31 protein-coding genes and 2 pseudogenes are annotated in these 42,701 nt (G+C 70.0%); 11 read left to right on the forward strand and 22 right to left on the reverse strand.

Annotated elements, in window-relative coordinates; all coding sequences use genetic code 11:
* Positions 1-698: 698 nt before the first annotated feature.
* Positions 699-1,550 carry a hypothetical protein gene (locus BEK98_RS41040; RefSeq protein ID WP_094221886.1) on the forward strand — a complete coding sequence of 284 codons (852 nt, stop codon included), beginning with the start codon at positions 699-701 and terminating at the stop codon, positions 1,548-1,550.
* A gap of 175 nt (positions 1,551-1,725) precedes the next feature.
* Here BEK98_RS41040 and BEK98_RS41045 read toward each other — a convergent pair whose 3' ends face one another.
* The 5 genes and pseudogenes from BEK98_RS41045 to BEK98_RS48270 form a co-directional block, all read right to left on the reverse strand.
* Positions 1,726-4,617, reverse strand: coding sequence for a helix-turn-helix transcriptional regulator (locus tag BEK98_RS41045; protein WP_167444377.1), 2,892 nt, complete (start codon positions 4,615-4,617; stop codon positions 1,726-1,728).
* Positions 4,618-4,759: 142 nt separating this feature from the next.
* The gene (locus BEK98_RS41050) at positions 4,760-5,110 is read right to left on the reverse strand and encodes a hypothetical protein (protein WP_094221888.1); all 351 of its coding nucleotides are present in this window, start codon (positions 5,108-5,110) and stop codon (positions 4,760-4,762) included.
* Entirely contained in the window at positions 5,104-5,787 is a 684-nt protein-coding gene (locus BEK98_RS50425; protein ID WP_094221889.1) for a hypothetical protein, read from the reverse strand. Before BEK98_RS50425 ends, BEK98_RS41050 begins: the two co-directional genes overlap by 7 nt.
* Before the next feature lie 88 nt (positions 5,788-5,875).
* Positions 5,876-7,030, reverse strand: coding sequence for a serpin family protein (locus tag BEK98_RS41060; protein WP_244202197.1), 1,155 nt, complete (start codon positions 7,028-7,030; stop codon positions 5,876-5,878).
* Positions 7,031-7,408: 378 nt separating this feature from the next.
* Positions 7,409-7,510, reverse strand: a pseudogene (locus tag BEK98_RS48270) (DNA starvation/stationary phase protection protein); the annotation flags it as partial.
* Between the two features lie 114 nt (positions 7,511-7,624).
* On the opposite strand from BEK98_RS48270, the pseudogene BEK98_RS41065 reads away from it, so the two are divergent.
* Positions 7,625-8,385, forward strand: a pseudogene (locus tag BEK98_RS41065) (sigma-70 family RNA polymerase sigma factor).
* A gap of 67 nt (positions 8,386-8,452) precedes the next feature.
* Here the strand turns inward: BEK98_RS41065 and BEK98_RS41070 are convergent.
* The gene (locus tag BEK98_RS41070; RefSeq protein ID WP_094221891.1) at positions 8,453-9,340 is read right to left on the reverse strand and encodes a YihY/virulence factor BrkB family protein; all 888 of its coding nucleotides are present in this window, start codon (positions 9,338-9,340) and stop codon (positions 8,453-8,455) included.
* A 921-nt stretch (positions 9,341-10,261) separates the two neighbouring features.
* Between BEK98_RS41070 and BEK98_RS41075 the strand changes: the two genes are divergently transcribed.
* The gene (locus tag BEK98_RS41075; RefSeq protein ID WP_094221892.1) at positions 10,262-11,905 is read left to right on the forward strand and encodes a M4 family metallopeptidase; all 1,644 of its coding nucleotides are present in this window, start codon (positions 10,262-10,264) and stop codon (positions 11,903-11,905) included.
* Between the two features lie 131 nt (positions 11,906-12,036).
* On the opposite strand, the gene BEK98_RS41080 is transcribed toward BEK98_RS41075, so the two are convergent.
* The 3 genes from BEK98_RS41080 to BEK98_RS41090 are packed head-to-tail and all read right to left on the reverse strand — an operon-like array spanning position 12,037 to position 16,789.
* Positions 12,037-13,398: an MFS transporter gene (locus BEK98_RS41080; protein ID WP_094221893.1), complete on the reverse strand. Its 1,362-nt coding sequence runs from the start codon at positions 13,396-13,398 to the stop codon at positions 12,037-12,039.
* 8 nt (positions 13,399-13,406) lie between these two features.
* Complete coding sequence (locus BEK98_RS41085) at positions 13,407-15,419, reverse strand: PEP/pyruvate-binding domain-containing protein (protein WP_094221894.1); 2,013 nt, start codon at positions 15,417-15,419, stop codon at positions 13,407-13,409.
* Entirely contained in the window at positions 15,416-16,789 is a 1,374-nt protein-coding gene (locus tag BEK98_RS41090; protein WP_094221895.1) for an ATP-grasp domain-containing protein, read from the reverse strand. Before BEK98_RS41090 ends, BEK98_RS41085 begins: the two co-directional genes overlap by 4 nt.
* A 295-nt stretch (positions 16,790-17,084) precedes the next feature.
* Here BEK98_RS41090 and BEK98_RS41095 point away from each other — a divergent pair, with 295 nt between their 5' ends.
* The gene (locus tag BEK98_RS41095; RefSeq protein ID WP_094221896.1) at positions 17,085-18,371 is read left to right on the forward strand and encodes a LuxR family transcriptional regulator; all 1,287 of its coding nucleotides are present in this window, start codon (positions 17,085-17,087) and stop codon (positions 18,369-18,371) included.
* 350 nt (positions 18,372-18,721) lie between these two features.
* Here BEK98_RS41095 and BEK98_RS41100 read toward each other — a convergent pair whose 3' ends face one another.
* Positions 18,722-19,852, reverse strand: coding sequence for a saccharopine dehydrogenase family protein (locus tag BEK98_RS41100; protein WP_167444378.1), 1,131 nt, complete (start codon positions 19,850-19,852; stop codon positions 18,722-18,724).
* A 41-nt stretch (positions 19,853-19,893) separates the two neighbouring features.
* Here BEK98_RS41100 and BEK98_RS41105 point away from each other — a divergent pair, with 41 nt between their 5' ends.
* Both BEK98_RS41105 and BEK98_RS41110 read left to right on the forward strand, forming a co-directional pair.
* Positions 19,894-20,337, forward strand: coding sequence for a hypothetical protein (locus BEK98_RS41105; protein ID WP_208643376.1), 444 nt, complete (start codon positions 19,894-19,896; stop codon positions 20,335-20,337).
* 125 nt (positions 20,338-20,462) lie between these two features.
* Entirely contained in the window at positions 20,463-20,963 is a 501-nt protein-coding gene (locus tag BEK98_RS41110; protein WP_094221898.1) for a hypothetical protein, read from the forward strand.
* Between the two features lie 41 nt (positions 20,964-21,004).
* On the opposite strand, the gene BEK98_RS41115 is transcribed toward BEK98_RS41110, so the two are convergent.
* The 11 genes from BEK98_RS41115 to BEK98_RS41165 all read right to left on the reverse strand — a co-directional run bounded on the left by BEK98_RS41115 (position 21,005) and on the right by BEK98_RS41165 (position 35,615).
* A complete protein-coding gene (locus tag BEK98_RS41115) occupies positions 21,005-23,182 on the reverse strand; it encodes a bifunctional serine/threonine-protein kinase/ABC transporter substrate-binding protein (RefSeq protein WP_094221899.1) in 2,178 nt (725 codons plus the stop codon).
* A gap of 10 nt (positions 23,183-23,192) precedes the next feature.
* Positions 23,193-25,436 (reverse strand): bifunctional serine/threonine-protein kinase/ABC transporter substrate-binding protein, encoded by a 2,244-nt coding sequence (locus BEK98_RS41120; protein ID WP_094221900.1) that lies wholly within the window; start codon positions 25,434-25,436, stop codon positions 23,193-23,195.
* Positions 25,436-26,239 (reverse strand): hypothetical protein, encoded by an 804-nt coding sequence (locus BEK98_RS41125; RefSeq protein WP_143684226.1) that lies wholly within the window; start codon positions 26,237-26,239, stop codon positions 25,436-25,438. The genes BEK98_RS41120 and BEK98_RS41125 overlap by 1 nt, the downstream gene beginning before the upstream one ends.
* Before the next feature lie 129 nt (positions 26,240-26,368).
* The gene (locus tag BEK98_RS41130; protein WP_341869044.1) at positions 26,369-29,245 is read right to left on the reverse strand and encodes a helix-turn-helix transcriptional regulator; all 2,877 of its coding nucleotides are present in this window, start codon (positions 29,243-29,245) and stop codon (positions 26,369-26,371) included.
* Positions 29,246-29,972: 727 nt separating this feature from the next.
* Complete coding sequence (locus tag BEK98_RS41135) at positions 29,973-30,269, reverse strand: putative quinol monooxygenase (RefSeq protein WP_094221902.1); 297 nt, start codon at positions 30,267-30,269, stop codon at positions 29,973-29,975.
* A gap of 412 nt (positions 30,270-30,681) precedes the next feature.
* Entirely contained in the window at positions 30,682-30,897 is a 216-nt protein-coding gene (locus tag BEK98_RS41140) for a hypothetical protein (protein WP_143684227.1), read from the reverse strand.
* 96 nt (positions 30,898-30,993) lie between these two features.
* Positions 30,994-31,455: an MFS transporter gene (locus BEK98_RS41145; protein WP_094221904.1), complete on the reverse strand. Its 462-nt coding sequence runs from the start codon at positions 31,453-31,455 to the stop codon at positions 30,994-30,996.
* 107 nt (positions 31,456-31,562) lie between these two features.
* Positions 31,563-32,531: a hypothetical protein gene (locus BEK98_RS41150; RefSeq protein ID WP_244202198.1), complete on the reverse strand. Its 969-nt coding sequence runs from the start codon at positions 32,529-32,531 to the stop codon at positions 31,563-31,565.
* A 198-nt stretch (positions 32,532-32,729) separates the two neighbouring features.
* Complete coding sequence (locus BEK98_RS41155; protein WP_094221905.1) at positions 32,730-33,167, reverse strand: DoxX family protein; 438 nt, start codon at positions 33,165-33,167, stop codon at positions 32,730-32,732.
* A gap of 103 nt (positions 33,168-33,270) precedes the next feature.
* The gene (locus tag BEK98_RS41160) at positions 33,271-34,209 is read right to left on the reverse strand and encodes a TIGR03619 family F420-dependent LLM class oxidoreductase (protein ID WP_341869045.1); all 939 of its coding nucleotides are present in this window, start codon (positions 34,207-34,209) and stop codon (positions 33,271-33,273) included.
* A 50-nt stretch (positions 34,210-34,259) separates the two neighbouring features.
* Positions 34,260-35,615 (reverse strand): glutamine synthetase family protein, encoded by a 1,356-nt coding sequence (locus BEK98_RS41165; protein ID WP_094221907.1) that lies wholly within the window; start codon positions 35,613-35,615, stop codon positions 34,260-34,262.
* A 284-nt stretch (positions 35,616-35,899) separates the two neighbouring features.
* Between BEK98_RS41165 and BEK98_RS41170 the strand changes: the two genes are divergently transcribed.
* The 5 genes from BEK98_RS41170 to BEK98_RS41190 all read left to right on the forward strand — a co-directional run bounded on the left by BEK98_RS41170 (position 35,900) and on the right by BEK98_RS41190 (position 40,648).
* On the forward strand, positions 35,900-36,472 hold the full coding sequence (locus BEK98_RS41170; protein ID WP_094221908.1) for a MarR family winged helix-turn-helix transcriptional regulator: 573 nt from the start codon (positions 35,900-35,902) through the stop codon (positions 36,470-36,472).
* 291 nt (positions 36,473-36,763) lie between these two features.
* Positions 36,764-38,188 (forward strand): APC family permease, encoded by a 1,425-nt coding sequence (locus BEK98_RS41175; RefSeq protein ID WP_094221909.1) that lies wholly within the window; start codon positions 36,764-36,766, stop codon positions 38,186-38,188.
* The gene (locus tag BEK98_RS41180) at positions 38,185-39,000 is read left to right on the forward strand and encodes an SDR family NAD(P)-dependent oxidoreductase (RefSeq protein WP_094221910.1); all 816 of its coding nucleotides are present in this window, start codon (positions 38,185-38,187) and stop codon (positions 38,998-39,000) included. Before BEK98_RS41175 ends, BEK98_RS41180 begins: the two co-directional genes overlap by 4 nt.
* 20 nt (positions 39,001-39,020) lie before the next feature.
* The gene (locus BEK98_RS41185; RefSeq protein ID WP_094221911.1) at positions 39,021-39,761 is read left to right on the forward strand and encodes an SDR family NAD(P)-dependent oxidoreductase; all 741 of its coding nucleotides are present in this window, start codon (positions 39,021-39,023) and stop codon (positions 39,759-39,761) included.
* A gap of 80 nt (positions 39,762-39,841) precedes the next feature.
* Positions 39,842-40,648, forward strand: coding sequence for an acetoacetate decarboxylase family protein (locus BEK98_RS41190; RefSeq protein ID WP_094221912.1), 807 nt, complete (start codon positions 39,842-39,844; stop codon positions 40,646-40,648).
* 125 nt (positions 40,649-40,773) lie between these two features.
* Here BEK98_RS41190 and BEK98_RS41195 read toward each other — a convergent pair.
* Positions 40,774-42,701, reverse strand: a 1,928-nt coding sequence (locus BEK98_RS41195) for an ATP-binding SpoIIE family protein phosphatase (RefSeq protein ID WP_143684228.1), incomplete at its 5' end; no start/stop codon positions are given.

The raw sequence follows: 42,701 nt of genomic DNA on the forward strand, positions 1-42,701 counted from the left end.
ACCCTCGGCTGAGCCGGCCACGTCGCTCCGGGTGGACCGTAAGGCACGCCAGCGGGCCTGGGCGGGTGCGACGAGCTTGAACACCATCCACTTGGCGACCATGTCCCCCGGGGAACGAGGGATCCGGGGCCTATACCCCCCTGCGTGTTATCGAGGGGGAGTTGCCAACGGGCGGCAGCCGGCTCCGGTTCGCTGGGCTCGGTCCGCTCCGGGCCTGGCGCCGCGACGTACAACTGGAGGGTCCGGTTCGCCGGCAGGCTCTGCTGACGGCGCTGCTGCTGCGGACCGGCACGACCGTCAGCCGACAGCAGCGCAGACGTCTGGGTACTGAGGGAGCAAGCCCCTCCGGCTCCGTGATCGTCACCGGCCGGCGCGGCTACCGGTTCGCCCCGCAGAACGTCTCGACCCGACATGGTGATGGCGGACCGCGCCTGCTCGGGCTGCCTTGCTCATGCCGACCCGTTCAGCGGGTTTTGCGGCGGACTTGCGTAGTGGACTGCGTGATTGCGCGGATGCGGGGCCGTGCCCTGTGCTGCGTACTGTGCACCAGTGAGATTCACGCCCTTCAACGTGCTGCACGGCCCGAGGTTTGGCGTTGAAGGGCGATATCTCTATCGGTTTTCGACCGATTTGCACGTGCCAACAGGCCCGGCCGGAAGATACTTCGGCGGGCCACTCTCCACATCAGGGGGATTCTCATGCGTACGCACACCACGGCCGCCGTTGTTTCCGGTGCCATCGTTGTGTCCGCGCTCGCTCTTCCGGCAGTCGCTCAGGCGGCGGAGCGTCCGGGTGTGTCCGCTGGGTTCGGCGACTTCACCGCGAAGCCCGCTCACCCGAACACCTCGCTGGGCAACATCACCTTCTCGAAGGCCGTCATCAACGGCGGCAAGGACATCGTCCTGGGCGTCGCCACCAAGAAGACCGTCATCGTCACGTACACCGCCACCAGTTCGAGCGGCGTCGCGCTCACGGAAGCCTTTCTCTGGCAGGGCACCGACAGCTCCAGCACGGACACCATCACCGGTTCTCTGGGTACCGGCGACGACCCCGTCTGCGCCGAGTCGACGACCCGGACCGGCGTCTACAGCTGCGAGGCCGTCTTCCACATCAACGCGGCTTCCGATCTGAAGAACAACGGTGTCGCTGGGACCTGGAAGCTGTTCCTCGGCGGCTACGACCTCTACGCGAACGCCAGCTACAACGACGACGTCGCCACCACCAGGATCAAGGAGGCCTCCCAGCTGACCCTCGATGCCACCCCGGAACCGGTGAGGAAGGGTAAGACCATCACCGTCACCGGCAAGCTGAAGCGCGCCAACTGGAACGACGGCACGTACGTGGGTGCCACAGGACAGAAGGTGCTGCTGCAGTACCGGAAGAAGGGCAGCCACACCTACACCACCCTGAAGACGGTCACCAGCGGCGCCGGCGGCGCGCTCAAGACCACCACCAAGGCCACGGCCGACGGCTACTACCGTTTCTCCTTCGCGACCAGCAAGACCACCGCCGCCTCCACGTCGGCCGACGACTACGTCGACGTCAAGTAGCGCCCGGCTCAAGGGGCCGGGGTGGTGAAGGTGCTCGTGCGGGCCGCGGGCCGGGGAGCGGCGTGGGCAGCAGGACCCGGGGATCCTGGCGCCGGTGTGGCACGGCCGACGCGGCACGGTCGAAGGCACCGGCACACACGGCGGGTTGTCGGGCACGCCGGACGGCTCGGGTGAGTCAGCAGCCGAGCGGCTCGTCCGGTCTACCGCCGTTCAGCATGGTGCGGGTGAGGCTCGCACGGTTGGGCACGTCGAGTTTTCGATAGATCCGGGCCAGGTGGCTCTCCACCGTCCGCACGCTGAGAAAGAGAGTGGCGGCGATCTCCTGGTTGGTCAGCCCGGTGCTGACAAGACCGGCGATCTCCCGTTCCCGTCCGGTGAGAACGCCAAGCGCGTCGTCGGCGCCGGCTGAACCGGGGAGCGTGGAAACTCTGCTTCGCCGGTCGCCGACTTCAGCGGCCAGACGCGCCGAGTCGCACTGCTGGGCCAGGTCCCCGGCCCGGCCCAGCAGGCTGTCCATCTCATCGGTTCGCCCTGCGGCCCGGGACACGTCCGCTGCCGCGAGCAGTGTCCGGCAGGTCTCGATGCGTTGACCGCCGGCTGAGAAGTCCGCGATGGCGTCGTGTGCGCACTTGACCGCCCGATCGGTGTCTCCGTTCAACGAGTGGGCCCGCATGCGTGCGCGCAGGGGGAAGCCACGTCGGCCTGTGGAGGGAAGCTGTCCGTAGGAGACCTCTGCCAGTCGCGCCCAGTGTTCGGCCGACACGTGGTCGCCCTCGGCAAGCGCCGCCTGTGCGAGGGTGTCGCACCAACGCGGCTTGCGCCAGGTGGTGAGCCTGGGCAGTTCGGGCCCTCCCGCGGCATCGGTGAGGAGCCACCGGGCGCGTGCCGCGTCGCCGGTGAGCAGCACGAACTCCGCGTGGAAGCAGCGGACACTGACGGCCCAGGCGAAAGGGGAGGTGCTGGCGAGGGCTTCGGCGTGCTCGGCCAGTGCGAGCACCTCCTGAAGATCGCTGGGGCTGTTCAGCCAGAACAGGATCTCGGCCCGCACCATCGCGATGATCGCCTGAGCCGCGGGTCCGCCGAGGCCTTCCACGTGGCGAGCGGTCTCGTCGAGTGTCACCAGCGCACGACGCAGGTTTCCGGAACGGAGTTGGGTGTTCGCGAGCGTGGAGAGTATCTCCCGTTGCATGTACGTCTGTCCGGTGCGCCGGGACAGTGCCGCACCGCGTGCGAGATGGCGTTCTGCGTCGGCCAGCCGCCCGAGCATGCCCTCGGTCATGCCGAGTTGGTGTGTGGCCTCCAGGTTGGCCAGGAGGGTGGCGTCGGAGGCGGCGTCGATGATTTCGGCCGCCCTGGTCGCCGTCGTCTGTGCCGCGGTCTGGTCGGCTGTGAACAGGTGGGCGACGGCGGCCTGCGCCAGGGCCTTGGCTTCACCGGCGCGGTCATGGTGCCTGCGCGCAATCTCCGCGGCCGTTTCGGCATGCTTCCGGGATGCCTGGTAGTCCTGCCGGTCGTAGGCGTAGTCGGCCAGTTCGGTGTGGAGGGCAGCGGCGGTCGCGGTGTCGTTGTCGGCCAGCGCTTCGAGTCCGGAGCGGGCGATGGCGCCGGCTTCGGAGTAGTGGCCGAGCCGTCGTTCGATGCGGCTGGAATCGGCAATCGCGCTCGCGTCGCGGGGCGGTTGGCCGGGAATGGACGAACGCAGTGCATCCAGCAGCGCTCGGCTTTCGGACGGGTCTCCGGTCAGCAGCCGCGTGCGGGCGAACAGGACCTGCGCCTCGTGCCAGTGGGGTTCGCCCTCGTTGATCAGCGACAAGGCGGTCCGCAGGTGGCGGGCTGCCACCTGGGGGGAGGTGTGGAGCGAGTCGCGTGCCGCGGCTATCAAGGTCGTGACGTGCTCCGGTTGGCTCGGGTCGGCGGCGCGTGCGATGTGATGCGCGCGCTGTGTGATGGGAGCCGCCCGCTCGGCCAGTGCCCTCTCGGCACGTTGGTGCAGGACGAAGCGCACGGTGGGTTCGAGCCGGTGGTAGACGACATCCCCCACCGCCCGATGACGCAGCGACAGCTGCGGGGCGGGCTCGACAGGCCGGACCAGGTCCAGGCGGGTGAGTGAATCGAGCGCGCGCATGGTCTCCGGCATCGCCAGGCCCGCCACCGAGGCGAGAAGCTCAGGGTGGAAGCGCTCGCCGATGACCGCTGCGGCCTGGACCGTGGTGAGAGTGGTGCGGTCGAGACCGGCCAGTTCACCGAGGATCGCCATACCCGCGTCGGTGCTCGCCTCACCGTTGGTGGCGAGCACCTTGAGGTACTGGGGGTTGCCCATGGCCTCATGCCAGACCTCGTCGACGTTTTTCACGTCGGGATGGTCACGGAGCAATTCCTCGGCCTCTTCCTGGGACAGCGGGCCGAGGTGCCACACCTCCAGCAGGCCCGCTGATGCCGCGCGGGACAGTACGGAAGCGAGCGCGGGCGAGAGCTGGCGCTGCCGATAGGCCATCAGGCACAACACGGGACCGACAGCGGCCGCCTCAATCAGCCGCTCCGCGTCCGCGATCCGGTCGCTGGGGAGATGGTGCAGGTCGTCCACAGCTGCCAACAGAGCGGGGGAGGGTGCCTGCTGCGCTGCAGGGCGGTTCGAGTCGACCCTGGTCAGCAGGTCCAGGGTGTCCGGAAGCAAGGGCGCGTCCGAGCCCTGAACGTGTTTCGCGAGCACCTGGATGCCGGTCGCCCGGGCATGTGCGGCCACCGTCCACATCAGCGCGCTCTTGCCGATGCCCGGTTCCCCGGCGAGTGCGATCGCCCGTCCTCGACCCGACCGCACATCGGCAAGTGCCGCCACCAGCGTCTCGACTTGAGCCGCCCGGCCGAACAGGCGACGAGCAAGGGCAGGTACCCCATGGGATGCGAGTGCGGCGCCGTCAGGCTCAGAGGATTGCGGACCCTCCGCGTCGACGGTGTCGGAGATCCCGACATTCAACCGGTCAGCCGGCAGCGTCGAACCCGCGGCGGACAAATCGCCGACCTGAACATCGTGAGCCATGCAGCGCACGATAACCGTCTGCTCCGACAAGCAGCTCTTCACTCCTGACATTTCAGAAAGACCGCACCGCGGAAGGCCAACTCCGCGGGGACCGCTTGGATCCGGCGATGAGCAGGCAGCCAGAGAGCCGCCACGACCGCGCCGACGCCTGCCGGCCGGCGGCCGTAAGACGCTAGCGGGACCTGCGCGGGAACCACTGGAACCACAACAGCAGCAGTACCGAGGGCAGGACGGTCGCTTTGAAGACCACGTCGAACACGACCGGGTCGAATCCTGAGCAGGCGTACAGAACGCCCACCCACGCAAGTCCCGCGGCGATCCTCAGCGTCCAGGTCAGGGACTTCTCACGTGTCTGCGGGGTGACCGCGCCCTTGCCCAGCAGCAGGTTCACCAGTGCCGCGGCCAACTCCTGAGGCGGCGGAGGGACCGGCAAGGGGGCCAGAGCCTCACGTCTGCGCACGGCGTACACAACGGTCCCGTACAGCACGGGACGGAGCGTGAGCACGATCAGCGAACTCACCATGAGTACTCCCGGGCAACGCCACTGGGCATCGCCGCGGCTCCTGACTCGGGACCGCAGGTCTGGGCCGAGTGCAACTGCGGGGCCAGGGTCAGGACCACGACGACGGCGACGGTGACGAGCCAGGCCGTGTAGAGAGCCGTCGGCCGTATCCGGCCGTGAGAGATCGCCCACGCGATCCACGCGGAGGCCGAGCCCGCGGCAAGCGCGGCCAGCAGACTCGCGGGCAGCGCATGGCCCGCGAGCGGATGCTCGGGCAGTAGGGCCGTGCAGTAGTCGTTGTCGTTCGTCACGGCGGTTCCCGCTACCAGCAAGGGGACCGCCATCGTCGCTGTCGTCCAGGCCAGGGCGGACAGCAGCCAGTACAGCGCGCCGAACCGGCCCCGCACCGCGCGGGACAACACCCTGCACATCGACAGCACCGGTATCGCCATCGTGCACGCGCCCCGAGACAGAGCGTCGACGCGGTACCGGCCGGCGACCTGTGGGTCATCGGCCCAGTAGAAGATGATGTACGTCCCGCACACCGCGGTAACGATCACGAGCACGGCGAGCGCGTGAGCCGTGACCCGGGCCCTGGGCGCGTGCGGAAAGGAGGCGGGCCACACGACGCCCCGCATGTCGGTGTCCGCCCGTGCGCGGACCGCCTGCCTCCAGTACTCGCCGCTCAGCAGCTTCACCAACCCCTGCCTCCCCCCTTGTGTGCCGGAGCCGGACGGGCATGAACGCCGTGCCGACCGGACTCCCTTCACGACTCGTCGCTCCATGTCAGGAATGGGGCGACCGGGGCGCGGACGCCTGCCACGCGGTGAACAGGGGTAGTCCGCTGCTACCGGCGAAGAGTACGAGGCCGAACGGCCTGTCGAACGCGATGTGCCTGGTCCGCGGTACGCGGACCGAGACGCTCCGAGTGTTCTTCCAGACCTGCGTCACGGCCGCCGCTCGCACACCCTCCTCATCCATCCTGAGTACCGATTCCTGGGTGACCCCGGCGATACGGAGTGGTTCGGGAGACATGCCGGAGAAGTCGGCGCGAGCGGACACGGACAGGGGGGCGCCGAGCGAGGCGAGGTGTCGCTCCGCCTCCAGACGCGTACGCAGGTGGAGCCGCGGGACGGCGATGGTGACCTCGTCCGCGTCGACCGGCCGTCGGTGCTCGTGCGGCGCCCAGGCGGCGGGCAGGACGTCCGCGGGGCCCCGGCCCGGCGCTCCCCGCACGAGACTCACCTGCAGCGGCAGCCGACCGGGCTCCGCATCGCAGAGCAACGCCACCACATCCACCTCGTCCGCGGCGCCACCGGAGGGGGCCTCCACCGTCCAGGCGTACTCGGGCCCGGGCAGCGTCTTGGCCATGGTCGGGACGAGGTGCTCGACGCCCTGAGCGTCGGTGAAGGTCCGGTCGACGGTGTTCTGCTGCTTGAACCGGGATGCCCACTTGCCTTCCACCGTCAGCGCGTTGACGAGCAGGAGCAGGTCGTCCTCGTCCGGACAGTCCGGCAGCTCACGGAAGATTCCGCCGGTCGCCCTTCGTACCCAGGCATTGATCGCCGAGGGGTTGGCGGGGTCCAGGTGACCGAAGCTGATGTCCGGCAGCTCGTCCCGGAAATCCCGGTAGACCGGGATCCGTGACCACACGCCCGTCGCGACGGCCAGCCCTTCCGTTTGCGTCACTCGGGCGGCCACCTCGGTGGCGGCGGAGGCGGCCTCCGGCCCGGCCGCACCGAGCAGCTCATGCAGTTCCTGCGCCGTCTCCGACCGTGCCCCCGCGGCAACGGCCGACAGCGCGAGCCACAGACCGATGGGCGAGCAGGCGAAATCACCGTTCGCCGCCCACACCGGCGCGTCATCGATCACCGACGCCAGCAGGCGCTCCGCGAACGCCCGGACCGCGCCGACATGGTGAGCATGTACGGCTTGAGCCACTCTGCCTCCCACCTCGCACCGCCCGCACAGTGCGGAACGTCCTGACCAGTACAGGCCGTTTCGGTGCAGCGTCGGTAAGCCTGTCGCACCCCGCGTCGCCTCGGCATCGGTGCAATCACGCAGGCCGGTACCTAACCGGGGCGCGGGCTTTCTGCCCAGGCCTCGGTCGACACCCGTCCGTGGCGATCGAGGGGCGGCGTCGTCCATCGTCAGGCGGGTGAGGGTGCCGGGCAGTGGCCCACAGTGTTCTTGGCCCTGCCGGTGCCTGGATTCGATGCGTCACGCTGCATCGAGCCAATCGTGGAGACGCAACTCCTAGCCCCGAGCGGATGAGTTGTCGTACCACTCGACGGTGGCGCCGATGAGGCTGGCGGCGACGGTTCGGGGGAGGTCGAGCGCGCCGAGATGGGCGATCGCGTCGGCCCGGACGATGGAGCAGTCGTCCCAGGTGTGCGCGGCGACCGGGGTTCCCGGCGTTCCCACCGAGCCGACTGGCGGAGGGCACAAGAGTGCTGGTCGGCGCACGGGGTACCCGAGTGCTTGCCGGAGCGTGGACCGGCTGAGACAAGGCTGATCGATTGGGAGGGGCACATCATGGCGACGACGACCGTGCAGACTGCCGAGCAGGTGGGCGTACCGGAGATCGCCGACCCTTCGCACGTCACGCCCAAGGATGCGCGGGAGTTGTCGAAGCTGTTCTTCGAGCAGCTCGCGACGCTGGAAGAGGGCACGTCCGAGCACCAGTACGCGCGCAACACGCTCATCGAGATGAACATGTCGCTGGTCCGCTTCGCCGCCGGCCGGTTCCGCAGCCGGGGTCCGGAGGAGATGGAGGACATGGTCCAGGTAGGCATGATCGGCCTGATCAAGGCCATCGATCGGTTCGAGCTGACCAGGGAGGTGGAGTTCACCACCTTCGCCATTCCCTACATCGTCGGCGAGATCAAGCGGTTCTTCCGCGACACCTCCTGGGCCGTGCACCGACGACCAACGAGCTTTCCGAGCTGATGAGCCTTCCGGAGGACGAGGTCGTCGAGGCCCAACTCGCCTCGAACGGCTACAAGTCGGCCTCCCTGGACGCGGCGCTGGGCGGCAGCGAGGAGGGCGAGTCCGCGCTTGTGGACTTCATCGGTGACGAGGACGCCGCCTTCGGCCTGGTCGAGGACTTCCACGCCCTCGCCCCGATGATCGCCGAACTCGACGAACGTGACCGCAAGATCATCCACTGGCGCTTCGTCGAGGAACTCACCCAGGCCCAGATCGGCGAACGTCTGGGCGTCTCCCAGATGCACATCTCCCGGCTGATCTCCCGTCTCCTGGCACGCCTGCGCGAAGGCATGCTCAGCACCACCTGACGGCCGGTAGCCCGACAGCCGGGCGGGGTCAGCACGTGCGTGTCGAGGCGCCTGTACCTGCCGTCAGCTAGGGGCGGGGCGCCGCAGGTGACGGAGGATCGGTACTTTCCCCAAGAGCGGGCTTCCCCAGCTCTGCGTTGAATTGCGCGCCCACAAGAAGGGCCAGATTGGACAGCCACAGCCAGATCAGGAAGATCACGACACCGGCCAGTGAACCATACAGACGGTGATAGGTGCTGACGTGGGAGGTGTAGGCAGCGAATCCGAGCGAGACGCTCAACAGGAGCACCACCGCCAGCATGCCGCCCGGCGCCATCTTCCGCACGGGGCGGGAGGACGCAGGGCCCGAGCGGTACAGGACCAGCACCAGGGCGACGGCAACCGCGGCCGCGACCGGCCATCGAAGTGCGTCCCAGGCGGCCTGCGGCCCGATCCCCAGATTCAGTGCACGGCCCAGACGCCGGGCCAGGTTGCCGGTGAGGAACAACGCCAGGGTCGACGTCAGAAGCAGGGTGATCAGGACGAGGGCTGTGGCGATGATGCGCGGAGCGGTTCGCCAGACCGGCCGGTGCGCATCGATCCGATGCATGGCGTGCAACGCCCGGCGGAAGACACTCAGATAGCTGGAACCTGACCACAGGGCTGCCGAACCTCCGAGAAAGACCAGCGTCCATGCCGCTGACGACTGTCCGGCCATCTGCCGCAGGGCGCTGCGCAGCAGAGCGCGGGACGCGACCGGGACGGCCTGCGACATGCGGTCGATGACCTCCGGCTTGGCTGTGGGCACGGTGAGACCCAGGATCGAGAGGATTACCAGCAGCAGTGGGAACAGGGCCAGCACGGCGTAATAGGTCAGCGCAGCGGCCCAGTCCGTTACGTCGTCGTCCCAGACGACAACCGGAACGCGGCGCAGCGCCGCCCACCACCGAGCCGTCCGACCATCTCCATTCTCCATGGAGCGGATGCTCTCACCTTCGATGCGGACACCGCTTCCTGCCACCCGCTGCGCTGTGCGACAACGACGGGTCACTTCTTGAAAGCGTCCCTCGCTTACATGTCATTGCGCTTGGTGTCATCTTGGTCGAGCGGATGGTGCCTTAGGGGCTTGTCGATCGCGACGGCACGCTCATCTCACTGGCTCACGGCGCGGTCGAAGAGAATGCCCCGGCGTCTGATGACATGGCACACCGTGAAGGACGAGACGTGGGAACGGCGGCCAAGGGAAAGAAGCGGGTGTGGGGACGGTCCGGGTCTGGCTCTGTGCGCTGCTGGTGAAGGCAGGGTGGGGGAGTTGTCGTATCTGGTCCACGCGCGTAGCGGATCCTGTCGAGGCTGAGGTTGCCTCGTGTGTGCATCTCCAACCCCCCACGCCCTATGGAGACTTCATGCACCCCGCCGATTTCGGCCTGCCTGCCACTGCCTTGCCCCTGAGCGGAACGGGTGCCGCTGCAGGCCCTGACTGAGCCTCCCGCACCGCCCTCTGGCGTCCGGTGCCGATGGTATGTCGGAGTCCTCGAACAATTCGAAGTCGGAGAACGCGTCGGCTGATCGGAAGCCCGGCGGCCCCGTCTTCTGGTGCGCGTACGCCATGCGTGACGCGCTCATCAAGCGTGTCCGGAGGCTGAGGCCCGCCGACCAGGAAGAGCCGGCCCGCGCGGATGCAGCGTCCGCGAGGGCTGCAGTCGGCATGCCGTGAGCCAGCCTCGGACCTCGTTCGGGGATTGGCGCTTTGTCGTCGACGTCATCTTGATGGTGATGGCATGTCCATGCCATCCATGCCACCCTCTCTCCAACCGCCGCACGAGCACGACAACATCCACAACCGTCCCGGTCGGCCCCATACCGGCCGGACGTTCCCCCCACAAAAGGAGCTTGTGTGACCTCCCGCGACACACGCCACCGGCGCACCGCTTTGGCCGCGGCCACAGCCGTCGCCGCCACCACGGCACTTCTGAGCACCGCGCTCACCACCACTGCCACCGCCCGGCCCACCGCCGGTCCCGCCCGCCTCGCCGCAGCTCCGGTCACGCTGTCGGCGGCCGCCCGTACGGGGCTGATCCGGCAGGCGCAGGCCGACGCGGCCCGGACCGCGCAGCACATAGGTCTCGGCGCCAAGGAGAAGCTGGTCGTCAAGGACGTCGTTAAGGATGCGGACGGCACCGTCCACACCCGCTACGAGCGCACGTATGCGGGCCTGCCGGTGCTCGGCGGCGACCTGGTCGTCCACACCACCAACTCCGGCAGGACCGAGGGCGTCTCCACTGCCACGAAGGCGAAGCTGAAGCTTGCCTCGCTCACGCCGCGGATCGCCGCCGCCAAGGCCGAGAAGCAGGCCCTGGGCCTGGCCAAGGCGGCGGGGTCGGCGAAGACCGCCGCGGACCAGACTCCGCGCAAGGTCGTATGGGCGGTGAGCGGCAAGCCCGTTCTCGCCTACGAGACGGTCGTCGGCGGCCTGCAGGACGACGGCACCCCGAACCAGTTGCACGTCGTCACCGACGCCGCCACCGGCAAGAAGCTCTTCCAGTACCAGGGCATAGAGACCGGCGTCGGCAACACCCACTACAGCGGCAAGGTGGACCTGTCGACGACGCAGTCAGGCTCGTCCTACACCCTCACCGACGCCTCGCGCGGTGGTCACAAGACCAACAACCTCGACCACGGAACCTCTGGCAACGGCACGCTGTTCTCCCAGTCCAGCGACACCTGGGGCGACGGAACGGTGTCGAACGCGGCGACCGCCGCCGCGGACGCCGCTTATGGGGCCCAGGAGACCTGGGACTTCTACAAGAAGGCCTTCGGCCGCAGCGGCATCAAGAACGACGGCGTGGGTGCGTACTCCCGTGTGCACTACGGCAAGTCGTACGTGAACGCGTTCTGGGACGACAGCTGCTTCTGCATGACCTACGGCGACGGTGAGGGCGACAAGGACCCGCTCACCGCGCTCGACGTGGCCGGGCACGAGATGAGCCACGGTGTCACGTCCAACACCGCCGGGCTGGAGTACACCGGTGAGTCCGGCGGTCTGAACGAGGCGACCAGCGACATCATGGGGACCGGCGTGGAGTTCTACGCCGACAACTCGTCCGACCCGGGTGACTACCTCATCGGCGAGAAGATCAACATCAACGGCGACGGCAAGCCGCTGCGCTACATGGACAAGCCCAGCAAGGACGGCGGCTCCGCCGACTACTGGTCCTCCAGCGTGGGCGGCCTGGACGTGCACTACTCGTCCGGCGTCGCCAACCACTTCTTCTACCTGCTGTCCGAAGGCAGCGGCGCGAAGACGATCAACGGCGTGAGCTACGACTCGCCCACCCAGGACGGCTCCAAGGTCACCGGCATCGGCCGGGACAAGGCGCTGCAGATCTGGTACAAGGCGCTGACCGCGTACTTCACCTCGACGACCGACTACAAGGGCGCCCGCGCCGGCACCCTCAAGGCGGCATCCGACCTCTACGGTGCCTCGAGCACCGAGTACAAGACGGTCGAGGCAGCCTGGTCCGCAGTCAACGTGAGCTGATCCCCACAGGCCAGGGGCGGCAGCCGGGACCCCCCGGTGCCGCCCCTGGCCCTCGACTTCACTGCCGGTGCCGCACCCGGTGGCCTGCTGGGGGTGTGTGCCCCCAGGCGCGGTCAGCCGCCTGGGGCGGCTCAGGGGTGCGGGGCCACGCCCTCGTCGACGGGCAGGGCAACGGGCTCCTCCACCGGCTGTGCGACTGCCTTGGCGGAGGCCGCGTCGGCACCGTGCGCTCCACGCGTCCCACGCGCGGCCGACGCCGGACTCACGCGGCGCAGAGCCAGATGCAGCACCGGTATCAGCACGCAGGTGACCGCGGCGGACTGCCACAGAAGCGCGTCGAGCCGGCCCGCCGCCAGGTACGCGCCCGCGGCCACTGCCGCCACCGCACACACGCCGCGGTCCACGATGCTCTCCACCGAAAGCAGCGTGGCACGCGGGGCCCCCTTCGGGATGGCGTCGTTGATGAGCTTGCGCTGCACCGGATAGCCGAACCCGGTGATCGCAGCGAACGCACACAGCAGCCCGGCCACGGCCCACGGGCCGCCGACAGTCGTGCCGGCGAGTGCGGCGGCGAGCGCGACGCTCAGCAGGGACACCCAGGCCGCGGGCGACAGCCGCCGGCTCAGCCACTGGGGCCGGGCGGAGGTCACCGCCTCGGCTACCGTCATCGCCGCGAGGACACTGCCGTGGCTGCTCTCTGCGATGCCGTGCTCGAGCAACACCGGCTGGAACAGATTGACCTGGCAGATCCGCGACAGCGTGAAGACCGCCACGCCCTGCACCATGAGCAGGGCCAGCCACGGTGACGACCGAAGGGTGCGCAGGGCGGCGCCGGTGTCCCGCAGCAGAGCTCCCCTCCGCCGCCCACGAGTGCTCGCCCCCGCGCCCGTGGCGCCGGCGGCGATCCGGGGCAGGGCGAGGGCGCAGCCGAGAGAGCCCGCCGCGCTCGCCGCGCTGAGCACGTACGGCGACTGGTGGGCCACAGACATCAGCGGTCCGACGAGCGGCCAGCAGACGACCTTGGCGGCGAGCCCGAGGGCACGCGCCGTTCCCTCCGCCCTGAGGTAGTGGGCGTCCGCTCCCTCGGCGCGCAAGCCGTCGTACAGGCAGGCGCTCGCCGCGCCCGAGGTCAGGGAGCGCCCGGCGGCGATCGCTAGGAAGTGCACGAGGAAGCCCGGGTACGAGGGCGCCAGCACCGGCACCATGTTCGCCGCCGTCATGACCACCGCGCCCGCGCGCAGGCAGTTGCGGGCACCGGCGCGGTCGGCGACGACTCCCGTGGGTATCTCGAACAGGCAGAAGGCGACGTAGTAGATGCTCTGGATGCCGAAGATCTGGCCGTCCGACAGACCCGCGGCACGCTGGTAGGCGTAGAACACGGGCATCCACCACAACAGGTTGAACAACAGCTGGAACCCGTTGTTGAGGCGGATGATGCGGCGGGCGGCCGTGCTCATGGCCGGATCCGCGGAGCGGCGCCACACAGAAGTCATGGAGCGCCTCACCGGGCGTACGGGCGGACCTGGACCAAATGGAACGCCCCCTCGGTGGTCATGAGCCACTCGATGTCCAGCGCGTCGTCGGGGTCGGCCGCGCTGAAGTGGGACTGCAGCAGACGCCCCACCAAGGCCAGTTCGCCCAGTGACGTGCGGGTGTCCGACGGGAAGTCCTCCCCCGACGAGCCGACGTCCACGGTGCGCCCGCCGCCCTCGACCGTGTTGTACAAGTACTGGTGGGGCAGGACCGTGCCGTCGACCACCCGCTCCGGCGAACCGGCCGTGCAGTTCACGTACACGTTGCGGAAGTCCTCACGCCGGGTCGGATTGCAGGTCACCAGCACACCCCCGAGAGCGGCGGGCACGTACTGCTGGATGATCACTCCCATGTAGGTGTCGTCCAGCACGATGCCGGCCTCGTGCCGCAGACGTACGCTCCGTGGCGACAGCAACGACGTCCACACCTGCCGCACCGCGTCCAGCAACTGCTCCTCACCGCGCACGGTGGTCACCGAGTCGTAGATCCCGGCGGCCGAGAAACCGGGCAGGTCCTCGGCGTTGGAGGACGAGCGCACCACGAGACGACGTCCGTCGGCCGGCAGACCCGGCACCGCGCCCGTGACGGCCCGTGCCACCTCGCCGGGGATCGGCGTGCTGTGCATCAGGCGCTGCAGGTCCAGACAGAGGGAGTCGATCACGTCGAGCGCTTCGAGTTCGAGCGCCATCTTCAGCTTGCCGATGCCCTGCTGCAGAGCGGCCGACGAGGTCAGGAAGAGATGGTGCAGGCGGAACGGGAGCGCCACCCCCTCGGGTGCCCGGACGGTGGCCGCCACGCGTTCGGCCGCCGCGGCCTGCAGCCGTTCCACGGGCGCTTCCGGCTCGCCGAGCCGTAGGGCCAGGTGGGTGAGCAGATCGGGCCGCGGCGGGCGCTGGCGTGCGTAGAACGCGGTCAGGTCCGCCGTACGGCTGTCCAGGACATGGTGCAGTTCGCCGAGGTTGGCGGCCTTGGTGCCGTAGCTGTCGCGGTCGGCGCGCCGCAGCCGGTGCAGAGCCATGATCGGCGCCTCGGCCAGCAGGGGTGCGTCGATGCGGATGCGCTGCTGGTGCCAGACCGGCCTCTCCAGGACCGGGGCGTCGGACAGCCGCTCCAGGGTGATGGCGTCCTCGGACACCCGGTAGCGGACCCATGCGCCGTCCAGTCCGTCCCGCCGCACCAGAGCGTCCAGGTCGCGGACGATGGCGTTCGGGATGCCCCAGCCCGACGCCAGGACGTTGGTGTGCGAAAGCGGCGTCGTGGGCTCCGTGTTGACGAACCCCGCCACCCGGGGCACGTCATCGGGCAGGCAGGCCATCGCGACGATGTCCGCCCAGCCGAGCTGTGGGGCGGCGCTGCGGTACTCCGCCAGATGGCGAAACCAGCGCAGTCGGCCTTCGGCCACGCCCGGGTTGAGGCAGGTCCGGGTCCGGTTGCCGAACAGCTCCTGGCTGAGGATGCGCGGCACGCGTGCCTCACTGACCGAGGCGAGTTCGTGCTCCTGCCCGTGGTTCGCCGGTTTCAGCAGCAGGGGAAGCCGCCCGTCCACCCTTGCGCGAACGTAGTGGTAGAACTCCTCCAGCAGAGCGGCGTGCATGGTGTCCGCCTCGGTCGTCTCCAGGACCAGGAAGGGCCGCTCGGAGCCCTCGGCGTCCTCGTCGCTGTGCAGGGACAGCACCCCGAGCAGGAAGCGGCGGTCAGGCGCCATGTACACGGATGCGTTGAACGCGTCCAGAGCGGTGTCGAGTTCGTCCGTCCTCATGCCGAGGATGCGCGTGGCGATGTAGTCGACGTGGAAGGGGTGCACCCGGGTGTCGAGCAGGTGCCAGGTGTCCTCGGACCTGTCCACCACGATCTTCAGGTACGGGTGTCCGGCGAGCACGCCGGACAGCGCGCGGAACAACGGCAGCGAGAGGTTGGCGCCGACGACGGTACGATCGCCCGCCGTGTCGGGGAGGTTGGCCTGGTGCGGTGCGCGGGTCATGGCCGGGCCCCCTCGGTGGCGTCCGTGGGCAGGATGCGCGGCAGCGCGTCGACCAGGGCGGTGAAGTCGCTGACGACGGACTGCGGCCGGTCCGCCGACAACAGGCACAGGCCCGCCATGGTGTTGGCCCCGGCGGCAGGCTCGTAGACCGGCACGGGGGCCCCGTCCGGCAGAGAGCTCTCGCGGACGACGGACAGCGTGCTGCCGGCGCTGACCGGCGCCGAACGGACGACCGCCGAGGCGTCCCATCGATGGCGGCGGGGCCAAGGGGTGCCGTCGCCCTGCACGGCGAGGACCACCAGCGATCCGGCCGCGCCCGTGGCATCCTCGGGTGTCAACGCCCGTGCGGGCCAGGCGGGTGAGCCGCCGAGCAGTTGGTCGGTGAACATACCGACCAGATCCAGGCCGAAGACCTCCTCGATCTGCGGCACCGTCATCGCCCCGCCGAACCGCGCGGCCGTCTCGATGACCCACATACGGCCTTCCCTGCCCAGCTTGATCTCCGTGTGGGTGCCGCAGTTCTCCAGCCCCAGGGCATCCACGGCCTGCCGGGCGAGGTCCACGATGGTGTGCTGGGCCTCGCTTCCGACGGCGGCCGGGGTGATACCGGCGCGCTCGGTGAAGGGCGCCACCGTCGGCATCCGCCCGCTCAGGCAGACGGGACGGAATTCTCCGTCGACGACCACGCCCTCGACGCTGACGTAGTCACCCCAACCGGGGCCGTCGAACCACTCCTCGGCACACCCTCTGACGATCTCCTCGACGATGAAGTCCTCCGAGGCGCCGGGAACGTGCAGTTCCGCGAATCCGAGCAGTGCGGACTCGGCCATCACCGCGCGCGACCGCTGCCAGGCGGCCGGCGCGTCCGCGGGCCGCTCGATGATCTGGTGTGCGGTCGAGCCGGCGCTCCAGGCCGCCTTTAAAAGAAGTGGACATGACAACTCGATGGTCGCGCGCTCCAGTTCGGCCGCACTGGTGACGGCGCGGAACCGCGGCTGCGGTATGCCGCGGCGCTTCCACGCGGCGCGCATCAGGCGTTTGTCGCGTGCGAGGGCGGCGGCGGGACCGGCACCCCTCAGCCCGAGCCGCCGGGACGCCTCGGCGACCGCCACCACCGCGTACTCCGAGAAGGTGAGAACAGCGTCCGCCCCCACCTCGCGGGCTCGGGCGGTGATGAGCTCGACCAGGTCGCCACCGCGGGCGTCGAGGGGTGTGACGACCGACGCGCACAGCCTCGCAGCGTCAGAGGCCACGGAGGAGGGCAGTTCGCTGAGCGCCAGTAGGTGCACCGCGGACCTCGCGGCCACCCGCGTCAGGGCATGGCCCACCGGAGGGCCGCCCTTGGCATGCACGTACAGCACCTTGTTCACGGAACTCCAACTCCTTTGATGTCGTGGGGCGGCCACTGGGCCGCCCGCGCCGTCTCCTTCAAGCGAACCAGCACCTGCCCGCGTCCGAGGTGCCGAGATTCCCGAAGCACTCAGGCAAATGCCTTACTGCTGCCGCCGATCCGCGCCAGGTGACGGTGTGGTCATGCGCTAGCGCCGCCGATGAGCCGCCGACGCACAGCACGGAGCGTCCGCCCCGCTCGCATGCCCCCTCCCCTACGGGATACGCATGAGGTGTCACCCAAAGTGATGTGGTGCAGGATTGAAGGAGTTGGACGTGGACGAAGCTGATTTCAAGGCGTTACTCGCGCCTCTTGCGGTGTCCTGGTGGGAAGCCGACAGCGGCCTGGGCGTGGTCGACAGCGGGGGCGCCGCGTTCGACGACCGGCGCGCCACCCGCCGATTCCTCGAGGCCCTCCACGCGGACGGCGGCGGCCCGTCCAGCGCGTCCGGCTGCGGCCCGTACCGTGCGTGTTTCGAGGGCAGAACCTTCCACGTCCACTGGCCGGAACTCGGCGGCGCGCCGGGACGGCACGGCAGCAGGGGAGTGGCGATCGAAGTGGTCGACCGGCCGGGCGACGACCCGTACGCCACGTTCGCCGATCTCGCTCCGGCCGCGGCATTCGTGCGCGATGCCACGGGCCGCTACCTGTGGGCCAACCATGCCTACGCCCACCTGTACGGCACCACGCGCGACGCCGTCATCGGCCGTCACCTCGCCGACGTCGACGAAGCCGGTGACATCACCCGGTTCCTCGCCCTCGACCAGGAGGTCCTGATGCGCGGCCGGCCGGTACGGCACACCCTCACCTACCGGCGCGTCGACGGTTGCTCGGGCCGTGCGGCGGGCTACCGCTTCCCCGTCCGCTGGGGCGCGGCCCGCTGTGTCGCGGGCATCTACGTCGACGTCACCGACTACGCCCAGGTGCTGGACCAACGACACCAGGCCGAGGCCGACTTACAGGCCCTGCGCGACCACAGCGGACTGCTCTGCGTCCGCCTGACCCCGGACGGCCGGGTCAGCGAGGCCGGCACCGTTGTCGCCGATGTCCTGCGCATCCGGCTCTCCGACCTGATAGGCCTGCCGGCCGACACCTTGCTCGCCAGGACACCCGAACGGAGCGCCCTGCACCGGATCTGGGACGACCTGATCAGTGGCCGGCGCCGAAGCGCCCGCACCTGTGCCGTACTCGTCGACCGGGACGGCCGGCGGCGCCGGGCCCGAATCCATCTGAGCACCGTGTGCGGTACCACCCCCGGTGTGTCCGGCGTATGGGCCGTCGGCACTCACCTCGGCCTGCCACATCAGGCCCGACCGGACCTGACGGCCGCCCAGGTCCGCATACTCGCCCTGCTGGCGGCCGGGCACAGCAACGCGGACATCGCAGGGACGCTGCGCCTGTCCCGGCAGACACTGGACTACCACCTGAGCCGCCTGCGCGCCCTGCTCGACGCCGCCACCCGGCCGGCGCTGGTCGCCCGAGCCTACGTGCTCGGCATCCTCTCATCACAGACATGGCCGCCCCGGTCCTCGACGGCGGCGCACCCCGCAAGCCCGGTCTGAACGCTCCGCTCCCGTCCAGGCACCGTCGGAAGAAGGGGCTCGCACCGTTGACGCCGGGCGGGGCGGCGTCCGCGTACGGCCGGAAGGTCACGAAGCAATGGACGGATCCGATCCGGCACCTGCACCCAAGACAGGGCGACTCCGTCTCGCAGCCAGGCCGCCGCCGGCACCCCGCGGCTCATCCGCTGGGACGCCGGCCACGGCGTGGGCGCGCCCGCACCGCCGAAGATCTCCGCACGTCCGAGGGCTACGTCTGTCGGATCTCGGAGCGCTTGCCGGCGACGACTGCCGATCGGCTGGACAGCGCAAGCACCACGCCTACACACGGGAGGTGGCGGCCTGACGGCTCGTCACTCTTCCCAAGGGCGCCAGCCGTCCTCGTCGTCGCTCCGCCACAGGTCGATCCCGCGGTCGCGCAGCGCCGCGCGCAGTTCGTGCGGTGCCAGCCAGGAGTGGAGCGGGACGAGGCCGGTGGTGCGGAGCCGGCCCGCCAGCAGGTGGTCGACGGCGATGCCGGCGAGCAGTGAGGGAATGCGGCCGCCGTCCTGCCGGGCCGTCATGCCCAGTCGGCGGGTGACCGGCAGCCCGCCGCACTCCCCCCTCACGGTGACCGTGAAGCCGCCTGCCTCGTCGCCGACCCGGCCGACGAGCCACGACACCGCGCGCACCAGCGGGGTCCAGCGCCGGGTGGCGCGGGGCCGCCCGGTGCGGGCCCGCAGCGCGGCGAAGAGCCCCAAAGCCCGGTTGACGACGGTGAATTCGGTACCGGCCTTGAAAGCGATCGTGCGGGCGCCGCACAGTTCGGCAAGGACGTCCAGGTCGGCCATCTCGTACACCTGGTGCACCAGCCGTCTGCCGACCGGCGGCGGGAACACGGTCCACTCGGGTTCGGACCAGCCGTGCACCACGGTGGGTACGCCCCCGCGAGGAGCGGTGAACGGGAGCCCCGCGCCGTGCATCATCGCCTCGAACATCGCTGGGCCGCGGTGGCGCCGGGTGTCGGGAGCGGCACAGCACAGGACGCCGTCGACACGGTCCATGCCGTGTGCGAGGTCGTGGACGATCAGTGCCTGGAGGCCGGGTACGACGGACGCCCCGGTGAGGACGGGAGCCGTCGCCGAGCGGGCCACCGTCGCCGCCGCGCGCAGAAAGCCGCGGTCCTCGCAGATGTCCACGTACGGAACCCCGGCGGCCACCGCCGCCCGCAGCGGCCCGAGCGGGTGGGTGCCGGCGCCGTCCATGGCCTGGAACGGGCCCGCGCAGTGCACGACCGCGACCGCGTCACCCAGGAGGTCGCCCAGCCGCTCCGGAGCGTCGCGGTCGCCGGCGACCCAGCGGACCCGGTCGGAGGCGAAGGCGGGATGTGGCGGTCTGCGGGAGACGACGGTGACGCGGACGTCGGGACGGCGCAGCAGATCAGCGACGACGTACCGGCCGTAGAAGCCGCTGCCCCCGACCACGACGATGTTCGATTCCCCCATGCGGCGGCATGCTACCGCTACGTGGACACGACAATAGGGCCGTGTTCCCATCGAGCGAGACTTCTCCCGTTCCCCGTGAGCGACTGCACCGACGGGTCTTCGCGGCGGCCGGCGTCTACAACATCGTCTGGGGCTGCTACGCGGCCGTCGACCCGCAATGGCTGTTCCGGATCGCCGGCATGCCCCCGCAGAACCACCCGCAGATCTTCATGACGCTCGGCATGGTGCTCGGCCTGTACGGGCTTCTCTATCTGGACGTGGCCCTCCGCCCCGCCGAAGGCCTTGCCGTCGCGGCGGTCGGCCTGGCCGGCAAGGTCCTCGGACCGCTCGGCTGGCTGTGGCTGGCCCTCACCGGGGAGTGGCCCCTGGCCTCCGGCGTCATCCTCGTCACCAACGATCTGATCTGGTGGATCCCCTTCGTGCTGTACCTGCACGACTGTCTGCCGCAGTGGCGGGCCCGGTACCTGGCCGCAGGGCGGCGGTAGTCCTTCGTCAGCAGCAGTTCCCAGTGGCGTCACAGGGTTGTTCCGGGTGGTGCGATCCCGGCGGTACGCCGCCGCGGGGGCCCGAGAATCGAAGGTGAACCGGACCAGGGGGAGGGGCGGGAGCCGTGGCCGCAGAGGTGTCGGGGACCTTCGAGTACAGGATCACGCACATCGTCACCCAGGAGGGCGGTCACAACCACACGCGAACGATCGCCCTCACCAACGACGACGCGGGCCGTCTGGAGCGGTTCGAGCAACGCAGGAACGAGGCCCACGCGACGTGCGACCACTGCGGCGCTCGACTCCTGGTGACGCTCCCGTCGTTCGCCGAAGTGCGCGGTGAGCGCCGCAGGCACGGGTTGTTGTGGAAGGTGTGCGCGCCGGCGACGGTCCTCAGCGGCTACGGCTTCTTCCACGTGACCCGCACCGCCACGAGCACGGGGTACGGGCCTGAAATGGCCTTCGTCGTGACCGTGGCCGCGACGCTGTTCTTCGCGTACCGCACGCTGATCAGCGGATTGCTCTCGCGCAGCAACGGAGGGCCCGACGTCACTCGCGTCGACTGCCGGGAACGCGGAAACGTTCGGCACGGCTGGACCTACGTGACAGCCATCGAGGATTCCTGACGCGGTCGGGCGGGCCGGTCGCTTCCCGTCCCTGCACCGGCTCAGGCCGTGGCGTCCTCGTACTGGCCGAGAAAGCGGAATCGGCCGCCGGACGCCCGGAAGAGGTACAGCGCCTTCACGGTGTAGCCGGTGCTCGACGACGTGTAGCGCAGTCTCTTGGTGATCCCGCGGTAGTCGATGTCGCGCAGCCGTCCCACGATCGTGCCGCGTGCCGCGCCGGACGCGCCCGGCGTCGTCATCGCGCGGCCCACGAAGAGCGCCGCGTCGTAGGCCTCGGCGGAGTACCAGGGCGGGGCGGTGCCGAAGCGTTCGCGGTAGGCGGTGACGAAGGACTTCGCGGCCGTCACACGCGTCGGATCGAGGAAGGCGGTGGCGAAGACCCATCCCTCGGCGGCGTTGCCCGCCGAGGCGAGGAAGCGGGGGTCGAGAGCGCGCTCGGTGGCCAGTCGCACCCCCGAGTAGCCGGCGCCGCGCAGCGCGACCGCCAGTTTCGCGGCGCGCGCATGTCCGCCGGCGAACACCACCGCGTCCGCTTCCGCGTCGACCACCGACTCCGCGAGGGCACGGAAGTCGTCGGCGGTGTCGTCCTCGGCGGCGAGGGTACGCCGGGTCGTCGCGTGCCGCCCGGAGCGCATGGCGTCACCGACCGATGCGCAGATGTTCCAGCTGAAGTCTCCTTCGGCCGCGTCGTCGATCAGCACCGTCCTGCGGGCTCGGGCGGTGCGGACGAGGTACGCGACCAGGGGCGCCGCCAGGTTGCGGTCGGGGGGCCGGGTGGCCGCGTACGTCCGGTACGTCACTCCTTCGAGCCCGACCGACACGGAGACCACGGGCAGCAGTGCCTTCTGGTATTCGGCGACAACGGCCTCGGCACAGGCGTCGGTGGTCGGTCCGATCACTGCGCGGACCCGTTTGTCGGCCGCGAGTTGCCGCGCGATCCGTCGCGCCCGGGTCGGGCTGCCCGCGTCGTCGTGCACCTGGAGCGCGAGGTCGAAGCCGCGGTCGGTACGGGAGTTGAGATGGTCGACGGCGAGCCGGACACCGTTCTCCTGGGCGAGTCCTGCTGCCTTGTGTCCTCCCGTCAGATCGGCGTGCAGGGCGACCACCGTGCGCGGAAGCCGGGTGCCGCCGCCGCGCGTCGATGCACGACCGGGGCGGTCCGCCGTCCACCAGGCCGCCGTCGCGCCCGCCGCCAGAACCCCGGCGGCCGAGCCCAGCACCAGGAAGCGGCGTCGCGTGGCGCCCTTCGGCGGCTCCTCCGAGTCGTGCACGGTGTCGATGCCGGGCGGAGCGCCGGACACCTCGGTCGCCTCGACGGCGGGCAGGGCGAGAGCGGCGGTCGAACGGCGCGCGATCAGCCGGGTGGACGATTCGGGCAACCAGCCCCCGCCCTCGCTGTTCCGGTCGTCGGGCTCCGTCCCGTCCAGGACTCGCCGGATGTCGGCCACGGGGGGCCGGGAGCCCGGCTCCTTGGCCAGACAGTTCCGCAGCAACAGCAGCAGCGGTGCCGGTACGCCGTCCAGGTCGGGTTCGTCGTGGACCGTACGCACCAGCGCCTCGGCCGCGGAGCCCCGGCCGAAGGGGCGTTCGCCCGTCGCGGCGAATGCCAGCAGACAGCCGAGCGAGAAGACGTCGCTGGCCGGGCCGATCTCCCTGCCTCGTCCCCGGGCCTGTTCGGGGGAGAGGAATCCGGGGGAGCCGACCACCATCCCGCTGGCGGTGAGCGCGGTGTCCTCCGGCATCCGGGCGATACCGAAGTCGATCATCCGCGGTCCGTCGACCGCGAGCAGCACATTGCCCGGCTTGACGTCCCGGTGCACCAGACCTGCCCCGTGCACGGCCTCCAGCGCCTCGGCGAGACGGGCCCCCAGGAACCGCACCGAGCGGTACGGCAGTGGCCCGCACTCCTCGACCGCCTCCGCCAGTGAGGGGCCCGGCACGAACGCCGTGGCGAGCCACGGCGACTCCGCGTCCGGGTCCGCGTCGAGCAGCGGTACGACCCAGGGGCTGGTGACCCGGCCCGCCGTCTCCACCTCACGGCGGAAGCGGGCCCGGAAACCCGGATCGTCCGCATGCGCGGCGCGGATGACCTTCACAGCGGCCAGTGAGCCCGAGCCGGAGCGGGCCAGGTACACCACGCCCATGCCGCCCGCGCCCAGCCGGCGCAGCAGCCGGTAGCCCGCGATCCCGGCCGGGTCGGCGCCGCGCAACGGCTCCATCAACGCCCCATCAGGTGGACACCTGGAACGGCGCCGCGCCCTGGTACCTGAACCGGCCGCCGTCGACCTTCCACAGATAGACGCCGCGGCCGTCGATGACCAGTGACCCCGTCTTCTTGTCGAAGGCGAAGTTCTTCGTGATCCCCTTGTACGAGGCCCCGCGCAGCGCCGTCGCCAGGTTCTGCCGGGTCACGCGCCCGGCGGACGGCGAACTCAGCGTCTGCACGATCAACCGGGCCACGTCGTACGCCTCGACGGCATACCGCTGCGGTTCGGCGTCGAAACGCCTGCGGTACGCGGCCGCGAACGCCTTGGCCTCGGGTGCCACGGAGGCGTCCATGACGGGGGCGACGACCACCCAGCCGTCGGCCGCCTCCCCGGCGGCGGACAGGAACCGGGTGTCGAGCACTCCCTGGGCGGCGGCTCGCGCGCCGGCGAAGTGACGGTGCGTCAATTCCCTGGCCAACAGCGCGGCGCGGTCGTGGTAGCCGGCGAACACCACCGAGTCCGCTCCACCCTCGAGCAGGGCGTCGAGCGTCGGTCCGAAGTCCCTGCGCAGCGCGCTGACCACCTTGGGGACGACCGGCTGCCGGTCCTGGTGAAGCATGCGGGAGAGCGCGCTGCTGATCTCCCACCCGTACGCGTCCGCCGCCCGGTCGTCGACGATCCCGATCGTGTGCGACTTCGCGGTGCCGTGCAGGTAGGCGCGGAGATAGAACGGCAGGATCGTGTCCGTCACGCGGGCGTGGAGGAAGGACCGGCTGCCCGTCACGCCCAGCACGGTGGCGCCGGGTGACACCGCGATGAGGGGCAGTGCCGCGGTGTCGTACGTCGCCAGCGAGGCCAGGGCGGTGTCGTCCGTGGTGGGACCGATCACGGCCAGCACGGAAGGGTCGGTGACCAGCCGCTTGGCCACCGCCGGGGCCCTGGCCGGAACCCCGCCGTCGTCCACCGTCCGCACGGCGAGCGTGAACGGCCTGTCGCCACGGGAGTTGAACTCGTCGACCGCGAGCCGCAGTCCCCGCTCCTGAGCCCGGCCCACCGCCCTGTGGTCACCGCTCAGATCGGCGTGCAGGCCGATCGTGTGCACGGGCCCCTTTGCCGTCGGGGCGGCGGTGGAGCCGTTCCCCTTGCCGTCACCGGAGAGAGCGGCCCAGGCGGCCAGACCGCCTCCGGCCGCGACGGTCACCGCGCCCCCGGTGAGGACGAGGAGACGGCGTCTGCCGACGGCACGACCCGATGGCTGTGCGTCCGCGTCGTCCGCCGCGGTGGTGTCGGCGGACTCGGAGGCGACCTCGGTGTCATCGACGGCGGGCAGCCCGAGCCCTGCGGCCGACCGTTCGGCGATCAGCCGGATCAACGGCTCGGGCAACCAGTCCTCGTCAGCGGGTTCCTGATCCTGCCGTGCGGAAGGACGTACCGCCCGGAGGATCTCCCGCGGGTCGGCGGGCTCGGTGTCCGCGAGGGCCTGCGACAACGCCTCCGCAGTGGGCCGCTGCCGCGGGTCCTTCTCCAGACAGCCGCGCACCACTTCGGCGAGCTCCTGCGGAACACCCTCCAGATCCGGGGTGTCGTGCACCGTTCGGTACAGCAGCGCGTCGAGGGAGCCCGTACCGAACGGGGGCCGGCCGGTGGCCGCGTGGGCCAGCACGCAGCCCAGCGAGAAGACGTCGCCGGCCGGGCCCACCTCCCGCCCGCCCTGGGCCTGTTCCGGTGCCAGGAAGCCGGGGGTGCCGACCACGACACCGGTCGACGTGAGCGCGGTGTCCTGCAGATCGCGGGCCACACCGAAGTCGATCAGCCGGGGGCCGTCGAGCGCCAGCAGCACGTTGCCCGGCTTGACGTCCCGGTGCACGAGACCGACCGCGTGGAGGTCGCTCAGCGCCTGGGCGAGCCGGGCGCCCAGCACCCGCACGCTCCGTACGGGCAGCGACCCGTGTGCGGCGACGGCCTCGCCCAGCGAGGGCCCCGGCACGAAGACGGTGGCCAGCCAGGGCGCCGCTGCCTCGGGGTCCGCGTCCACCAGAGACGCCACCCAAGGGCTGGTCATCCGGCGGGCCGTCTCGGCCTCGCGCCGGAAACGCTCCCGGAATCCGGCGTCCTCGGCGTACTCGGCCTGAATCACCTTCAGCGCGACCAGTGCACCGCCGGCCGAGCGGGCCAGGTAGACCACACCCATCCCACCCGCGCCGAGCCGCCCGAGCAGCCGATGGCTCGCCAGCCGGGACGGGTCCGAGGTACGCAGCGGCTCCATCACTTCCCCTTCAATCGCTGCCGGACGCGCACCAGCATCTGACCCAGGGCGGTGCTGCCCAGTCCCTGGAGTTCTTCCTGGGGGTGCCCCTTTCCGCCCGTCACGGAGACGGCCGCGACGACCGTGCCCAGCCGGGCGACCATCCACAGGTACGGCTGGGCGTTGCCGCCCTTCCCGACGTACTGACCGGCCTCCAGTACCGAGTCGTCGGCGTAGTCCTGCTCGCGGGCGCCGAAGGGGGTGCCGAGGGAGTTCAGCCCCGTGATCCGTTCGTCGGCTCGTGTCTGTTGCTCCGGGCAGCGCAGGGGTTCCTCCAGCGTGGTGCTCAGCTGGTCGTCGGCGCCGAGGACGGAGGAGTGCACGGTGGCCGAGGCCGTCACCTTGACGGCACCTTTCCCTCCGCCTGCGGGCAGCCGGCTGTAGCGGGACAGGCCGGCCAGTACGCCTCGGGGGAGCTTCGGCCGCTCCCAGCGGCAGTTGTCGTCCAGCACGGCCCAGGTGCCCGGGGTGCTCTCGGCCGGGTCCTGCGCGACGAAGCCCCGGCCCCAGTCGCCCGGAGCGAACACCACGGAGTCCACCAGATCCTGCCCGTCCTTCGAGGTCCTCGGGACGAGGTCGGCGTCGGGTCTGAAGGCGGGGGTGGCGGAAGAGCCGCCCGACGGGGGCGCCGCGGTGTGCGTGGGAGACCCCGTTCGACGCGCGGAGCCGCCGTCCGCCCCCTGTGCCGAACACCCGGCCAGCAGACTCCCCGCCACCACGAGCGCCACCCAACTTCCCCGCACAACCCGGGTGTTGCTCTTCACGCAGTCCCCTCTGCACCGATTGATCCGTCCGACTGCCGAACGTAGACGGCCGCGAGGGGAAGAGGCCTCAGTGGAAACACGTAACTCCCTACGTGTTTCGCCGCGTCCCAACTGATCACCGGACGTCGTTCAGGGTCCGGCTCCCAGTCCGACGCGGGTCATGAGTCCGGCCAGGGCCGCGCGGGAGGGCACCGACGCCTTGCGGTAGATGGAGGACAGGTGGGTCTCGACGGTGCGCCGGCTGAGGTGGAGCCGAGCGGCGATGTCCTGGTTGCTCAGCCCCCGCGCCACGAGCTCGGCCACCTCCAGCTCACGGGCCGTCAGCTCCGCCAGCTGCGCCGGCACCGTCGCCGTCTCCGTCATCACCTGGGGGCGGATCAATTCGGCGAGGTCCACCAGCAGGCGTGCACCGCCGGCGACGGCGATCCGGTGGGCCCGGTGCCACATCACGGCGGCGCGCGCCCCCTGCCCGATGCGCTGCGCCAGGGGCGCCGCCCGGAGCAGGGAGTATGCCTCCCACAGGGTCTGGCCGCAGCGGACGTATTCCTCTGCGGCCGCTTCGAGGAGCCGTACGGCTGTGCCGGTGTCGCCGTGGCGCTCGACCAGCGAGGCCTCGGCACGCAGGGCGGCCGCGCGCTGACCGTCGAGATGGAGCCGGTCGGCCTCGCGCATCGCCTGTGCGGCCCAGCGCACGGCCTGGTCCACGTCACCGGCGGCGAGGGCCGCGCCCACGAGGGTGTCGAGCTGACCCGGACGGATCGACGGTTGCAGCAACGGCAGTTCAGCGCCGCCGCCTGCCGTCGTGATGGCCTCCTGCGCGCGGTGGGGGTCTCCGCTCGCGTACGTCGCGTGCCCGAGCATGCACCAGGCCAGGGAGGACCACCAGCCCCTGCTCCGGCCTGCCGCGGCGACGGCCTCCTCGCCGGTGGACAGGGCACTGCCGTCCCCCAGCGGACGTACCAGCAACAGCACCAGTGTCTTGATGGCCAGGGTGAAGCCCAGGAGTTCGTCGCTGCCCGCGGCCCGGGCGATGGACTCCGCCTCCTCGGCGGCCTCCAGCGCGGACGGCAGCCGGCAGGTGGTGAGGTGGACGAAGGCCCGGCTCGTCAACAGGTGGGGCAGGACGTGGAGTTGTCCGGTGCGGCGGGCGATGCGGAGCCCTCGGGTGATGTGCCGCTCGGCGTCGCCGTAGCGCTCCAGCAGGGTTTCCGCCCAGGCCAGCCAGACCAGCGCCTCGCACAGATCCGCGAGACCGGGATCGGTCAGCGCGTCCGCGAGTGAACCGGCGGCATCGGCGAAACGAGCCGCCGCCTCCGTCTCCCCCTCGTACGCCTCGCCCAGGGCTGCCAGGGCCAGCGCCGCCGCCTCGCCGGTCGGATGGTCGTGGGAACGCGCGACGGCGACAGCCTGCGCGACGTCCTCGCGTGCCTCCGGGTAGGACGCGGTCAGCAGGGCGGACATCCCGAGAGCCAGTCGCAGGGAGACCGCCTGGGTGGGGGACGGGCCCGGATCGCGGGACAGCTCACGGCGCAGCAGGGCGGTGGCCTCGGGGGAGTGGCCGAGGTGCCGCTCCATCACAGCGCACTGGGCGACGGCCTGCGTACGCAGTTCAGGATGGCCCTTGCCGGCCGTCTCGATCAGGATGTGCAGCAGGTCCCGGCTCTCCTGGAGGCTCCCGCTGACGCCCAGCGCGCGGGCGCGGGCCAGGACCAGTTCGCCGCGTTGTCCGAAACGGTCGGGGCTGTCCGGCATATGAGTGAGGACGACATCCAGCAGATGGGCGGCCGTGGCCGGCGCGGTCGCCGCGAACCCTGCGGCGGCCTCGACGAGCACCTGTGCGGCCTGGGGGTCCCAGCCGGTCAGCGACCGTTCGACGTGGCGGGCCCGCTCGGTGGCGGGAGCGCCGCCACGGGCCAGTTCGCGCGCGGCCCGGCGGTGGACCTCGGCCCGCCACCCCGGCGCGGTTCCCTCGTAGACCAGGGCCCGGAGCAGGGGATGGCGCAGCGCCCACCGGCCGTCCGGTCCGGAGCGCAGCAGATCCCGTACGACCAGGGCACCGGTCTCGTTCTCGATGTCCTGGGGGGACAGCCCGGTCGCCACGGCCAGCATGCCGAGCGTCGCGTGGTCGCCGAGCGCCGCGACCGCCTCGACGGTCCGGCGCTGCGGCCCGGTGAGCGTGGCCAACTCGTCGAGCAGCAGCGCGGCGAGCCCACCGGGTACGCCGGCCGGGTCCAGGGCGTCACCGTGTCTGTCGGGCGTGAGGCCGTGCGGTGACACCCCTGTGCGGTAGGCGTGCACCAGGGCGAACAGATACAGGGGGTTGCCCTCGCTGGCGGCGTGCAGCCGCTTGGCCCGGTCCTCGGGAACGTCGGGAGCCAGCGCCAGGACGGATTCCTGCTCGGAGAGCGGCTCCAGGGTGAGCTGGAGCACGGCTCCGCCGGCTGCGCCGCGCGCCAGCGCCGCGGTCAGAGAGGTCGGTGTCTGCCGGACCCGCCGGGCCACCACCAGGAGGACGCGTCCGCGCGCAGGGTGCCGGATCAGATGGTCCACGAGCTCGCGGGAGGCGGGATCCGCCCAGTGCAGGTCGTCCAGGGCCAGCACCAGACCCTGCTCACCCAACTGTGTCAGGAACGCGGCGATCATACGATGCAGCTCGAACCGGGCGGCGGTGCCTTCGGCGGATCCGTCGCCCGGCCCCTTCCGGATGCCGGACAGCACCGAGTGCGCTTCGGCGAGGGCGGGGTCGGCGTCCTGTGGGCCGGGGTCGGCCAACGCGTCGCTGAACAACTGGTAGGGGACGTGCTGTTCGTACTCCGTGGCCCGGCCGCGCAGTACGGTGAACCCGGTTGTGCGGGCCCGCGCGCACACTTCGTCGAGCAACTTGCTCTTCCCGATGCCGGGTTCACCGACGATGTCGACGACCTTCGCCAGGTCTGACCGGCCCAGGTCCGCAAGCAGGGCGTCCAGCCGTGCGAGTTCCGACGACCTGCCCACCAGTCCTGCCACGCCGTCGCCCCCCGTTCAGCCGGTGACCTGCTCACCCGCGTCGATGTTCGTTCCCCACAGCTCACCTTATGGGGCCGCACAGCGGGCACCGGGTGCCCGGGGCCGGATGCGTCGCAGGGCGGAGCAAGGAGGGTGCGCCGCCCAGGTTCTCGCCTGGAGCGTGCTCGACCGGACCGGCTGACCTCCCAGCGACTTCCGGGTGGCTGTTGGTGAAGCGGGGTCGGCGTACGCGCGGTCATGTAGCTACGTGCGTTGGCTCGCCTGGAAACCGGAAAGTGACTACAGTCCGTGAGTCCCGCCGGGCTCTGGAATCCGAGCCTCGTCCCGCACGGAGCTCTCGTCTGCTTGGTCCAACCAGCGCGGTTGAGTTCCGGTGCTGGTTCCGTGCTGACTTTTGTGACCGGGTTCGCGGTGGGGGCGGGTACGTGTCGGCACACGGTAGAAACATGCAGGTCAGGCGCACATGTGGCGGGACAACATAGTTTGGGGGTTGGCTATGCGTGTGGCCAGCATGCCCGCTCAATGAAGGGTGGTTGGGCCGCTTGAAGCGGCCGAAACGAGCGCTGTCCGAGAGGCGTATTTACGGGTGATTTAACGGTGCAGTGCTGACTCCCGTGCTGACTTGGTGTGATCTTGGTCGTGGTTCGGTCAGAGCCGGAGCGCGGCCACTCACACGGACGCGGGAACTGAGATCCCTACCTCGGGGTGCAGCGGGGCTCTCGCGTGGTCAGGCGATGGGGTCGGCGTGCAACCGGATCACGTCGACCGGGCCCGCGCGGAAGGCTTTGTTGGCCGCGTCCGCCTCGACCATGTGAGGAGCGGTGTCGTGAGCAGCGAGGGCTTCCTGAGAGGCCCACTGCTCCAGCAGCACGAACCGGTCGGGGTCGTCGGTGCGGTGAAGGTCGTAGTGGAGGCACCCGTCTTCGGCGCGGACGAGAGGGGCGAGACGGGTGAAGGCGTCGGCCTGTTCCTGACCGCGTCCGGGGAGACAAGTGATCATGACCAGGAGTCGTATCTCAGACATGCCGGGACCCTAAAGGCCGGCCGGCTCGCTCTGCTTCGATATTCGATCTGTGAGACGAAGACCGAAACAGAAGGATCCTACGGGGCACGCCTATACCAGCTCGACTACAGCCAAGCCGAGTTCGGGTATCGACGCTCCTCCGTCGGCGTCGCCGGCCGCCGGACCAGAGCGCGCGGGACTCCAGGGCCGCGCAGGGGGAGGCAATCTGCGCGGCCCCGGAGCGTCATGGGGGTTCGGCCGAGCAACAGGCATGCTGCGCGCGGGAAATGAAGGGCTACTGTCCCGTCGCCCGTACCACGAGCGGTCACGAGGCGGATGTCCCGCGACGGCGTGCCCACCTCGATGGTGACCGGGCCTGGCGGGGTCACCCAGCCGCCTGCCGCGACATGCCAGTAGGGGCCGTCGCACATGGTCAGCGCGGGGATTCCGAGGCGGGCGAGGGGGCCTTGTAGAAGCCGTAGTCGACGTTGATGTCGCCGGTGACGAGCTCGATCTTCTCGGCCGGGGTCATCCCCCTCAGGAGGGCCTCGACCCGGTCGTCCACGACAGGCGAGCAATGCCACGGATCTGTGGACTCAGCGTCGGTGCCGTCCGGGCTGCTCAGGTCAGGGTCGATCACAGAGGTCACGTCGTTCCTTTCACGGGCTTGATTGCGACGGAGTTGAGAAGGCGGTTTCCACTCATCAGCGGGCCCTTCTCACGGGGAGTACGGCGAACGCGGCGATCACGGTGAAGAAGGTGGCGGCGATGAACAGCGCGGCCTAGTGGTTGCCGCTGCCGATGGCCAGGATCGATGTTGAACCAGACACCAGCCCGCGAGAACCGCGGTCACGGTGGTGCTCGCCGTGATGAGGCTGAACCCGACGCCGGTGCTGACGAGGCCGCCCACCACCCACGGCCGACGCATGCCGAAGCGTGACGTGGTGCGGTCCGACAGATGCCCGAACAGCAGGGCGGCCAACAGTGCGAAGATCGCACCGAAAACGAGAACCAGCGACAGAGCCTGGGCTTTCCTGTTCGGCGTGATCGCGCTCATCTTCTCCGGGAGGGTGAGGAAGACCGGCGTCAGAAGCGCCGTGGACAGGCCGAGCTGCGCCAGGCCGATGCCTGTCAACACCCGCAGGAGGACGGTCGAGAGGGCCGCTGCGTGTATGCCGTCCTGATCGGCTTCGGTGAGAGAAGTCATGAGCTCTCCTAGACGGGGGCGATGCCTGTCCGCATGGGGGAGTCAGCGACACACCGTGACAGCGGAGGTGTGAATGAGGAGGTGCAGTGGGGAGCCGTCGCGGGTGCTCAGCCCAGGAGCCTGGTGTGCCAGTGCGAGAAACGTTCCAGGGGATCCCCGTCCCAGCCCCAAGGCCGTGCTGTCGCCACCCCGCCGAGGGCACGGAGCACGTCGGCGGCCTCTGTCAGGCGATCTGCTCGGATGAGGGCGTATGCAAGCATGTTGAGGTCGGCGAGAGCCGCGGCGTGGCACAGGAATCCGGGCTGTAGCCAGCCGGCGACGGCGTGATCAAGGGCCCGAGCAGCTTGCTGTTGTGTCCAGAGAAAGTTCGCGCCCAGAGCCTCGAGCCCGCCCTTCGACATGGTCCGCTGGTAACGCTCGACAAGTGCGACAAGCTCCAGACCGCACACCGGGGAGCCAACGGGAGCTGTCGCCCGCACCTCTTCGATGAAGTCCATGCTCTTGGCGCTGGACCCGCACTCCTCAGGCGAAAGGTAGCCCAACAGCTGCAGATGCCCTTCGCGATTCCACGGATCCCGGTCCTTGATTTCCCACCACACCGGCCGTAAATCTGTCGCGGGACGGCCTTGGAGCCGCAGGAGGCCGAGGAGGACGACCCACGGAACCGGATCGGCCGGCCTGAGCTCAGCGGCGCGGTTGCATGTGTCGATCGCGGTCGTGAGCCGTCCGGCGGAGCCGTCACGCCGGGCATGGACCAGATCTGACCAGGCATGGAGGACGAGGGCGTCCTGGGACCCAGGCCGACGCCGCCGCCAGGCGTGGGGCAGCCCCTGCCCGGCGGCTTCGGCGAGGACGGCGAGGCGGTGCGTTCGCCGGTCCCAATCGTGCCCCGCGTCATGGACGAGGTCCTCCACCAATGCGACCGCGAGGTCGAGTTGCGCGGGGGAGGAGGGCGCGGTCAGTCTCCGACGGGCGTTTCCGACGGCGATGTCGTCGAGCTCCGGGGGGAGGCGGGGGGCGTTGCTTCTGCGGCGTCCGAAGAAAGGCATGACTTCCGAGGAGGTGGGCGCGGGCATAGAGCTGGATGCGTCGGCGCAACGCGCGGGACTTCACGGCCGAGCCAGTGCACCGTGACCAAGTGCCTCGGGCGCGTCGCGCCGATCGCCGCCGAGATGGGACAAGGGCGGATGCCGCGGATGGGGAAGGAGGGCGTGGCTTGGGATGGGTGTGCCCCGGAGCATGCCCGGCTCCGAACGCCATCCGCGGCGGTTGCCTCAGACGGCGGAGGCTGCGGCTTGCCCGGCCTGCCCACGCCGGCGTGGAAGCAGCGCGTCCAGGGCCCAGGCGCCAGGGCCGAACACGGAGATGACCAGTAGCGCCCAGCAGAACAGTGTGGCCGCCTCGCCGCCGTCGGCGATCGGCCAGAGACCGGTCGGCAGGTGCACGGTGAAGTAGGCGTAGGCCATGGCCCCTGAACCGATGACGGCGGCGGAGCGGCTGCCCAGGCCCACAATGAGAAGAGGGCCACAGACCAGGTGGATGAGAGACGCGTACCAGTACGGCCACAGACCGGTCGGCACGGTGGCGCCATGGCCGTCGGCGCCGCCCATGACGCCGAAGAGGTTGGCGATGCCGTGGCAGGTGAAGAGCAGTCCTATGACGACGCGGTAGACGGCCAGGAAGTGATTTTGGGTGGTGGCGGGGACGGACATGAGGGGCTCCTGCTGGGGAGGGGCTTCCGGCGGGGGACGCCGGTGGAGCGTGGGGCTAGGGCCGGGCGGCGGTTGGGGGCAAGCGAGCGGTGATTCCGGACGGTCAGACCAGGGAGTGGACGCGGCGCATGACCTGGCGGCAGAAGTTGCCGATGCTGTCCGGGTCATCGGTGAACTGGGAGGGCTTGATGCAGAAAGTGGTGAAGCCCTGTTCGAGCTGAGCGGGAATGTGCGCCAGCGCCTGGTCGAGGTCCGCGCAGGAGTTGTTGTCGGGGAAGACTGCACGGGTGCCGCCGACGAGTTCCAGCTCGTTGATGTCGCGTCCGGCTTCCGTCATGGCGGCTCTGAGCTTGTCCATGTTCTCGGGTGTGGGACGGCCGAGCGGATTGAAGCCGTGACCGTGACGCACGAGCCTACGGGTGAGGGCGTCGTGCATCCCGCTGCCGCCGAACCAGATCCGGGGGCCTTCCGGGCGGTGGGCCTTGGGCTCGAAGTAGACGTCCCGGAAGCGGTAGTGCTTCCCCTCGTACGTCGCGGGGGATTCGCGCCAGAGGAGTTCCCAGATCTCCAGGTGCTCGTCGAGGAGTTGCCCGCGCTTGTCGAAGGGCACGCCCAGTGCGGCGTACTCGTCCCGGCTCCAGCTCACGGTCGGCAGCACGATCAAGCGTCCCTCGGACAGCAGGTCCAGGGTCCCCAACTCCCGTGCCAGGAGCAGCGGGTGGCGCAGTGGGGCGAGGATCGCCGCGGCGGCCAGACGCAGCCGTGTGGTCACGGAGGCGATCGAGGCGAGCAGCAGAAGGGAGTTGGGCCAGGGGGTGAAGGGGTCCTGATTGCCGGGGAGAGCGTACTCGCGGGGGTTGGGCATCAGGCCCTTCGCGCCGGCGTCGGGGCCGAGCACGATGTGTTCGCTGATCATGACGGAGTCGAACCCGGCGTCCTCGGCCTCTCTGGCCCAGCGGACCAGAGTCGGCAGGTCGCGTCCGGAGGTGAGGGTCCAGTTCTCGCTGAGGACCAGTTGCATACGGGGTATGGGGGCTTTCAACGGTGCTCCATGCAGGGCTGAGCGGGGGGGCAGGTGGCGAGGGCCGCGGGTCAGAGCAGGTGGGCGTACTCGCGGAACTCCCAGTCGGTGACGTAGCTCCGGAACCGGTTCAGCTCGTCGCGCTTGAAGGTGAGGAAGGAGTCGACGAAGGGTTTGCCGAGCACTTCGGTGAGCTGGTGGTCGGCTTCCAGCGCGTCGAGCGCCTCACCGAGGTGGGTCGGCAGTTTCGGGGCGCTGGTCGCGTCGTATCCGTATCCGCTCATCGGGGCGGGGGGTTCGGCCGCTTCGCTGATGCCCAGGTGGACGGCGGCGACCAGGCCGGCGATGGCGAGGTAGGGGTTCGCGGTGGCGTCGCCGAGGCGGATCTCCAGGCGCGAGGCGCTGCCGCGCTCCGGCGGGATACGCACCATGGCGCCCCGGTTGTCCAGGCCCCAGTCGATGAGCCAGGGGGCGGCGGTGTCGGGGCCGAAGCGCTTGTAGGAGTTGATGGTCGGGTTGAACAGGGCGGCGAGCGCGGGAGCGTGGGTGAGTAGTCCGGCTATCGCGTGACGCGCGGTGGCGGACAGCCCGTGGGGCTGATCCGGGTCGTCGAAGACGTTGCGCTGCTCGCTGTCGACGACGGACAGGTGCAGGTGAAATCCGGAACCACCGCCGTCGTTCAGCGGTTTGGCCATGAACGTGGCCAACCGGCCTTCGACGCGGGCGAGTTCCTTGACGGCAGCCTTGAAACGGAAGGCGCGGTCGGCGGCGTCCAGGGCCTCGGAGTGGTCGAGGTTGATCTCGAACTGGCCGCCGTCGAACTCCCGGTTGCCGCTGGTGGCGCCGATCCCGAGGTCGTGCAGATGGCGCAGGGTTCGCAGGAGGTGTCCGTCGGGGTCGCCCTTGCGTCCGACGGTGTAGACGTTGCCCGGTGCGTCGGCATAGCGGCGCCAGCCGGTGGGTGAGGCCGGATCGGGGTCCAGCAGGACATACTCCAGTTCGGGGCCCACCACGGCTGTCAGCCCGCTCTCCCGCAGTCGTCCGGTGACCTGGCGCAGCAGATCCCGGGGTGATTCGGGTGCGGGTCGGCCGGTTTCCGGATCCCGTGCGTCACCGATGCACCAAGCGACGCCGGGTTCCCACGGGAGGGGGACGAGGGTGGCCAGGTCGGGTCGTACGGAGATGTCGGGCATGCCGGCGTCGAGGCCGCCGGGGATGTCGGAGTGATCGCCAAGGGCGGCGGTGTGGTAGATGGCCCGACAGAAGGCGATCCCATGGCCGATCGCGTTGGGCAGGTGGTGCAACAGGACGTCCCGGCCACGGTCGGAGCCGATCAGGTCGGGATACGCGACACGTACGACGTCGATCCCCTGGGCGGCGAGCGCATCGATTCTCTGGCGGATCTGCGGGGGTGTTTCGGCGCTCACGGTTCGCTCCTCGGGGGCGCAGAGAAAGTCATGATGTAACAAGAAATTTCCGCCTAGGTCACCATTGTGCCCTTGTGATCAAGGTTTGTAGGCGGACGTCCTTCGTTTGGTGCCAAACGATAGGAGTCGTGTGGTCCCGCCGCAAGAGGCGGGTCGCAACTTCTGGCGGATCTCGCCTTCGTCCGCCCCCTTGATGCGTCCCGGACTCAAGGCCCGACGGTTACATTTGGCAGCAAACGAATGTCCAGGTGGCGTGCGTGTCACCAGAATGTGAGGGGAAGTCCGTGGCCGGCCATCGATCCATCGTGGAGACCGAGCGTGCAGTCCAGGCGAAGCTCAGCGGCTTCCAGCTGCAGCGCGAGCAGATGGCGGCTGTGGCGAACATCCATCGAGCGGCCGCGGCCGTGCGGTCGCACCTGGAGAACTCGGTTCTGCGCCCTTCCGAGCTGACCTGGACGGGGTTCGTCGTGCTCTGGGTGCTCTGGATCTGGGGCGAGTCGGAGACCTGGTCCGTCGCGGAGGAGGCGGGGATCTCCAAGGGGACGCTGACCGGGATCGCGCGCACCCTGGAGTCGCGGGGGCTGGTGACCCGCTCGATCCATCCCGAGGACGGTCGGCGCGTCCTCCTCTCGCTGAGCCCTGAGGGGGAGAAGTTGATGGAGGATCTCTTCCCTGCCTTCAATACGGAGGAGGCCTTCGTGGTCTCACGGCTCACGGTGGAGGAGTGCCGTCAGCTCGCGGACGGGCTGCGCGCCGTGGTTGCGCAACTTGAGGAGTTTGGGGAGGGGCGGCGCCGTGAGCTGCTGGGTGGTGCGGAGCCTGCCCCGCGCCGCTCCGGCCGGCGGCCGCGCCCGTAGCCGAGTGGCTCCTTCGAAGGTGGCGCCCCGGTCGCGATCTGCGGCCGGGGCGCGATTGCCTTCACGGGTCTCTTGTGGGAGTGGAACCCTCTGGGTATCGTACGGGCCCAAACGAATAGGAACGCGGAACGTTCACCGCCTCCCCTAGGGCCTTCGGTCGAGGTCCGACAGCGCAACCCTCACCCCTCCCCACCGCTCGAGTGCGCAGCCGCATCCGATGCCGGCGCACTGTTCTCGGCTCCCTCACGCCGGTTTCGCCTCGACGGCCTGTCTCCCCGGACGGAGCACACAATGACCCAGCCACCCGGATCCCCCGCAGAGCGCAGACACGACGGCTTGTCACTCATCGATGTCGTGGCACAGTCGGTCGGCTTCATGGGGCCCGTCTTCTCCGTGTCGATTCTGCTGCCGCTGCTCATCGGCGTGAACGCCGCAGGACGGGGGGCAGGTGCCGCCGCCCCGCTGGCCGTACTGCTGGCCACCGTCGGCATGCTTGCACTCGGCTGGATCGTCTCCGCCTACGCGCGCCGGGTGAAGGCGGCGGGCTCGCTCTACAACTACGTGACCCTCGGCCTCGGCAGACGTGCAGGTGCCGCCGCGGGCCTGATGTACTACGCCGGAGTGCTCCTCCTGGGTGCCGCCATAGGTCCCCTCATCGGCGGCTACCTCCATGACACTCTGCAGGCCGAGTTCGCGATCGAGCCGCTTCCCGTGTGGGGCTGGCAACTCCTGCTGCTGGCGGGCCTGATCGCCGCGGTGTACGTCGGCGTGGAGTTCTCGGTGCGCAGCCAGCTCGTGCTCGCTCTCGTTTCGGTCGGGGTGCTGCTCGTCTTCTTCGTCTACCTGATCTTCAAGGTGGGCGACGGAAACAGCGTCAGGGCATTCAACCCCCATACGTCGCAGGATGGTTGGGCGGGGATCATGTTCGCCGTGCTCTACGGAGTGCTGCTCTTCACCGGGTTCGAGGCGGCGGCCAACCTGGCCGAGGAGGCCAAGGACCCGCACCGCCACATCCCCAAGGCCGTGATGTTCTCCGTCCTCGCCGCGGCGGTCTTCTTCCTGCTCGGCACCTACGCCCAGGTCGCCGGCTTCCACTTCGACCTGGACGCCATGACCAAGGCGGCAGGAGCCCCCTTGAACACACTCGCCGGAGGCGGGCCCGGCGGCTACGGATCCACCACATGGGGGCGCCTGGTCGAGCTGGTGATCTTCCTCGACATGGCCGCCGTCTACATCGGCGTCTCGGTCTCCGCGACCCGTGGTGTGCTGACGATGGCCCGTGACGGCTGGCTGCCCAGGTCGCTCGCCTCCCTCAGCTCGCGGCGAGGCACGCCCAGCGGCGGCACGGTGCTCGTCGGCGCCGTCTACCTGGCGGTCATCGCGATGTCCGGCCTCTTCCCCAAGCTGCTGGCGCTGCCCGGCGCTCCCTCGTACCTGGCCGTGTACTCCTGGTTCTCGACCTTCGGCGTCTTCTGCCTGGCCGCCATCTACCTGATGATGGCCATCGGCGCGCCGCGCGGCCTGCGCGGCCAGACTTCGGGCCCGGTGGTGTGGGTGTGTTCCGTGGTGGGTGTCCTGCTCACCGCCGGGGCCCTGTTCGGCTCGGTGTACAAGGTGCCCGCACCCACGGTGTACGCGACGTACTTCGCGCTCGGATGGTTCGTGGTGGCCGTGGTGATCGCGGTGGTCGTCGGACGTCGGCAGGACCAGCGATGACGCTTGATCAGGAATCTGTCGTACTGGTCACCGGGGCGGGCACCGGAATCGGCGCGGCGATCGCCGAGCTGGCGGCCGCAGCCGGAGTCCGTGTCGCGATCTGCGGGCGACGCCGCGAGCCGTTGGAGAAGGTCGCCGATGCCACCGGCGCGACCCCGTACACCGCCGACGTCACCTCGCCCGCGGACGTCGAGCGACTGGTCTCGCAGGTCGTGTACGAGCACGGTCGACTGGACGGTGTGGTGGCGAACGCCGGGGTGATGCGTCCCGGAAGCATCCTCGACCTGACCCACGAGGATTGGGACGCCACCGTGCGTACCAACCTCACCGCACTGTTTCTGCTGGCCAGATGCGCCCTGCCGCACTTGGTGGAGTCGCGGGGCGCGTGGGTGACCGTCAGCTCTGTCGCCGGGCTGAGAGCGCCGACCGGCGCGGCCGCGTATGCCGCGTCCAAGGCTGGTGCGGCGATGCTCACCCAGTGCATCGCCGCGGACTACGGCCCGCGTGGGGTCCGAGCCAATGCCGTTTGCCCTGGATGGACGCGCACCGAGATGGCGGACGAGGAGATGCGGGAGTTCGGCGAACCACTCGGTCTCGACCGCGAAGAGGCGTACGCGCAGGTGACGAATGTGGTGCCGCAACGGCGGCCTGCCGCCGCGTCGGAGATCGCCGACGCCGTGCTGTGGCTGCTCGGCCCGCACTCCTCCTACGTCAACGCGGCGGTGCTGACCGTCGATGGTGGCACCACCGCCATCGACCCGGGCACCATTCCGTTCGACTTCGATGTCGCACTCCGCGCGACGCGCCCGTAGCGGCAGAGGAGAGATCTGACATGGATCTGGAACTGAAGGACCGCGCGGTGCTGGTAACCGGTGGGGCCAGCGGAATCGGGCGGGCGACCGTCGCCGCCTTCCGTGGCGAAGGTGCCCGCGTGGCGGTGATCGACCGGGCACCCCGGCCCGCCTGGGCGCCCGACGATGTGCTCTGGCATCAAGGAGACATCACGGAAGAGGCAGCGGTCGCCCAGGCTGTGGGACGGACAGCCGGCCGCTTCGGCGGACTGGATGTGGCCATCGGCTGTGCGGGGGTCTCCGGCCCGATGGGGGAACACGCCGTCCACACCAGCCGGGAGGACTTCGCGCACACGGTCGACGTCAATCTCACCGGGCAGTTCCTCCTCGCCAAGCACGCGGCCGGCTTCATGCGCCGAAACGGCGGAGGCGCGATCGTCATGGTCGCCTCCGACTCCGGCTTCGTCGCGGCGCCCGGCATGGTGGCCTACTGCGCGTCCAAGGGCGGTGTGCTCATGCTGGCCAAGGCGCTCGCGGTCGACCTCGACCAGGAGCGGATCCGGGTGAACTGCGTCTGCCCGAGTGTGGTGGACACCCCGATGTCGCGCGCCGATCTAGGGCTGGACGAGGAGGGCTTCGACGGACAGCCTTACCAGGTCCACCGCCCGGAGGACATCGCCCGCTCGATCCTCTTCCTCGCCTCACCTGCTTCGGCAGGCATCAACGGCACGGCCCAGGTGATCGACTTTGGGGGCCTGGCGCGCTCCACATTTCCTGCCTGACCAGGTGTGACGCCTCACCGCGCGTCCATTGTATGGGTCCAAATGATTTGTTCGTCTCATTCGAAAACAAGGAGTCTCACATGACCGGCGTCCGCGGGTTCTTCCATCCCAAGACGGCCACGGGCCGTTCCTCGCTCGTTCCTTCGCCACCGTGGTACTACTCCGGCGACCTGATCACCATCGAGTACAGGACCGATCCCGCGCGGGTCGCCGAGCTGCTTCCCCAGCCGTTGGGGCTCGCTGACGAGGATCCGGGAGCCGTCGCTCTCATCTGGGCCGACTGGCAGTCGTGCAGCGGTTCCAGGGAAGAGCTCCTGGACCCGGTGCGCTCGCAGTACAAGGAGTGCTTCGCGGTGGTGCGCTGCAAGTACCGTGGGACGACGTACTCCCGGTGCGTATACATCTGGGTGGACAAGGACTTCGCCATCGCGCGCGGCTTCCACCAGGGGTATCCCAAGAAGCTCGGCTCGATCCACATGACCCGTCCCCACCCGTACGGCCCTGCGCCGCGGATCGAGCAGGGTGCAGCGTTCGGGGCGACGCTGGCGGCGGCGGACCGACGACTGGCCGAGGCCGTCGTGACACTGCGTGAACCGGCCGAGCACAATGGCTTTGTCAACGGCCACCCGATGGCCCACCATCGCTGGCTGCCCTCGATAGAGAAGGGCAAGGGGCTGGCGCTGGACGAACTCATCGAGACCGGCGCGGCGTCCTTCGAGGGCGGGCAGCCCTGGGCCGCCGACGCCGAACTTCGACTCTTCGACGCGCCGACGGAGGAACTGGCCCGGCTGGAGGTGCGGGAGCTGATCGGCGCCTACTACCGGCAGGTGGGCGTCTGCTGGGACGGCGGGACACTGCTGGAGACCGGGACTTCCGGCCCCGAGTAGCGGCCCGCGAGGGCAAGCGGCGTTGCGGTCCTGCGCCGGTTCGCCGCGCAGGACCGCAGAGGCGTGGCACGACGAAGGGGTGGCCCAGGCGGCCGGTCGCACCCGTGCGCCCACGGGCTACGTCGTCACGGCACCGCTGCCGTCGGAAGGGCCTGCTCGGCCCAGATGGTCTTGCCACGGGCGTGGTAGCGGGTCCCCCACAACTGGGCGAGCTGCGCCACCATGTAGAGCCCTCGTCCTCCCTCGTCGGTCTCCAGCGCGCGCCGGATGTGCGGGGAGGTACTGCTGGCGTCGGACACCTCGCAGATCAGGCTGCGGTCCCGGATCAGGCGCAGCTGGATCGGCGGGCTGCCGTAGCGGATGGCGTTGGTGACCAGTTCGCTGACGACCAGCTCGGTGGTGAACTCCAGCTCCTCCAGGTCCCACTCAGCCAGCTTCCGGGTCGCGAGCGCACGTGCCTCGCCCACGACCTCGGGCTCGGCGGCCAATTGCCAGGTGATGTGGCGGTCCGGATGCAGTCCGCGTACACGTGCCACGAGCAGCGCAGTGTCATCCTGCGGGCGGCTCGGCGGCAGTCGGCGGACCACCGAGGCGCAGATGCCGTCGAGCCGGGGAGATGCGGCGAGCTGAGGCTCGGACAACGCCTCGCGAAGCCATGTGAGATCTGTCCCGGCGCCGTCCTTCGCGGTCTCCTCCGGACGGTTGGTGTGCAGGACGAGGACGTCCCCGTCGTTGAGAGTCACCTCGCCACTTTCGAATGGAGCTCCACCACGCCCAAGGGGAGGGCCGCCGGGCAGATCGAGGAGCTCCACCTTCCCGTCCGCCGAGAGACGGGCGGCCGGGGGATGCCCCGCCCGGGCCATGGCGCACCGGCGTGAGATGGGATCGAAGACGGCGTACACACATGATGTGCCGGCCGCTCCACTGGCGAGTCCCTCCCCGTGCTCGTCCTGGAACCGGCTGATCTGGTCGTCCAGGTGGGTGAGCAGTTCCTCGGGCGACAGATCGAGATCTGCGAGCGTCCGCACCGCGGTGCGCAATCTCCCCATGGTCACAGCCACATGCAGGCCGTGCCCGGGGACATCGCCCACCACCAATGCCACACGCGCGCCCGACAACGGAATCACATCGAACCACGCTCCCCCGAGCACCGCACGAGTGCCTGCCGGCAGGTAGCGCGACGCCGTTTCAACGGCACGGAGCAGTGGCAACTGCTGTGGCAGCAGGTTGCGTTGGAGCGCCATCGCCGTCGCCCGCTCGTGGGTGTATCGCCTCGCGTTGTCAATGCATACCGCCGCACGCGCCACGAACTCCTGGGCCAAGAGCACGTCATCCGCCTCGAACGGATCTGCACGCCTGAAGCGCAGGAAGACCGCCGCCCCCAGTGGGGCGCCTCGTGCGAACATCGGCACCAGAAGATACGAGTGGGTCCCGTATTCGCGGACAAGGGCGGCCCGTCGGGGATCGACCGGGGCGAGCTCGGCGATCACTTGCTCCGTTGTCAGAAACAAGGGCTCGCCAGTGGCCAGCGCCCGGCCGAACAGGGCACCCGGTCCCGAGGTGAACGAGTCGACCTCTCCCGTGGCGACCACTACCTCCGCCGGGGTTTCGAGAACGGAGGAAGTCGCCGCCCGCCGCAGCGGCACCGTCTCGGCGATGGGTCCGAGTACCGGCTCCTCGCCGCCGAAGACAGGGTCGAGCAGGTTGACGAACGCGTGGTCGGCGAAGAGCGGGACGGCGACATCGGTCAGTTCCTGCGCGGTGCGCAGGACGTCAAGAGTGCTTCCGATCTTCGCGCTCGCGTCGTTGACCAGCGCCAACCGCTCCCGGGCCCTGACCCTGTCGGTCACCTCGAACACGGCGTGCGCCAGTCCGATGACCTCCCCCGAGCTGCTGCGCAGCGGCACGATCGTTTCCGAGAACGCCTGGTTCCGATGTGGGGCCTCGGAATCGTGGGCGCGCACCTCTGTGGCGACGAGCGCCTCCCCACTGGCCAGGACCTGTCGTTGCCGAGCCTCGAATGCCGCCACGTCCAGCACCCCGGCCGGTGCCA

Source organism: Streptomyces diastatochromogenes, from assembly GCF_002242805.1.
GTDB lineage: Bacteria > Actinomycetota > Actinomycetes > Streptomycetales > Streptomycetaceae > Streptomyces > Streptomyces diastatochromogenes.

What these genes read in the sequence shown, in the direction of transcription:
- BEK98_RS41040 (WP_094221886.1), top strand. Translation starts at nt 699, where the DNA reads ATGCGTACGCACACCACGGCCGCCGTTGTTTCCGGTGCCATCGTTGTG.
- BEK98_RS41050 (WP_094221888.1), bottom strand. Translation starts at nt 5,110, where the DNA reads ATGGTGAGTTCGCTGATCGTGCTCACGCTCCGTCCCGTGCTGTACGGG.
- BEK98_RS41070 (WP_094221891.1), bottom strand. Translation starts at nt 9,340, where the DNA reads ATGGAGAATGGAGATGGTCGGACGGCTCGGTGGTGGGCGGCGCTGCGC.
- BEK98_RS41080 (WP_094221893.1), bottom strand. Translation starts at nt 13,398, where the DNA reads ATGACTTCTGTGTGGCGCCGCTCCGCGGATCCGGCCATGAGCACGGCC.
- BEK98_RS41085 (WP_094221894.1), bottom strand. Translation starts at nt 15,419, where the DNA reads ATGACCCGCGCACCGCACCAGGCCAACCTCCCCGACACGGCGGGCGAT.
- BEK98_RS41100 (WP_167444378.1), bottom strand. Translation starts at nt 19,852, where the DNA reads ATGGGGGAATCGAACATCGTCGTGGTCGGGGGCAGCGGCTTCTACGGC.
- BEK98_RS41115 (WP_094221899.1), bottom strand. Translation starts at nt 23,182, where the DNA reads ATGGAGCCGTTGCGCGGCGCCGACCCGGCCGGGATCGCGGGCTACCGG.
- BEK98_RS41120 (WP_094221900.1), bottom strand. Translation starts at nt 25,436, where the DNA reads ATGGAGCCGCTGCGTACCTCGGACCCGTCCCGGCTGGCGAGCCATCGG.
- BEK98_RS41135 (WP_094221902.1), bottom strand. Translation starts at nt 30,269, where the DNA reads ATGTCTGAGATACGACTCCTGGTCATGATCACTTGTCTCCCCGGACGC.
- BEK98_RS41145 (WP_094221904.1), bottom strand. Translation starts at nt 31,455, where the DNA reads ATGACTTCTCTCACCGAAGCCGATCAGGACGGCATACACGCAGCGGCC.
- BEK98_RS41150 (WP_244202198.1), bottom strand. Translation starts at nt 32,531, where the DNA reads ATGCCCGCGCCCACCTCCTCGGAAGTCATGCCTTTCTTCGGACGCCGC.
- BEK98_RS41155 (WP_094221905.1), bottom strand. Translation starts at nt 33,167, where the DNA reads ATGTCCGTCCCCGCCACCACCCAAAATCACTTCCTGGCCGTCTACCGC.
- BEK98_RS41175 (WP_094221909.1), top strand. Translation starts at nt 36,764, where the DNA reads ATGACCCAGCCACCCGGATCCCCCGCAGAGCGCAGACACGACGGCTTG.
- BEK98_RS41180 (WP_094221910.1), top strand. Translation starts at nt 38,185, where the DNA reads ATGACGCTTGATCAGGAATCTGTCGTACTGGTCACCGGGGCGGGCACC.
- BEK98_RS41185 (WP_094221911.1), top strand. Translation starts at nt 39,021, where the DNA reads ATGGATCTGGAACTGAAGGACCGCGCGGTGCTGGTAACCGGTGGGGCC.
- BEK98_RS41190 (WP_094221912.1), top strand. Translation starts at nt 39,842, where the DNA reads ATGACCGGCGTCCGCGGGTTCTTCCATCCCAAGACGGCCACGGGCCGT.